The organism is Aeromonas sobria, assembly GCF_050266975.1.
GTDB classification, from domain to species: Bacteria; Pseudomonadota; Gammaproteobacteria; order Enterobacterales; family Aeromonadaceae; genus Aeromonas; species Aeromonas sobria_B.
Window position 1 is genome coordinate 1 of record NZ_JBKISU010000034.1, and the last position, 52,696, is coordinate 52,696.

The following is a 52,696-nucleotide window of genomic DNA, read 5'->3' on the forward strand; positions in this document are numbered from 1 at the left end:
TTGAGGCAGTTGAGGCAGTTGAGGCAGTTGAGGCAGTTGAGGCAGTTGAGGCAGTTGAGGCAGTTGAGGCAGTTGAGGCAGTTGAGGCAGTTGAGGCAGTTGAGGCAGTTGAGGCAGTTGAGGCAGTTGAGGCAGTATCAGGATCCATTAAGAGAAAAGCCGGGACAAGCCCGGCTTTTCTTTATCACTCAGCAGCTGCTTCAGCAGCGGCCGGGCGGTCTACCAGCTCGATGTAAGCCATCGGAGCGTTGTCGCCGGCACGGAAACCGCATTTCAGAATGCGAGTATAACCGCCGGCGCGCTCCAGGTAGCGCGGGCCCAGTTCATTGAACAGCTTAGCCACGATCGCGTTGTCGCGAGTGCGGGCAAATGCCAGACGACGATTAGCAACGCTATCGGTCTTGGCAAGGGTGATCAGCGGTTCAACGACACGACGCAGCTCTTTTGCCTTAGGCAGAGTCGTCTTGATGATCTCATGACGAACCAGGGAGCTGGCCATGTTGCGGAACATAGCCTGACGGTGGCTGCTGTTCCGGTTCAGTTGACGACCACTCAAACGATGGCGCATGACCTTATCCTTCTAACTAAATCTGTGAAACCCGTAATCTGGATTACTCGTCAGCGATGCTGGCGGGCGGCCAGTTCTCAAGGCGCATGCCAAGAGACAGACCACGGGAGGCCAACACGTCCTTGATCTCAGTCAGGGACTTCTTACCGAGGTTGGGAGTCTTAAGCAACTCAACCTCGGTACGCTGTACCAGATCACCAATATAGTGGATAGCTTCTGCCTTCAGACAGTTCGCAGAACGAACTGTCAGCTCCAAATCATCGACAGGACGCAGCAGGATCGGATCGAACTCGGGCTTCTCTTCTTTCTTCTCGGGCACGCTGACATCGCGCAGGTCCACGAAGGCTTCCAGTTGCTCGGCCAGGATAGTGGCGGAACGACGGATGGCTTCTTCAGGATCCAGGGTACCATTGGTCTCCATGTCGATGACCAGCTTGTCCAAGTCGGTGCGCTGTTCCACACGTGCTGCCTCAACATTGTAGGCAATACGAACGATGGGGCTGAACGCAGAGTCCAGCAGCAGGCGACCGATAGGACGCTCTTCATCATCGTTGTGAACACGAGCAGAAGCAGGCACATAACCACGACCGCGCTGAACTTTCAGACGCATGCTGATCTCAGCATTGGCGCCAGTCAGGTGGCAGATTACGTGCTCCGGGTTAACAATCTCGACTTCATCACCGTGAGTGATATCACCTGCGGTAACGGGGCCTGTTCCAGACTTGGTCAGGGACAGAGTTACCTCGTCCTTGCCTTCCAGCTTCACAGCGATACCTTTCAGGTTGAGCAGGATTTCAAGAATGTCTTCCTGTACACCTTCTTTGCTGCTGTACTCGTGCAGTACGCCGTCGATCTCGACTTCAGTGACTGCACAACCGGGCATAGATGACAGCAAAATACGACGCAGGGCATTACCCAGCGTGTGACCAAAACCACGCTCAAGCGGCTCAAGAGTCACTTTTGCGTGAGTCGGGCTAACTTGCTCGATGTCAACTAGCCGCGGCTTAAGAAAATCTGTTACAGAACCCAGCATTGTGTCCTCTCTTTAGAAGCTAGCTTTACTTGGAGTAAAGCTCGACGATCAGCTGTTCGTTAATGTCGGCAGACAGGTCAGAACGCTCCGGCAGGCGCTTGAAGGCACCTTCCATTTTAGCGGCGTCAACCTCTACCCAAGTCGGCTTCTCGCGCTGACCAGCAACTTCCAGGGAAGCTTTGATACGCGCTTGCTTCTTAGCCTTCTCACGAACGCAGATCACGTCCTCAGGGGAAACCTGGAAAGAAGGAATGTTAACAACGCGACCGTTTACCAGGATAGCCTTATGGCTCACCAGCTGGCGAGATTCAGCGCGGGTAGCACCGAAGCCCATGCGATAAACGACGTTATCCAGACGACCTTCCAGCAGCTGCAACAGGTTTTCGCCGGTGTTGCCTTTTTGACGGGCAGCGTCACGGTAGTAGTTGCGGAACTGTTTTTCCAATACGCCGTAGATACGACGAACTTTTTGTTTCTCGCGCAGTTGCACGCCGTAGTCGGACAGACGCGCTTTACGCGCACCGTGTTGACCAGGGGCAGTGTCAATCTTGCACTTGGAATCTATCGCACGAACACCTGACTTCAGGAAGAGGTCGGTGCCCTCACGACGGCTAAGCTTAAGCTTAGGACCGATATATCTTGCCATCTTCTTTCTCCAACAATCCTAGACCAATAAGCTACCAGCGTTACACGCGGCGCTTCTTGGGAGGACGACAACCGTTGTGCGGGATCGGAGTCACATCAGTAATGTTAGTGATGCGGAAACCAGCCGCGTTCAGCGCGCGGATGGAGGACTCACGACCGGGACCCGGACCTTTAACCATGACTTCCAGGTTCTTCACGCCGTATTCTTTGGCGATCTCACCAGCACGCTCAGCAGCTACCTGGGCAGCAAACGGAGTGGACTTACGGGAACCACGGAAACCTGAACCACCGGAGGTAGCCCATGACAGAGCATTGCCCTGACGGTCAGTAATGGTCACGATTGTGTTGTTGAAAGATGCATGAACGTGCGCAATACCGTCGCTCACTTGCTTTTTAACGCGCTTGCGAGCACGAGTCGGAGTTTTAGCCATTTTCTACCTTCCCGTTACTTCTTGATAGCCTTGCGCGGACCCTTACGGGTACGAGCGTTGGTCTTGGTACGTTGACCACGAACAGGCAGGCTACGACGGTGACGCAAACCACGGTAGCAACCCAGATCCATCAAGCGTTTGATGTTCATGGAAATCTGACGACGCAGGTCACCTTCAACGGTGAATTTACCTACTTGTTCACGCAGACTCTCGATCTGAGCTTCGTCCAGGTCTTTAATTTTCACATTCTCAGCGATACCGGCTGCGGCACAGATGGCCTTGGAGCGGGTACGACCGACGCCATAAATCGCAGTCAAAGCAATGACTGCATGCTTATGGTCAGGAATGTTAATGCCAGCGATACGGGCCACTATTCACTCCTACATATAGTAGATTACGACCACCACAAAGCCCGTGAGCGGATACGTGGCGGTCAACCAATACACAACAAAAGTTGGCTGGCTATATTAGCCAGCACAACTATTTGTTGCAAGTACTAACCGTAAAAAATTAGCCTTGGCGCTGTTTATGCTTTGGCTCGCTGCAAATCACCCGCACCACACCGTGACGCTTGATGATTTTGCAGTTACGGCAGATTGCCTTAACGGAAGCACGAACTTTCATTGCTTAACTCCGTAACTACGCCGACCTTTAGCGGCCGTAGCCCTTCAGGTTGGCCTTCCTCAGGACGTCGCCATATTGATGAGACATCATATGGGTTTGTACCTGAGCCATGAAGTCCATGATAACTACCACGATAATCAGCAGCGAGGTGCCACCGAAGTAGAACTGTACGTTCCAGGCAGTCATCAAGAACTGGGGTACCAGACAGATAAAGGTTATATAGAGCGCACCTGCCAATGTCAGGCGAGTCATAACCTTATCGATGTAACGTGCTGTCTGCTCGCCCGGGCGGATCCCCGGGATAAAGGCTCCACTCTTCTTCAAGTTGTCTGCCGTCTCGCGTGGATTGAACACCAGCGCGGTATAGAAGAAGCAGAAGAAGATAATGGCTGCTGCATACAGCATCTCATACAAGGGCTGACCCGGCTGCAGGACCATAGAGACCTGTTGCAGAATGTCGGCTACCTTGCCCTCGCCCTGACCAAACCAAGAGGTAATGGTCCCCGGGAAGAGGATGATGCTGGATGCGAAAATCGCAGGAATCACACCGGCCATATTCACTTTCAATGGCAGGTGTGTGCTTTGCGCGGCGAATACCTGGCGGCCTTGTTGACGCTTGGCATAGTTCACGACGATACGACGCTGACCACGCTCCACGAACACCACAAAGTAAGTCACTGCGAAAACAATCAAGCCCAGCAACAACAACAGCAGGATGTGCAATTCCCCTTGACGTGCCTGTTCGGCCGTAGCACCAATGGCATGAGGCAGCCCAGCAACGATCCCGGTGAAAATAATCAACGAGATGCCGTTACCGATACCACGCTCGGTAATCTGCTCACCCAACCACATCAAAAACATGGTGCCGGTGACCAGACTCACAACCGCCGTGAAATAGAAGCCCAAACCCGGATGAGTCACGAGTCCTTGCATCATGTTCGGCAGACCGGTTGCGATACCAATGGCCTGGAAGGTTCCCAAAATCAATGTACCCCAACGGGTATACTGATTGATCTTGCGACGGCCGGATTCACCTTCTTTCTTGAGTTCAGCAAGAGCGGGATGAACCACGGTCAGTAACTGGATGATGATCGACGCCGAAATGTACGGCATGATCCCCAACGCAAGAATAGAAGCACGCGAGAGTGCACCACCACTGAACATGTTGAACATCTCAATGATGGTGCCCTTCTGTTGCTGGAACAACTCGGCCAGTACGGCGGCGTCAATACCAGGAATAGGCACATAAGAGCCTGCACGGAAAACGATAATCGCCCCGAGAACGAAGAGCAGACGGCTCTTCAGTTCACTCAGACCACCTTGCGCTTTAACATCCAATCCTGGTTTCTTAGCCATTGTACTGATTATTCCTCGATTTTACCGCCAGCGGCCTCGATGGCTGCACGTGCACCTTTGGTGACGGACAGACCACGAACGGTCACAGCACGGTCAATGTTGCCAGACAGAACAACTTTAGCGAACACGATGTTCTTGGTCAGAACGCCGGCTTGCTTCAGAGTGCTCACATCGACCACATCACCTTCTACCAGGGCGATTTCGTTCAGGCGCACTTCGGCAGAAACCAAAGATTTGCGAGAGAAGAAACCGAACTTCGGCAGACGGATTTTCAAAGGCATCTGGCCACCTTCGAAACCGTTGCGGACTTTGCCGCCACCGGAACGAGAGGTTTGACCTTTCACACCACGACCACCAGTCTTGCCCAGACCAGAACCGATACCACGGCCCGGACGGTGCTTAACAGACTTGGAACCAGGGGCCGGAGACAGAGTGTTCAGACGCATGCTTAGCCCTCCACCTTAACCATGTAATAAACCTGGTTGATCATGCCGCGTACGCAGGGAGTATCCTCCAGCTCAACGGTGTGACCAATGCGACGCAGACCCAGACCACGCAGAGTCGCCTTGTGCTTTGGCAGACGGCCGATAGAGCTGCGAGTTTGAGTTACTTTTACAGTGTTAGCCATGTCGCATTACCCCAGAATTTCTTCAACGCGCAGACCACGCTTGGCAGCGATCTGAGCCGGGGATTGACCCTGAACCAGAGCGTCTACAGTTGCGCGAACAACGTTGATCGGGTTAGTGGAACCGTAGGTCTTGGCCAGCACGTTGTGGATACCGGCAACTTCCAGCACGGCACGCATGGCGCCGCCTGCAATGATACCAGTACCTTCAGAGGCCGGCTTCATGAACACGGTGGAACCGGAGTGAACGCCTTGCACCGGGTGGTGCAGGGTGCCGTTGTTCAGTTCGACCTTGTTCAGGTTACGCTTGGCCTGTTCCATCGCTTTTTGAATCGCGGCGGGAACTTCACGGGCCTTACCGTAACCGTAACCTACACGGCCGTTACCATCACCCACCACGGTCAACGCGGTGAAGGACATGATACGACCACCTTTAACAGTTTTCGAAACACGGTTTACTGCAATCAGCTTTTCTTGCAGTTCGCCGGCTTGAGATTCGACTTTAGCCATCTTCGACTCCTAGCTTAGAACTGAAGACCAGCGTCACGAGCAGCGGTAGCCAGAGCGGCGACACGACCGTGATACTTGAAACCGGAACGATCGAAAGATACGTTCTGAATGCCTTTGGCGATAGCACGCTCAGCGATAGCCTTACCGACTGCGGTAGCTGCATCAGCATTACCGGAGTACTTGATTGCTTCACTGATGGCTTTCTCTACTGTGGAAGCAGAGGCCAGAACTTCGGAACCGTTGGCTGCGATTACCTGCGCGTAGATATGACGCGGGGTACGGTGAACAACCAGACGGGTAGCTCCCAGTTCCTGCATCTTCTTCCGAGCACGAGTAGCACGACGGAGACGAGCTGCTTTCTTGTCCATAGTGTTACCTTACTTCTTCTTAGCTTCTTTAGTACGCACTTGCTCGTTGGCATAGCGTACACCCTTGCCCTTGTAGGGCTCCGGAGCGCGGTAAGCACGGATATCGGCGGCGACTTGGCCAACCAGCTGCTTGTCCACACCACGCAGAACGATCTCTGTAGCGGTCGGACATTCAGCGGTCACACCAGCCGGCAGCGCATGCTCAACCGGGTGAGAGAAGCCCAGTGCCAGCGCGACAGCATTGCCCTTGATGGAGGCTTTGTAACCTACACCAACCAGCTGCAGCTTACGCTCAAAGCCTTGGGTAACACCGATTACCATGTTGTTGACCAATGCACGGGCAGTACCGGCCTGAGCGTCGGCACCATTGGAGCCGTCGCGCGGGGCGAACTTCAGTACATTGTCTTCTTTGGTCACTTCTACACCGGCGTGAATAGAACGAACCAGGGAACCTTTACCACCTTTGATGGACAGTTCCTGACCGTTCAGAGTCACCTCTACGCCAGCAGGAATAGTGACGGGTGCCTTAGCAACACGAGACATTTCCTACCTCCTATTAAGCGACGTAGCAGATGATCTCACCGCCCATGCAAGCTTTACGAGCTGCACGGTCAGTCATCACACCTTTAGACGTGGACACGATAGCAACACCGAGACCGCCCATGACTTTCGGCAGATCAGTAGTGCGCTTGTAAATACGCAGGCCGGGACGGCTCACGCGTTGGATCAGTTCTACAACCGGCTTGCCCTGGAAATATTTCAGTTCAATTTCCAGTTCCGGCTTCACATCACCCGCTACGGAGTAGCCAGCGATGTAACCTTCTTCTTTCAGCACGTGGGCGATAGCCACTTTCAGCTTGGAAGAAGGCATGGAAACCGAAACTTTGCTCGCCGCTTGACCGTTACGGATGCGGGTCAGCATATCCGCGATCGGATCTTGCATGCTCATAAGTCTAACTCCCGAGATTCGTTACCAAGAAGCCTTCTTCAGGCCCGGAATTTCGCCCTTCATGGCATGCTCACGCACCTTGATGCGAGACAGGCCAAACTTGCGCAGGAAACCGTGCGGACGACCAGTAATATTGCAACGGTTACGCTGGCGGGACGGACTGGAATCACGGGGCAGCTGTTGCAGTTGCAGGACAGCATCCCAACGCGCTTCTTCAGAAGCGTTCATATCAACGATGATAGCTTTCAGCTCGGTTCGCTTGGTGGCGAACTTGGCTACCAGCTTCGCACGCTTTGCTTCACGTGCTTTCATGGATGTTTTAGCCATAACCCTAACCTTACTTGCGGAATGGGAAGTTAAAGGCAGCCAGCAGAGCACGGCCTTCTTCATCGGTATTCGCGGAAGTGGTGATGGTGATATCCAGACCACGGACGCGATCGACTTTGTCATAGTCGATTTCCGGGAAGATGATTTGCTCACGCACGCCCATGGAGTAGTTACCACGACCGTCGAACGCTTTAGCGTTCAGGCCACGGAAGTCACGGATACGCGGTACGGAGATGCAAATCAGCCGTTCCAGGAACTCCCACATACGCTCGCCACGCAGGGTTACTTTACAACCTATCGGGTAGCCTTCACGAATCTTGAAGCCCGCAACAGATTTGCGAGCTTTGGTGATCAGCGGCTTCTGACCGGAAATGGCAGCCATATCGGCAGCAGCATTTTCCAGCAACTTCTTGTCAGAGATCGCTTCACCAACACCCATGTTCAGGGTGATTTTCTCGATCCGAGGGACTTGCATGATAGTCTTGTAACCGAACTGCTTTGACAGTTCATTTACTACATCGGATTTGTAGTAATCATGCAGTTTCGCCATCGTTAAACTCCAATTACTTCACAAGTTCGCCGGTGGATTTGAAGAAACGAACTTTTTTGCCGTCTTCAATCCGGAAACCAACGCGATCAGCCTTGCCAGTGGCAGAGTTGAACAGCGCTACGTTTGAAACATCGAGGGGGGCTTCTTTGGTGACGATACCGCCAGCCTGACCCAGTGCGGGTACCGGCTTCTGGTGTTTCTTCACCTGGTTGATGCCTTCCACGATTACCTTACCCTTGGCAATCAGAACTTGAGTGACTTTGCCACGCTTGCCCTTGTCTTTGCCGGTAAGAACAATCACTTCGTCTTCGCGACGGATTTTAGCTGCCATCGTTCGACTCCTTACAGTACTTCGGGTGCCAGGGACACAATCTTCATGAACTTCTCATTACGCAGTTCACGGGTCACCGGGCCAAAAATACGAGTACCGATTGGCTGTTGGTTGTTGTTAAGCAACACAGCCGCATTGTTGTCGAAACGGATGACTGAGCCGTCCGGACGACGAACGCCTTTACGGGTGCGTACGACCACCGCGTTATACACATCACCTTTCTTCACTTTACCGCGAGGAATGGCTTCCTTGATGGAAACCTTGATGATGTCGCCGATGCCGGCGTAACGGCGGTGCGAGCCACCCAGAACCTTAATACACATTACACTGCGAGCGCCGGAGTTGTCGGCTACACCCAGCATACTTTGCATCTGGATCATTTTAGTGCTCCGCTTTGTTTACTTCTTATCCCTCTCGGGATCTGGCTGCCTTCAAAAGGCGCGAAACTATAACACAGGAAAATTGGAAAAGGTAGCCTAAAAAACAAACGGCCCCCAAAGGGGGCCGTTTGGGCTATAAAGGACCGATTAGGCCTTTTCCAGGATCCCGACCAGGGTCCAAGACTTGGTCTTGGACAGCGGACGGCACTCGCGGATTTCCACGAGATCGCCAGCTTTACACTCGTTGGTCTCATCGTGTACGTGCAGCTTGGTAGTGCGCTTGATGATCTTACCGTAGATCGGGTGCTTTACCTTGCGCTCGATAGCGACGGTGATGGATTTGTCCATCTTGTCGCTAATGACACGACCTTGCAGAGTACGGATTTTGTCAGTCATTACGCACCTGCCTTCTCAGTCAGTACAGTCTTGATACGTGCGACGTCACGACGCACTTGTTTCAGAGTGTGAGTCTGAGCCAGTTGGCCGGTGGACGCTTGCATGCGCATGTTGAATTGCTCACGCAGCAGACCCAGCAGCTCCTGGTTCAGTTCTTCGACGCTCTTTTGACGCAGATCTTGAGCTTTCATCACATCACCGTCTTGATTACGAAAGTGGTCTGAACGGACAGCTTAGCAGCGGCCAGGGCGAATGCTTCACGGGCCAGAGCCTCGGGAACACCGTCCATCTCGTACAGAACCTTGCCAGGTTGGATCGGGCATACCCAGTATTCGACGTTACCCTTACCTTTACCCATACGAACTTCGAGGGGCTTTTCGGTAATCGGTTTGTCCGGGAACACACGGATCCAGATCTTACCCTGACGCTTAACGTGACGGGTCATGGCACGACGGGCTGCTTCGATTTGACGAGCAGTCAGCTGACCACGGGATGTCGCCTTCAGGCCAAAGGTACCGAAGGATACTTCGTTACCAGAGTTGGCCAGACCGCGGTTACGACCCTTATGGGTCTTGCGGAATTTAGTACGCTTAGGTTGCAACATTTACCGAATCTCCTTACTTAGCAGCGCGGCGCTTGTTGTCACGCTTGGGCTTTGCAGGAGCTTGCTCTTGAGCAGCGGCAGCGTTAACAGCAGCCAGACCGCCCAGAACTTCGCCCTTGAAGATCCAAACTTTGACGCCGATCACACCGTAAGTGGTGTGGGCTTCAGAAGTTGCGTAGTCGATGTCGGCACGCAGGGTGTGCAAAGGCACACGACCTTCACGGTACCATTCGGTACGCGCGATTTCAGCGCCGCCCAGACGACCGGACACTTCCACTTTGATGCCCTTGGCACCCAGGCGCATGGCGTTCTGTACGGCGCGCTTCATGGCACGACGGAACATTACGCGACGTTCCAGCTGGGAAGTGATGCTGTCGGCAACGAGTTTGCCATCCAGCTCCGGCTTGCGGACTTCGGAAATGTTGATCTGAGCAGGCACGCCAGCGATAGTGGCGACAGCTTTGCGCAGTTTCTCAACGTCTTCGCCTTTCTTGCCGATCACGACACCCGGACGAGCAGTGTGAATGGTCACACGGATGCTCTTGGCCGGACGCTCGATGGTGATCTTGGACAAGGAAGCGTTTTTCAGCTCCTTGGTCAGGAACTGGCGTACTTGAAAATCGCTGTACAGGTTGTCAGCGAAGTCTTTGGTGTTCGCGAACCAGGTAGAATTCCAAGGCTTGGTAATACCCAGGCGAATGCCATTAGGATGTACTTTCTGACCCATTGCTTATCTCCCAGCCTTAGCGTCGGATACCACCACAGTGATGTGAGCGGTACGCTTGAGGATACGATCCGCGCGACCTTTGGCGCGAGGACGGATACGCTTCATGGAGGGACCTTCGTCGACCATGATAGTAGCAATACGCAGGGCGTCGATGTCGGCGCCTTCGTTGTGCTCAGCGTTTGCAATGGCAGATTCCAGCACTTTCTTAACCAGAGCAGCAGCCTTTTTCGGGCTGAAGGTCAGGATATTCAGAGCCTTGTCTACGGACAGACCACGTACTTGATCGGCTACCAGACGAGCTTTCTGGGCAGAAGTACGGGCATAACGGTGTTTAGCGATAGCTTCCATCATTTATCCCTTAGCGCTTCTTAGCCTTCTTATCAGCAGCATGGCCGCGATAAGTACGAGTCGGTGCGAATTCACCCAGTTTGTGACCGATCATTTCTTCGGTAACGAAAACCGGAACGTGCTGACGACCATTATGGACAGCGATGGTCAAACCGATCATGTTCGGGATGATCATTGAACGACGGGACCAGGTTTTAACCGGCTTTTTATCCCCGCTTTCCACCGCTTTCTCTACCTTCTTCAGCAAGTGCAGGTCAATAAATGGACCCTTCTTGAGAGAACGTGGCATGGTGATTCCTCTATGTTAACAATTACTTGTTACGACGACGTACGATGTACTTGTCGGTACGCTTGTTCTTACGGGTCTTGAAGCCTTTAGCCTTCTGGCCCCATGGGGACACAGGCTGCATGCCCTTGTTACGACCCTCACCACCACCGTGCGGGTGGTCGACCGGGTTCATCGCCATACCGCGAACGGTCGGACGAATACCACGCCAGCGGTTGGCACCAGCTTTACCCAGTTGACGCAACATGTGCTCGGAGTTACCGACTTCACCGATGGTGGCACGGCACTCGGCCAGAACTTTACGTACTTCGCCGGAACGCAGACGCAGAGTTACATAGTTACCTTCACGAGCCAGGATCTGGATGAAAGTACCAGCGGAACGAGCCAGCTGGGCACCTTTACCAGGTTTCATCTCGACGGCGTGAACGGTAGAACCAACCGGGATGTTGCGCATCGGCAGGGCGTTGCCCACCTTGATGGCAGCATCAGCACCAGAAGCGATAGCATCACCAGCTTTCAGGCCTTTCGGAGCCAGGATGTAACGACGCTCACCGTCTGCATACAGCACCAGGGCGATGTTTGCGGTACGGTTAGGATCGTATTCCAGGCGCTCTACTTTGGCCGGGATACCGTCTTTATCGCGTTTGAAGTCGACGATACGGTAGTGCTGCTTGTGACCACCACCGATGTGACGGGTGGTGATTCGGCCGTTGTTGTTACGACCACCGGACTTGCTTTTGCTGTCCAGCAGAGCGGCGAAGGGCTTGCCCTTGTACAGCTCTTGGTTGACGATCTTGACGACGTGGCGGCGGCCCGGAGAAGTAGGCTTGCACTTAACGATTGCCATTTTTGAGAACTCCTCTTACTCGGCTGCGCCCATGAAGTCGATGTCCTGACCTGCTTTCAGGGTCACATAAGCCTTTTTCCAATCGGAACGACGGCCTACACGCGCACCTGAGCGCTTGGTTTTACCCTTCATGTTCAGGGTACGGACGGTCTCAACTTCGACCTCGAACAGTTTTGCAACTGCAGCTTTGACTTCCGCCTTGGTGGCATCGACAGCAACTTTGAACACGATAGTGTTCTGCTTCTCGGCGACCATGGTGCTCTTTTCAGAGATATGCGGAGCCTTCAGAACTTTCAACAGACGCTCTTCGCGGATCATGCCAGCATCTCCTCGATTTGCTTAACTGCGTCAGCAGTCATCAGAACCTTGTCGAAAGCGATCAGGCTGACCGGGTCGATACCGGCTACGTCACGCACGTCGACCTTGTACAGGTTGCGAGCAGCCAGGAACAGGTTCTCATCGACTTCAGCAGTCACGATCAGAACGTCGTTCAGTTCCATTTCTTTCAGCTTGGCGATCAGTTCTTTGGTCTTCGGCGCTTCGATGCCGAATTTCTCAACAACGATCAGGCGCTCTTGACGTACCAGCTCGGACAGGATGCTACGGATAGCGCCGCGGTACATCTTCTTGTTTACTTTCTGGCTGTGATCTTGCGGCTTAGCAGCAAAAGTCACACCACCTGAACGCCAAATGGGCGAACGGATGGAGCCAGCACGGGCACGACCAGTACCCTTCTGACGCCACGGCTTTTTGCCGCCACCAGACACTTCAGAGCGAGTCAGCTGCGCACGAGTACCCTGACGGGCACCAGCGGCATATGCAACGACGACCTGGTGAACCAGAGCTTCGTTGAATTCGCGCCCGAAGGTAGTCTCGGAAACTTCAAGAGCGCTCTTGGCGTCTTTCATTACCAATTCCATTACTATCTCCTCAGACGTTACGCTTTGACGGCAGGTTTGACGATCACGTTGCCGTTGGTTGCACCCGGTACTGCGCCTTTGATGAGCAGCAGGTTGCGTTCAGCGTCAACACGAACCAGTTCCAGGTTCTGAGTCGTTACACGCTCAGCACCCATGTGACCAGCCATCTTTTTGCCCTTGAATACACGGCCCGGGGTCTGGTTTTGACCGATGGAGCCAGGTACACGGTGGGACAGGGAGTTACCGTGGGTCATATCCTGGGTGCGGAAGTTGTGGCGCTTAACAGTACCAGCAAAACCTTTACCCTTGGATGTGCCGGTAACGTCTACCAGCTTAACGTCAGCGAGAAGATCTACTTTCAGCTCGCTACCAACAGTGAAAGCTTCACCGTTGTTCAGGCGGAATTCCCACAGACCGCGACCGGCTTCAACACCAGCTTTGGCGAAGTGGCCAGCTTCCGGCTTGGTCACACGGCTGGCTTTCTTGGCGCCAGTGGTAACCTGAATAGCGTTGTAGCCGTCGGTTTCTACAGATTTGACCTGAGTTACACGGTTAGCTTCAACTTCGATAACAGTCACCGGGATAGAAACGCCATCTTCAGTAAAGATGCGAGTCATACCCACTTTGCGACCTACAAGACCGATTGTCATTGTTATCAACCTCTTTCCGTAATTAACCCAGGCTGATCTGGACGTCTACACCAGCTGCCAGATCCAGACGCATCAGGGCGTCTACGGTCTTGTCAGTCGGCTCAACGATGTCTACCAGACGCTTGTGAGTGCGGATCTCGTACTGATCACGCGCATCTTTGTTGACGTGCGGGGAGATCAGGACGGTGAAGCGCTCTTTGCGAGTCGGCAGCGGAATAGGACCGCGAACCTGCGCGCCGGTGCGCTTTGCAGTTTCAACGATTTCCGCAGTGGATTGATCGATCAGGCGATGATCAAAAGCCTTCAGGCGGATACGGATTCTTTGGTTCTGCATTGACAGAGCTCCAATAGAGAAAAGAACATAAATCAACACCGCCCAACCAGGACTAATCCTGCCGGAGGTGCGATTTTTCACGTTTCTCCCCATATCGGGGAGACTGTATGGCCGGTCTCTCGCAAGCGAATCGACTCGGCAGCAGACATATCGTCTGGCTTACCTCATGGGTAAGCGGAGGGGATTATACGGATATTTTCAATGGGCGCAAGCCATGAGGCCGGGATAGTGCACATTTTTTATCCTCCGCAGGACTCGGCCCTCCGAGGGGGCGCCACCCCCCGTTGCTCGACGACAGCGCGATGGCAAGGCTGATAGACTGCAACATCCATTTGTTCCCTCAACCGGCCACGCAAGGAGATGCCGCATGGTGAAGAGTCAGCAGAAAGCCTATCAGTACGGCCTGTGCGCCGTTGCACTCTGGTCGACGGTAGCCACTGCCTTCAAGATCTCCCTGCGCTACTTCGAGCCGGTGCAGTTGCTGCTGGTCGCCGCCCTCACCTCGGCCCTGGCCCTCGGCGCTCTGGTGGTCAGGCAGGGCAAGCTGCCACTGCTCGGTCAGTACCTGAAGCAGCGTCCGCTTTATTACCTGGCCCTTGGCGCCCTCAACCCCTTCCTCTATTACCTGCTGCTGTTCAAGGCCTATGACCTGCTGCCGGCGCAGCAGGCGCAGACCCTCAACTACACCTGGGCCATCAGCCTGAGTCTGCTGGCCGTGCCCTTCCTCGGCCAGAAGCTGCGCCGCCGGGACGGGGTGGCCATCCTGCTCGGCTACTTCGGCGCCCTGGTGATCGCCACCAGAGGAGATCTGCTCGCTCTGCAATTTGACAGCCCCCTCGGGGTCGGGCTGGCACTGCTCTCGACGCTGATCTGGGCCGGTTACTGGATCCTCAACACCCGCAATCAGGGGGACCCCGTCGTCAGCCTGCTGCTCGGTTTTCTGCTCAGCCTGCCGCTCATCCTGGTGGCCACCTGGTGGCTGGCCGATTTCCACATGACGGCCTGGCAAGGATGGGCCGGCGCCATCTATGTGGGCCTGTTCGAGATGGGGTTTGGCTTCGTCTTGTGGCTGATGGCCATGCGCAGCGCCACCGATACGGCGCCGCTGAGCAACCTCATCTTCATCTCTCCCTTTGCCTCCCTGATACTGCTCAACCTGCTCATCGGCGAGGAGATCCACCTCGCCACCCCCATAGGCCTGACCCTGATCATCGCGGCCCTGCTGGTGCAACAGCTCAAATATGGCAAGCGCTATCGACGCCAGGCGGCGCCAGAGTCTTGAGGGAAACCGCAGATAGCACGGAGGGAGCCATGGGCTCCCTCCGTGCTATCTGGGTCATTCGCGCACCAAGCTTGCCGGCTCGGTCGCTACGAGGCCAGGCGGTCAGTCGGCCCACTCCAGGGGTTGCTGCCTGGGCAGGCGGATCTCCACCAGCAGGCCACCCCAGTCCGAGACGCCCAGCCTGAGGGTGCCATGGTGCTGGGCCACTATCTTGGCGACGATGGCGAGCCCCAACCCGCTGCCCCCGCCGGTGCGAGCCTGATTGCCCTGAGTGAAGGGCCTGAGCACCCGCTGGTGATCCGCCTCCGGGATCCCCGGGCCATCATCGGCCAGCCGCAACCTGACCCAGTGACCGTCATCCCTCAGCTCGGCTTGCAGCCTGCTGGCACCATAGCGTTTGGCATTGCTGCACAGGTTGTTGAGCACCCGTCGCATGCCCAAGGGGTGACACTCCACCAACACGGCCTCGGTCGGCAGGGCCAGCTCCAGCTCCAGACCCTGCTCCCCTTGCAGCAGCAACACGTCGTGGATCAGCCGGGTCAGATCCGTGGGCAGGGTTTCGACGCTGCCGGCCGGCCTGATGTAGTCGATGAACTGATCGATGATGGCGTTGGTTTCATCTATGTCGGCGTTGATGCTCTCCTTGAGCCCCTCTTCCCGGGACGACATCATCTCGGTGGCCAGCCGAATGCGGGTCAAGGGGGTGCGCAGGTCGTGGGAGACCCCGGCCATCATCAGGTTGCGCTCCTCGATCAGCTCCTTGATGGAACGGGACATGTGGTTGAAGCTGCGGGTCAGGCGCCGCAGCTCCCGGGAGCCCTGCTCGTCCAGGGCATCGGGGAACTGGCCCCGGGCCACGGCGACGGCCCCCGCCTCCAGCTCTTCCAGGGGGCGCATCAGCTGGCGGGCAAAGTACCAGGCGGCAAACAGTATCATGGCCAGCAGCACCGTCAGGTAATAGATGAGCGGCTGGATATCGTCATCGTCGATCTCGGTGAGCGGCACCCGCAGCCAGACATCCCTGGCCTGGGGGGGCTGGACCCAGATGATGTAGTGATCCCGGATCTCCACCCGCACCCTGGCGGGCCCGCCCAGTTCATGGCTGATCCCCTCTTCCAGGAAGGCATAGTGCTTGGCCGCGGCCAATCCGTGCCGCTCGGCCTCGTCCTGGTGATAGATGTCGATGCCGGTCGCCTGATAGACCAGGAGCTGGGCGTCTTCGGGCATGCCCCCCTCGCGCCCCGCCGGGAAGATGAGCTTGACCTGATTGGCCAGCAGATGGCTTATCTGCTTGACCGTCGGCTCCAGCAGATAGTTGTAGAAGGCGAGGTAGGAGACCAGCTGATAGACCACCAGCACGGAGGCCAGGAACCAGAGGGTGCGAGAGAACATGCTGGTCGCACGCCTCATCGGCTGCCCCCGTCCGGCACGAACACATAACCCAGGCCCCACACGGTCTGCAGGTATCTGGGCTGGGCGGGATCCTGCTCCAGCAGGCGGCGCAGGCGCGACACCTGCACGTCTATGCTGCGCTCGGTGGCCGTGTACTCGCGACCACGGGCCAGGTTCATCAGCTTGTCCCGGGAGAGGGGCTCGCGGGGATGGCTGACCAGCACCTTGAGCACGGCGAACTCACCGCTGGTGAGGGGCAGCGGCTCCTGGTCCCGGGTCAGCTCCCGGGTCGCCAGATCGAGGCGATAGGCGCCGAAACTCACCACCTTCTCGGTGGCGGAGGGGGCACCGGGCAGCTCCACCTGATGACGGCGCAGCACGGCGCGGATACGGGCCAGCAGCTCGCGGGGGTTGAACGGCTTGGGCAGATAGTCATCCGCCCCCATCTCGAGGCCGACGATGCGATCCACCTCGTCCCCCTTGGCGGTGAGCATCAGCACCGGGATAGGGTTGCCCGCCTCCCGCAGGCGGCGGCAGATGGAGAGGCCATCCTCCCCCGGCAACATGAGATCGAGCACCATCAGGCTGAAGTTTTCCCGCGCCAGCAGGCGATCGGCCTGCTCGCCATTGGCGACACCGCGCACCCCGAACCCCTGCTCGCTCAGATAGCGCTCCAGCAGGGCCCTCAGCTTGAGGTCATCATCGACCACCAGCACCTTGTATGGCTGACTCATCTTGCCTCTCCTTACCCATGAGGGCTCATCCTAGGTCGTCCCCCGCCCCCGGCCAAGGTGAAAAATGTTACCGGTTATTGCGTGCGGGCCTGACCCGGCGCCTCGAAGGGGCGATAGCGGATCTCGTTGATATACCAGAACTGCAGGCCGGAGGGCGTGTTCACCTCCACCTCGTCGTCCACCTGCTTCTTGAGCAGGGCCCGCGCCAGGGGGGAGTCGATGCTGAGCTTGCCCTCGGCCAGGTTGAACTCGTCCGGCCCCACCAGCCGGTAGCGCACCCGCTGGCCCGCCTCGTCTTCCAGCTCGACCCAGGCCCCGAAGAAGACCCGCCCCTCCTGCTGGGGGCTGGGATCCACTATGGTGAGGGCATCGAGCCGCTTGGTGAGAAAGCGCAAGCGCCTGTCTATCTCCCGCAGCCGCTTCTTGCCGTAGATATACTCGGCATTCTCGGATCGATCGCCGAGGGCCGCCGCCTCCGAGACCGCCTGTGTCACCCTGGGACGCTCCTCCTTCCACAGGTACTTGAGTTCTCGGTCCAGTTCGAGCCACCCTTCACGGGTGATATAATCGCTTTTTTTCATCTTTACATGTCCTTGCCACTTGGGTTCTATTCTAACCCCGCGCGGGGTGGGCTCGCGAGCCGCCAGCCAGTGACCATGAGGATCGAGAGCACAGATGCATACCATAGAAAAACAGATAGCCACCGAGCTGAGTGCCCGCCCCGAGCAGGTGAACGCCGCCATCCGCCTGCTGGACGAAGGGGCCACCGTCCCCTTCATCGCCCGCTATCGCAAGGAGGTGACCCAGGGGCTCGATGATGCCCAACTGCGCACCCTGGAGAGCCGGCTCGGCTATCTGCGCGAGCTGGAAGAGAGACGCAGGACCATACTCGGCTCCATCGAGGAGCAGGGCAAACTCACCCCCGAGCTGGCCCGGGCACTGGCCGAGGCCGACACCAAGACCCGGCTGGAAGATCTCTACCTGCCCTACAAACCCAAGCGCCGCACCAAGGGCCAGATGGCCATCGAGGCCGGCCTCGAGCCCCTGGCCGATCGCCTGTTCGGCGACCCGACCCGGGACCCCGAGCAGGAGGCCGCCGCCTTCCTCAATATCGAGGCGGGCATCGTCGATACCAAGGCGGCTCTGGATGGTGCCCGCTACATCCTGATGGAGCGTTTCGCCGAGCAAGCCCCCCTGCTGGCCCGGCTGCGGGACTACCTGTGGCACAACGCCACCCTGCGCGCCCGCGTGGTGGCGGGCAAGGAGCAGGAAGGCACCAAGTTCAAGGACTACTTCGAGCACGACGAGCCATTGCACAAGGCCCCTTCCCACCGGGTGCTGGCCATGTTGCGCGGCCGCAACGAAGGGGTACTCAATCTGGCCCTGGTCGCCGGTGAGGAGGAGGCCGGCAACCCGTGCGAGGGGATCATCGCCCACCAGCTCGGCATCCAGGCCCGGGGGCGCCCCGCCGACAAGTGGCTGCAGGGGGTGGTGAGCTGGACCTGGAAGATCAAACTCTCGCTGCAGATGGAGACCGAACTCATCGGCCAGATCCGCGAGCGGGCCGAAGAGGAGGCGATCAAGGTGTTCGCCATGAACCTCAAGGATCTGCTGATGGCGGCGCCGGCGGGGATGCGCACCACCATGGGGCTGGATCCCGGCATCCGCACCGGGGTCAAGGTGGCCGTGGTCGACGCCACCGGCAAGCTGGTCGACACCGCCACCATCTATCCGTTCGAACCCAAGAAGCAGGTGGAGCAGAGCCTCAAGACCCTGCGGGATCTGTGCGTGAAGCACAAGGTGGAGCTGGTCAGCATAGGCAACGGCACCGCTTCGCGCGAGACCGACCGCCTGACGGCCGAGCTGTTCAAGCGCTACCCGGAGGCCAGGGCCCAGCAGATCGTGGTGAGCGAGGCGGGCGCCTCCGTCTACTCCGCCTCCGAACTCGCCTCCCTGGAGTTCCCGGGACTCGACGTCTCCCTGCGCGGCGCCGTCTCCATCGCCCGTCGCCTGCAGGATCCCCTGGCCGAGCTGGTCAAGATAGATCCCAAGAGCATAGGCGTCGGCCAGTACCAGCACGACGTCGGCCAGAGCCAGCTCGCCCGCAAGCTCGATGCCGTGGTGGAGGATTGCGTGAACGCGGTCGGGGTGGATGTGAACACCGCCTCGGTGCCGCTGCTGACCCGAGTCTCCGGCCTCTCCCAGACCCTGGCCCAGAACATAGTGGCCTACCGCGACGAGCACGGCGCCTTCCAGAGCCGCCAGCAACTGCTCAAGGTGAGCCGACTCGGCCCCAAGGCGTTCGAACAGTGCGCCGGCTTCCTGCGCATTCGCGGCGGCAGCCACCCGCTGGACGGCTCTGCGGTCCACCCGGAATCCTATCCCGTGGTGGAGCGGATCCTGGCGCGGCTCCAGCAGCAGGTCGAGACCCTGCTCGGCAACAGTAGCCTGCTGCAAAGCCTCAGGCCTGCCGACTATACCGACGAGCGGTTCGGGGTCCCCACCGTCACCGACATCATAGGCGAACTGGACAAGCCGGGCCGGGATCCGCGCCCCGAGTTCAAGACCGCCACCTTCAAGGAAGGGGTGGAGAAGATAAGCGATCTGGTACCCGACATGGTGCTGGAAGGGGTGGTCACCAACGTCACCAACTTCGGCGCCTTCGTCGATGTCGGGGTGCATCAGGATGGCCTGGTCCACATCAGCGCGCTGACCGACCGCTTCATCAAGGATCCCCGCGAGGTGGTCAAGACGGGGGACGTGGTGCGGGTCAAGGTGCTGGAGGTGGATGCCCCGCGCAAACGCATCAGCCTCACCATGCGCCTCGACCAAAAGGCGGGCGAGCCGGGTGAGCGCAAGCCCAGGAGCGAGGCGCCGCGCCGCGCACCGACCCAGGACAAGATGGCCAAACCGGCACGGCCCGCCAGCCAGGGCCAGTCGCCCGCCGAGCATGGCGCCTTCGGCAATGCCTTTGCCGCCGCCTTCGCCAAGGCCAGGAAGTAATTCGCCCCAGATAAGCCGAAAGCCCCGCGAGGGGCTTTCGATTGTTCGGGAGCGTGACGGTCTGGATCAGATCCGCAGATCGAGCCGCTGGGGGGCGGCAGGCAGGCTGGCGCCGCGATAACGCCGGGCGATGGCCTGACTGCGCAGCTCCATGTAGGCATTCAACACGCCCCCCGTGGCCGTCACCGCAGCAGGGGTGCCGGCCGGGCGCAATTGCAATCCGGTCTGGGGCGGCTCGAACGACTGGGTTCTGGCTCCTCCCCCAGACTCCCGAGCCCGCCCCGCCTCGCCCTGCCTCTCCCCCTGCCCCTGCCCCTGCTGACCGTCGCCATGACCCGAGTGTGACTCACGCTCCTCGATCCTGTGCCGGCCAGGCTGCACCCCGAAGGGCTGATCCCCCTCCTTGCCCACCCCTTCCCGTCCCGGCCCCTGGCCGTGAGCCTGTCTCGCCTGATCCTGCTGGCCGGCAGACTTCTGGCTCCCCCCGGCGGCGGCGCCCTCCGGGGGCCGGGGGATCAGCTCGGCGCGGCGATTGTCGCTGCGCGCCGCATCCGTCTGGGGTTGCAGCGTCGTGGGCAGACCGGGGGGAAGGGTGACGTTGAGGCTCATGGGGCGGTTCGCTGACCGGGGAGCCGGGACGCCTAGACCCGGATGTCGATCAGACTGCCGAGCATGTCGCTGGCGGTCTGGATCACCCTGGCCGAGGCACCGGCCTGCAGCTCACCCAGCTTGAGGTTGATGAGCTCATCGGTGATCTCGACCGGGGCGGCTTGCGGCTCGCTCGGGACGAGGGTGGCGCGGGCAATGGCGGTGCCGGCGTCCTCGACCCTCTGCTCGGCGCGCTGATATCCCTGCAGCCCTGTGGTAAAAGCGGAATCAATCTGCATCTGGTGCTCTCCTTGGCGATGGGCTAAGTATCCACCGCCGGGGGCGATTATCAAAGCAATGAGCTCATTTTTCGTCCATCTTGGCAAACCAGTCCATCAAACCGGTTACGAATGTCTCCGGGTGGGAGATGAAGGGCGCATGGGACGCCTTGGCCAGCACCTGATGCTCGCTGCGGGGATAACGCTCGTCGAGCAGGGGGATGCTGGCCCTCGGCACCAGGGAGTCGAGCCGGCCATAGATCCGCAGCCAGGGCGGCGTCAGCTGCGCCAGTTCGTCCCGCAGATCCACCTCGGCCAGCATGGTCAGCCCCGCCGTCAAGGCTGGCAATTGCGGGGCAGGCCGCTCGGCCAGCCACTGTTTGAGCTGACGGATATCATCCCTGGCGTGTTCGCTGCCCATGGCCTGGATGGCGAGGAAGCGCTCCACCGTCTGGCGAAAATCCCCCCCCAGGGCAGCCATGAAGCCATCGAGCACCTTGGGCGCAATGCCGGGCCACTCCTCCCGGGCCAGGAAGCAGGGGGAGCTGGCCACCGTCACCAGAGATGCCACCCGCTCGGGGTGATCCAGGGCGATGCGGCTCGCCACCAGCCCCCCCAGGGACCAGCCAAGCAGGTGGGCCCGCGCCGGCAGCACGGCGGCCACCTCCCGAGCCAGCCAGGGCAGGTCATACTCGACCCCCTCGGCAAGGGGGCTGCCACCAAAGCCCGGCAGATCCACCAGATGCAGCCGGAAATGGGGGCTGAGCAGGGGCACTATCCCATGCCAGACGGCGCCATTCATGCCCCAACCGTGCAACAACACCAGATCCTGCCCCTGACCGAGGCGCTCCACCACTATGCTCATCAGACTCCCTCACTCCAGCCTATTGGGTGTCGCATGTTAAAGCGCCTGCTCGCCAAAGCAAGTCCGATGCTCGGCACCCGCGCCGATTGGCTGGGTCACTGCCTGCTCTGCCGCCAGCCCTGCACGACCGAGCCCCTGCTCTGTCACTGGTGTCGCACCAGCCTCAGGCAATCCACCCATCGCTGCCAGCTCTGCGCCGCGCCCCTCACACAACCCTGGCCGCTCTGCGGTCGCTGCCAGCGCCGGCCGCCCCCCTGGGATCGGTTGCAAGTCATCGGTGACTATCAGGCCCCCTACCCCTGGCTCATCCCTCGCCTGAAATATGGCGGCGACCTCTTGCTGGCTCCCCTGCTCGCCCGGCTGCTGGCCGATCACCTGGTGCTGGACGATCCCCCCGAGGCTATCCTGCCCGTCCCCCTGCACTGGTGGCGTCAATGGCGGCGAGGCTTCAACCAGGCGCAGCAGATCGGCATAGACTTGAGTCGCCTCACCGGCATTCCCCTCGACACCGGGGTGATCCGCCGCATTCGGGCCACGCCGCAACAGACCCGGCTCAGCGCCGGCCAGCGGCGACGCAATCTCAAGGGCGCCTTTGCGCTGGCCCCCCACCCATACCGCCACGTGGCCTTGCTCGATGATGTGGTGACCACGGGGGCCACCGCGGGCCAGCTCAGCCGTCTGCTGCGCCGCAGCGGCATAGAGAGGGTCGAGGTGTGGGCCCTGTGTCGCACCCTGCCCCATCCCAAGGGATGAGTCCGCCGCCGGACCACACCCGCCACCCTCACGGGGCGAACACTTGCTACCCAAGGGCAGGCAACCGCGTTATCATGAATACCCTAGTCGTACACTCAGGTTTATGAGGATAGTGATGATCAGCATTTCCGACACCGCCCAGGCCCACTTCCGCAAGCTGCTGGAAAATCAGCCTGATGGCACCAATATCCGGGTGTTTGTGGTCAATCCGGGAACCCAGAATGCCGAGTGCGGCGTATCCTATTGCCCGCCGGATGCGGTAGACCCGGAAGATCAACACCTGCCCTTCAGCGGCTTCGACTGCCTGGTCGATCCCCTGAGCGCCCCCTTCCTGGTCGATGCCACCATAGATTTCGTCACCGATCAGATGGGCTCCCAGCTCACCCTCAAGGCGCCGAATGCCAAGATGCGCAAGGTGGCCGACGATGCGCCCCTGATCGACCGCATCGAATACGTGCTCACCTCAGAGGTCAACCCCATGCTGGCCGGTCACGGCGGCAAGGTGACCCTGGTCGAGCTGACCGAAGACAAGCTGGCCATCCTGCAGTTTGGCGGCGGTTGCAACGGCTGCTCCATGGTCGATTACACCCTGAAAGAGGGGATCGAGAAGCAGCTGCTTGAGAAGTTCCCAGGCGAGCTCAACGGCGTCAAAGATGCCACCGAGCACCAGCGCGGCGACCACTCCTACTATTGAGTTGTCCCTGGTGGCAAAGACATGCGGCAAAGAAAAGGCCCCGCCAGCTGGCGGGGCCTTTTTCATGCTCGGGCGAATCACTCGTCCTTCTTGTCTCGTGACAGCAGGGCGATGGCCGCCTCTTTCGGGTTCTTGCCCTGATAGAGCACCTGGAAGATCTGCTCGCAGATGGGCATCTCGACGCCGCAACGGGCCGCCAGCAGATGCACCTCCTTGGTGTTGCGATACCCTTCCACCACCTGACCTATCTCGGCCATGGCGGTATCCACATCCTTGCCTGCCCCGAGGGCAAGACCGAAGCGGCGGTTGCGGGACTGGTTGTCGGTGCAGGTCAGTACCAGATCCCCCAGGCCCGCCATCCCCATGAAGGTCTTGGCATCGGCACCCAGCGCCGCACCGAGGCGCTGCATCTCCACCAGCCCCCGGGTGATCAGCGCGGTTCTGGCATTGGCGCCAAAGCCTAGCCCGTCGGAGAGACCGGCACCGATGGCGATGACGTTCTTGACCGCCCCCCCCAGCTGCAGGCCGATGAAATCCGGATTGGTATAGACCCGGAACGAGCGACCGCAGTGGAGCAGATGGGAGAGATCGTCGGCGAAGTCGTCGTGGGTCGAGGCCACCGAGATGGCGGTCGGCAGGCCGGCGGCCAGCTCGCGGGCGAAGGTGGGGCCCGAGATCACCGCCAGCGGGATGGCATCACCCAATGCCTCGCGGGCGACATCCTGCAGCAGGCGGCCGCTGTCGGGCTCCAGGCCCTTGGTGGCCCAGGCGATGCGGGTATCCGGGCGCAGGAAGGGCTTGACCTGGTTCAGCACCTGACCGAACACATGGCTCGGCACCACCAGCAACAGCACGGGGGCCGCCTGCACCGCGGTCTGCAGATCCGCCGTCAATTGCAGATCGGCAGGAAAAGGGACATCGGGCAGAAACGCCTTGTTGCAGCGATCCGCCTCCAACACGGCCACATGGGCCGGATCGTGGCCCCACAGCAGGGTCGGATGGCCGTTGCGGGCCAGAGAAATGGCAAGGGCGGAGCCATAAGACCCCGCCCCCAACACCGAAATCGCGATCGGGTTGGCCATGGATCAGGCTTCCGCTGTCGCCTGCTGAGCCTGCGCCATGTGCTGGGCAAACAGGGCATCGAAGTTGACCGGTGCCAGGTTCAGCTGCGGGAAGGAACCCTTGCTCACCAGGTTGGCCACGGCTTCGCGGGCATAGGGGAACAGGATGTTCGGGCAGAAGGCCGCCAGGCAGTGAGCCAGCTGCGGCTCCGGCAGGTTGCCGATGCTGAAGATGCCGGCCTGCTGCACTTCACACAGGAAGGCGGTCTCGGTTTCCAGCTTGCAGGTGACGGTCAGGGTCAGCACGACCTCGTAGACGCTATCGGCCAGGATGCTGGTCTTGGTATCCATGTCCAGCTTGACGTCCGGTTGCCACTCTTTCTGGAAGATGTGCGGCGTGTTGGGCGCTTCGAAGGAGACATCCTTGGTGTAAACGCGCTGGATGTGGAATTCCGGTTGTACTTCCTGGTTGTTGATTTCGTCAGCCATTCGTTTGATTCCTTTGATAAAAAGATTGGGCGCACGCCCTTAATTCAGCGTTTTTTGGTTACCGGCAGATTATCTGCACGCCACTGGGCCATGCCACCACCGAGTACATATACCTGCTTGAAGCCGGCCTTGCTCAGCTGGCGGGCCGCGCCACCGGCGGTCATCCCCGACTCGCACACCACTATGATGGGGGCATCTTTATGCTTTTCAACCGTGCCCAGGTTATTGCCCTGGATCTGGCTGAGCGGCAGGTGCAGGGCCCCGGCCAGGTGGCCTTTGGCATACTCGTCCTGGCCGCGGGTATCGATGACGATGGCATCTTCACGGTTGATGAGCAGGGTAGCGCCGTGATTATTCACCGTTTTGACCGGCGAGAGAGTGGCGCGCACCGTGGTGTAGACCAGGGTGCCAGCCAGACCCAGCCAGGCTGCCGACAGCAGCGGATTGCGGGTCACAAAATCCAAATACTCTTGCATCTTTTACTATCCGAAGACCGAGACAAGTGGCCGAGTATACATGGGGGCCTGGAGAAGATCAGCCATCTTGGCGGCAAAGCGGGAGCGGGCTCCCATCATGATGGGAGCCCCTGCGCCGTCGCCATCCCGGGCAGGGGGAACCGATCTCTGCGAGGAGCGCCAACCGGCGTTCGCCTCGTCACCGCCCCCCCTGTCGACAAGCTGGCAACATGCACAAAACCGGGTGATAACAGCAGAAAAACTAAGGGGCTTAGGGACTTGGGGATCAGGTGACTATTTCGGCAGATGTAGTAATATTACGCTAGTTTCACTTCCCCCAGTTCATTCCTATCCGAGAGGACATAGTCTTATGTCAACAGCGAAGAAACCCCTGGTTCTGGTCATCATGGACGGTTGGGGCTACAGCACCAAGCAAGAGCACAATGCCGTCGCCGCCGCCAAGACCCCCAACCTGGACCGCCTGGCCCGTGACTACACCAGCACCCTGATCTCCGGCTCCGGCTTGGACGTTGGCCTGCCCGACGGCCAGATGGGCAACTCCGAAGTGGGTCACACCAACATAGGTGCCGGTCGTGTCGTCTATCAGGAGCTGACCCGCATCTCCAAGGATATCGCCGAAGGCACCTTCTTTGACAACGTCGAGCTGGGCAAGGCCGTCGATGGCGCCGTCAGCCAGGGCAAGGCCGTGCACATCATGGGCCTGATGTCCCCGGGTGGCGTGCACAGCCACGAAGAGCACATCATGGGCATGATCGAGATGGCCGCCAAACGTGGCGCCGAGCAGATCTACTTCCACGCCTTCCTGGATGGCCGCGACGTGCCGCCGCGCAGTGCCCAATCCTCCATCGAGCAGTTTGATGCCCTGTTCGCCCGCCTGGGCAAGGGCCGTTTCGCCTCCATGATCGGCCGTTACTACGCCATGGACCGTGACAACCGCTGGGATCGCGTGCAGCAAGCCTATGACCTGATGACCCAGGGCAAGGGCGAGTTCACCACCGACAGCGCCAGCGACGCCCTGGCTGCCGCCTATGCCCGCGACGAGAACGACGAGTTCGTCAAGGCCACCCGCATCGGCGAAGCCGCCCCCATGCAGGATGGCGATGCCCTGATCTTCATGAACTTCCGTGCCGACCGCGCCCGCGAGATCACCCGCGCCTTCGTCGACAGCGACTTCACCGGCTTCGCCCGCGCCGCCACTCCGGCCCTGAACTTCGTGATGCTGACCGAGTACGCGGCCGACATCAAGACCGCCTGCGCCTACCCGCCCACCGCCCTGGTCAACACCCTGGGCGAGTGGCTCGCCAAGCAGGGCAAGACCCAGCTGCGTATCTCCGAGACCGAGAAGTACGCCCACGTCACCTTCTTCTTCAACGGTGGCGAAGAGTCCTGCTTCACCGGCGAAGACCGCGAGATCGTCGCCAGCCCGAAAGTGGCCACCTATGATCTGCAGCCGGAGATGAGCTCGGGCGAGCTGACCGACAAGCTGGTCGGCGCCATCAAGAGCGGCAAGTACGACGTCATCATCTGCAACTACCCGAACGGCGACATGGTCGGCCACACCGGCGTGTTCGATGCGGCCGTCAAGGCCTGTGAAGCCGTCGACCACTGCATCGGTCGCGTCACCGAAGCCCTGGCGGAAGTGGGCGGCGAGTGCCTGATCACCGCCGACCACGGCAACGCCGAGAAGATGCTGGACGAAGAGACGGGCCAGGCCCACACCGCCCACACCAATCTGCCGGTTCCCCTCATCTATTTCGGTCGCAAGGCCGAGGTACTGGAAGGGGGCAAACTGTCCGATCTGGCCCCGACCATGCTGACTCTGATGGGTCTGCCTGTGCCGCCGGAAATGACTGGCAAGCCCCTGATGATTCTGAAATAATCCTGCCCCATGCGGGGATGCGAAGTTATTTCACACCAAATCAGTCGCGTCTGCCTGTTGGCAGGCGCGCTGTTTTTTGCGTTTGTCCCGACCCCGGCGTCGGCGGCCAACGACCTCGGTCAGATGCAATCCCAGATCAAGGCGCAGCAGCAGACCATCAAGCTCAGCAAGAGTGAACTCGCCAAGCTCAACGCCCAGTTGAAGCAGGACGAACAAGCCATTTCCGCCGCCGCCGCCAAGCTCGATGAGACCAAGGGGCGACTGCGACAAAACCAGCTCAAGCTGGTCGAACTGCAACAGGACAAGAGCGAACTGGAGCAGCAGGCCGGGCGCCAGAAGCAACTGCTGGCCAAGCAGGCCGAGAGCGCCTTTCAGGCGGGCAACCACGACTACCTCAAGCTGCTGCTCAACCAGCAGGATCCGGCCAAACTGAGCCGTTCTCTCGATTACTACGACTACCTCAACAAGGCGCGCATCGAGGCCATTGAGACGCTGCGCGCCACCCGCGCCAAGCTGGCGAAAAACCAGATCGCCACCCAAGAGACCGAGCAGCGGCTCCAGACCCTGCTCGGCGAACAGCAGCAACACCACCAGACCCTGCTCGCCAGCCAGCAGAGCCGCGCCAAGGTGCGCAACCAGTTGCAGCAATCGGTGCAGGCCGACGAGCAGAAGCTCGGCAAGCTGGTCAAGGCGGAGCAGGCCCTCAAGGCCAAGCTGGAAGAGCTCAGGCGCAAGCGGGAAGAGCAGGAGCGCCGCGAACGGGCCGAGCGGGAACGGCTCGCCAAGATCAAGGCCGAACAGGAGCGCCAGCGCCGCCTGGAGGCGCAACGCCTGGCCGCCGAACAGAAGCGGATTGCGGAGCAGCAACGGATCGCGGCGCAGCAGCAGAGGGTCGGTGAACAGCAACGGCTCGCCGCCCAGCAGCAGCGCGTCGCCGAGCAACAAAACAGGGTGGCGCAGCAGCAAGCCGCCGCCGACAAGGGTGCCAAGGCAAATGCCGGCGGCTATGGCGGCCTGCGCACCGGCGGCAATCTGCGTTGGCCGGTGCAGGGCCCCATCCTCATCGCCTATGGCTCCCAGCGCACCGCCCAGCTCAAGTGGAAGGGCACCCTGATCGGGGCCAGTGAAGGCACCCAGGTCAAGGCGGTCGCGCCGGGCCAGGTGGTCTATGCGGACTGGCTCGACGGCTTCGGCATGCTGCTGGTGATCGACCACGGCAAGGGCTACATGAGTCTGTACGGTCACAATCAGTCGCTGCTGCGCCAGACCGGACAGAAGGTGGAACAGGGGGAACCCGTGGCCCTGGTCGGAGACAGCGGCGGCCAGGATAGATCCGGCCTCTACTTCGAGATCCGCTACCAAGGCGAGGCCATCAACCCGACCAAGTGGCTGGCACGGCGCTAAGGCCCCACCTCAAGCAACACCACACAAAGAGCCCGCCATCGCGGGCTCTTTGTCGTGCGCCACGAACCGGGTCACAGGGAAATGTGGCAAAGTTATACCGTTTGCGGCGTCACGACCGCCCTCAGGGGAAGATCTGCAGGCCGATTGCCTCCAGCAGAGCCTGCTGCTGGGACTCGCTGATCCGCACCCCGTTCAGGTCGACCCGGCGCAGATCCAGCCCGGGCAGATCGCAGCCCCGCAGATCGCAACCGGTCAAGGTCACCCCCTGCCAGTCGAACTGGCCGAACTCGCCATCCCGCAGGTCCGAGCCCGCCAGGGAGGCGCCCCTCAGGTTCGCGTTCTGCCAGCGATTGCCATGGAGCTCGCAGCGCTCCAGCAGACAGGATGCCAGATTGGCAAAACTGAAGTTGTTGCCGGTCAGATAAGCCTCGCAGAAGTAGCTGCTGGGGGTGATCCGGTTGGCGAAGCTGGCCTGGGACAGGTCGATGCCCATGGCCTGGCAGTCCCGCATCTCCAGCCCCAGACACTCGCTGCGGCTGAGATTGGCCAGGGTCAGATCGCAGCGCAGGAAACTCGCTTCGCGCAGATCGCAGCCCTGCAGCTGGCAGGTCAGCGCCTCCTCCCTGTCGTAGAAGCGGCAGTCGACGAAGCGGCACTCCCGCAGATCCAGCCAGGAGAAGTTGCAGGCGAGGAAGAGACACCGTTCGAACTGCTGCCCCGCCACCTCATCGGCCTCGAACCTGTGCTGGCGGAAGGTCTTGTCTCTCACCATGATTTTCTCCTCTTCATCGGCGCCAAATGCTGACTTTGTTGCGCAAAAACGATAATGTTACGTGTAACATTCTTCAGGATCCCGCCATGAACGACAGCCGCAAACGCCGCCCTACCCTGCAGGACATCGCCGACCTGACCGGTGTCACCAAGATGACGGTGAGCCGCTACCTGCGCGATCCCCAGGCCGTGGCCGAAGGCACCCGGGAGCGGATCGCCGCCGCGGTGGAGCGGCTCGGCTACATCCCCAACCGGGCGCCGGATATCCTCTCCAACGCCACCAGCAAGGCGATCGGCATCCTGATCCCCTCCCTCTCCAATCAGGTGTTCGCCGCCCTGGTGCGCGGCATAGAGTCGGTCACCCGACCCGCCGGCTACCAGACCCTGCTCGCCCACTACGGCTACAGCCCGCAGCGGGAGGAGGAGCAGGTTGCCTCCCTGCTCTCCTATCACGTCGATGGCCTGATCCTCTCCGACAGCCAGCACACGGCCCGTACCCGCAAGATGATCGCCACCGCCGGCATCCCGGTGGTGGAGACCATGGATCTGCCCGAGCAGCCCATCGACATGGTGGTCGGCATGGATCACAGAGCGGCCGCCCGGGCCATGGTAACAGAGATGCTGCGCCGGGGGCGGCGCACCCCCGTCTACCTGGGGGCGCGCCTCGACGTGCGTACCAGGCTGCGGATGGAGGGCTACTACCAGGCGATGGAGCAGGCCGGCCTGGCGGGCCGCCACCTGCTGACCGAGCAATCCTCCAGCTTCACCCTGGGGGGCGAACTGCTGGAGCAGGCCCTGGCCCGCTATCCCGATCTGGACGGCCTCTACTGCACCAACGACGACCTCGCGGTCGGTGCCCTGCTGCGCTGTCAGGCCAGGGGGATCGCCGTGCCCCAGCAGATCGCCATCGCCGGCAGCAACGCCCTCGACATCGGCCGGGCCATGTCGCCCCAGCTGGCGAGCATAGTCACCCCACGCAAGGAGATAGGCTGCGAGGCCGCCACCCTGCTGCTGGCTCGCCTCGGTGGCGCCCCCCTGACCGAGCGGCGCAAGGATCTCGGCTTCTCCCTCTTTGAGGGAGGCAGTCTGGGCTGATCCGCGCCCTGCCCTCCCGGGGATCAGGTTGGCGCCAAGCACCAAGGGGATGGCGGCTGGGCCAGATCCCGCCATCCCCCTCCTGGCTTACACTGGCGGCGCCATTTACCCAGGAGATCATCATGGATTACCCGCAACGACTGCAAGACTGCCTGCACCGCATGATTTGCGATCCCGCCTTCACCCCCGCCGAACTCGACCACTGGTTCACCCCGGATTACCTGCAGCACGTCGACGACAAGGTGCTGGACTACGCCGCCTTTCGCCGGCACATCCTCGCCCTGCGAGAGAGCCTCGCCGAGTGTCAGATCACGTTTCTGGCCCTGATCGCCCAGGGGGAGCGGGTTCACTCCACCCACCTGGTCCGGGCTCGCCGCCGGGATGGGCAGACCCTGGTCTGCAAGGTGAGTGGCCTGTTCACCTTCCGCGCCGGCCGCCTCTGCCACACCGACGAGCTCACCTGCTTGCTGCAGGGCGACGCCCAGGACAGGGACATAGGCTCACGGCGCTGATTCGCCCCGCAGGAAACGGTTGAACGCATGGGAGAAGGCGCTGAGATCCCCGTATCCCAGGATCTCGGCGATCCGGCCATGACTCAGCCCCTGATGCTGCAACTGGCGGGCCCGTCCCATCACCACCTGCTGGCGCCACTGCCGGAAGGTGCAGCCCAGCTGCCGGACAAACAGCCGGTTGAGGGTGCGCTCCGACGCCCCGCAGTCCGCCGCGAGCGCCGCCAGGCCCGGCTGGATGGAGGGGGCCTGGCAGACCTTGTCCAGCACCCGCAACAGCCGGGGATCCAGCGCCGCCGCACACGGCTGCTGCCCGGCCAGGGGCGGCGCTCGCCCGAGCTCGAGCACCCTCAGATAGGGCTCGCCATCGCCTCCTTCTTCCTCCAGCTGGGCCAACCGGGCGAAGAGGCCCGCCACCATGGGGCTCACCTCCAGCCGGCCGAAGGGGGCGCCCCGCTCCCGTTCGCCGTAGATCAGGCTGAGGCGGGAGCGGCGCAGGACGCGAAACTCGTGTTCCTGGCCCTGTGGCAGGAAACAGAGCTGGCCCGCCACCAGCAGACAGCCCTGTTGGCGGCTGCTGATGACGCCACCGCCACCATGCAGGTAGCAGTACTGTGGCCGATCGTGGCCATGGGGCACGGTCAGGTGCCCCTCGGGATAGGATTGATAAAGATGGATCATGGCACTGGCCTCACGGGACTCGCACAGACTCTAAACGCCGAGACGATGGCAGTGCAATCCCGGGAAGCGTCGCCCCAAGCCATCCCATCCGCCGCCACCCGATGCGTGACGAGCGCATCCGTGGAACCCCCAAGAAAAAGAGAGGCCACCCCAGGCTGGCCTCTCTTACGCACGTCGGACCCGCGGCCCTTAGCGCCGGACCAGCTCGACCGCTTCGCGGGAGAGGCGGGTCACCTCTGCCCAGTTGCCCTGCTTGAGGGCGTCGGCGGGCAGCATCCAGGAGCCGCCGACGGTGGCGACGCATTTGAGCGCCAGATAGTCGGCCACGTTGTTCGGGCCTATGCCGCCGGTGGGGCAGACCCGCATCTGGGCGAGGGGCGCCGTGATGGCCGCGAGCGCCTTGGTGCCGCCGTTCGCCTCGGCCGGGAAGAACTTGATATGGTCATAGCCCGCCTCCAGGGCCTGCATCATCTCGGAGGCGGTGGCCACCCCGGGGATCAGGGGCGCCGTGCCCTTGGCGGCATGGGCCAGCAGGGCGGGGGTCATGCCCGGGGAGATGACGAAGCGGGCTCCGGCGGCCACGGCGGCATCGTACTGAGCGCAGTTAAGCACTGTACCCGCTCCCACCATGGCGTCCGGCATCGCCTTGGCGATGAGGGCGATGGCATCGAGGGCCACCGGGGTGCGCAGGGTGATCTCGAACACAGAGATGCCGCCGTCCAGCAGCGCCTTGGCCATGGGCAGGGCCTGTTCCAGGTCGCTGATGACCATCACGGGCACCAGGGGGGAGGCGGCAAACACCTCGGCGGGGGTCACTTTCCAGTTTTGCATGGCTCTTCCTCAGTCAGATTTCAATCGAAGATGGTGGCGCCGCACTCGGCGCTCGATACCGCGCGACGCATCACGCTGAACAGTTCACGGCCCCACCCTTCCTGTTCCAGGGTGAGGTCGATCTCGGCCTGGCGGCGACCGGTCAGATCGGTCAGGCAGTCGAGACGGCCCGTCTCGGCATCCAGGCGCAGCAGATCGCCGTCGGCAAGCAGACCGATGGCGCCGCCGTGCAGCGCCTCCGGCGTGACATGGATGGCGGCCGGGATCTTGCCGGAGGCGCCGGAGAGGCGACCATCGGTGACCAGGGCCACCTTGTGACCCGCCTTCTGCAGGTTGCCGAGCACGGGCATCAGCATGTGCAGCTCCGGCATGCCGTTGGCGGCCGGGCCATTGTGGCGCACCACTATGACGGCATCCTGGTTGAGCTCGCCCGCCTGATAGGCGGCGGCCACCGCATATTGGGAGGAGAAGATGCGGGCCGGCGCCTCCACCACCCGATACTCGGGGGCCACGGCGGAGACCTTGATCACGGCGCGGCCCAGGTTGCCATCCAGCACCTTGGTGCCGCCGCTGGCCTGGAACACCTGACCGCTCGGCGAGAGCACGGCGGGATCCGTGCTCTCGCCCACCGGGCGCCACACCAACTTGCCGTCGACCAGTTCGGGGGCGGTGAGGTGATCCGCCAGGGTGCCGAAGGTGGGGATGGCATCCATGTTGAGCAGGTCCAGCTCCGCCAGCCGGCGCATCAGGCCGGGCACGGCGCCCGCCTGCTGGAAGGCGTTCACGTCGGCCGGGCCGTTCGGGTACATGCGCACCAGCAGCGGCACCACGTCGGAGAGATCGCTCAAGTCGTCCCAGGTCAGCACCAGGCCGGCGGCCCGCGCCAGGGCCACCATGTGGATGCTGTGGTTGGAGCTGCCGCCGGAGGCGAGCAGGGCCACCAGGCCGTTGACCAGGGTGCGGGCATCCAGCACCTGGCTCAGGGGACGATAGGCCGGGGAGCCGGGGATCAGGGCGCTGATGCGACGGGCCGCCTCCTCGGTGAGGGCATGGCGCAGCGCGCTGTGGGGATGGACGAAGGCGGATCCCGGCAGCATCAGGCCCATGGCCTCGAACACCAGCTGGTTGGTGTTGGCGGTGCCATAGAAGGTGCAGGTGCCAGGAGCGTGGTAGGCGCCGCACTCCATCTCCAGCAGGGCCTCACGCCCCACTTCCCCCGCGGCATACTGCTGGCGCACCTTCACCTTGTCATCGTTGCTGATGCCGCTGGCCATGGGGCCGGCGGGCACGAAGGCGGTGGGCAGGTGACCATGGGAGAGGGCCCCCATGATCTGGCCCGGGGCTATCTTGTCGCAGATGCCAAGCAGCAGGGTGGCGTCGAAGGTGTTGTGGGACAGGGACAGGGCGGTGGCCTGGGCGATGAGGTCCCGGGAGAAGAGGGACATGTCCATGCCCGGCTGACCCTGGGTGACGCCGTCACACATGGCGGGCACGCCGCCGGCCACCTGGGCGCTGTGACCGAGCGCCGCCAGGGCGGTCTTGATCCGGTCCGGGTAGTCCTGGTAGGGCTGATGGGCGCTGAGCATGTCGTTGTAAGCGGTGACGATGCCGACGTTGGCCCGGGTCATGTCGAGGATGCGGCCCTTCTCGTCCGTGCTGCAGGCGGCCACGGCATGGGCCAGGTTGCCACAGGCCAGGGCGGCGCGGGTCTTGCCCTGCTCGGCCTGACGGCTGATGCGGGCCAGGTAGGCCGCCCGGCGGCTGGCGCTGCGCGCCGCGATCCGCTCCGTGACCTGGGTGATGATCGGATGAGTCATGCTGTTTCCTCCAAGGCGTGAACGGCGCGTGCGATCACCTGATCCAGGCTGCCGTCGATGTCGATGCGATGGACGCCGGGCTCTGCATCCGGGCGCTCCAGGGTATCGAATTGGCTTTGTAACATGGATTCCCGCATGAAGTGGCCGTGGCGCGCCTTCATCCGGGCCAGGATGAGGTCATATTCCCCGTCGAGGAACAGGAACTGGACCGCCTGGTTGCCTTCGCGGATCTGGTCGCGGTAGCGGCGCCTGAGCGCGGAGCAGACGATGACGCCCACCTCGTTCTTCTGCTCCAGGCTGTAGGCGGCATCGCGGATCCGCTCCAGCCAGGGGGCGCGATCCTCATCGTTGAGGGGGGTGCCGCCGGCCATCTTCTGGATGTTGGCCCTGGGGTGCAGATCATCGCCATCGATGAACTTGGCCCCCAGCGCCTCGGCCACCTGGGCCCCCACGGTAGACTTGCCGCTCCCCGACACACCCATCACGATAATGCTCTTACCCGCCATTGTTTGACCTCTATCTCATTTTTCAAAAAACGTGCTGTCGATGGGTTCTAACCTACCACGTTACCGGTAACATGTTACCGGTAACAGCAAAAATTGTGAAGTCTGCCACAGACGGAACATCGCACACAGTCACCCGGGCTTCCCTTGGCAGCTCAGACCATATATATAAATAAATCAATTACATATGGTCTATCCATGGATCGACAGGGTGTCGACACTGAACTTGGTATAAGGAACGCACAACAATGTCTGACCTCTCCCTGATCATGACAGCCGCAGGCTCCATCCTGCTGCTGCTCTTCCTGGTGATGAAGGCCCGCCTGCACGCGGTGGTCTCGCTGATCCTGGTCTCCATGGTGGCCGGTCTCGCCGCCGGCATGAACCCGGCCGACATCGCCGCCACCATACAGAAAGGCATGGGAGGCACCCTGGGCTTCGTCGCCGTGGTGGTGGCACTCGGCGCCATGTTCGGCAAGGTGATGGAGGTCACCGGCGCCCTGGACCGCATCGCCCACACCCTGCTCAACAAGTTCGGGGTGGAGCGCGCCAACTGGGCCATCGCCCTGACCGGCTTCGTCTGCGCCCTGCCGCTGTTCTTCGACGTGGCCGTGGTGCTGCTGATCGGGGTGGCGTTCGCCATCGTCCGTCGTGGCGGCGGCAGCGTGGTGAAGATAGGCATCGCCCTGCTGGCGGGGATCGCCACCTGCCAGGCCTTCCTCATTCCGGCCCCGGGCCCCATCCTGGTCGCCTCCCAGCTCGGCGCCGACTTCGGCTACATGATACTGTTCGGCCTCATCGCCGCCGTGCCCGCCCTGATCCTGGCCGGCCCCCTGTTCGGCAGCTTCATCAGCAAGCTGGTCGACGTGCCGCTGCCCGCCGATGCCCAGAACAGCATCCACGACCATGGCGACAAGCTGCCCTCCTTCGCCCTGGCCATGGGCCTCATCGGTCTGCCGCTGCTGCTGATCGGCCTCAAGACCATCGTCAGCCGCTTCGTCGAGGCAGGCTCCACCCTGCACGGCTGGCTGGAGTTCATCGGCCACCCCTTCACCGCCATCATGGTCGCCTGCCTGGCCGCCTTCTATCTGCTGGGGGTGCGCCGCGGCATGAGCCGTGACGAGGTGATGGCGGTCTGCTCCAGCGCCATCCAGCCTGCCGGTGTCATCATCCTGGTGACGGGGGCCGGCGGCGTGTTCAAACAGGTGCTGGTGGATTCCGGCGTGGGGGCGGCCCTTGGCAACATGCTGGCCGACTCCGGTCTGCCCATCGTCGCCCTGGCCTTCATCCTGGCCGCCGCGGTGCGGGTCATTCAGGGCTCGGCGACGGTCGCCATGCTGACCGCCTGCGGCCTGGTACTGCCGATGCTGGAACCCCTGGGCCTGAACGGCGCCCAGCTCGCTGCCATCACGGTCGCCATCGGCGGGGGCTCCATCGTGCTCTCCCACGTCAACGACTCCGGCTTCTGGCTGGCGAACCGCTACCTGGGCCTCACCGAGAAGCAGACCCTGCAAACGTGGACCCTGATGGAAACCATCATCGGCACCACGGGTGGCCTGGTCGCCATGCTCATCTTCAGCCTGCTCTGAGGACAAGCCCCCCACGAAAGGCCTCCATCGCGAGGCCTTTTTCACCTTTCCGACGATTGTTGCTTTGGCTGAGGGGGTGAGATTGCTAGAATCGCCTATTCGTCGCCCCGAGTGGAACGCTTAACTCAGTGATATCAGGTTTCTCTATGCATTCATCGGCCCATTATCGACAGTTGTTGGCGCGCCTGCCCCAGATTGCCGTTGCCGCCCAGCAGTTTCAGACGCTCTACAGCGCCCGTGATTTCAAGAGCCGGATCCTCTCGCTCATCCAGCAAGCCACCCAGCGCATCTATCTGGTCGCCCTCTATCTGCAAGATGACGAGGCGGGACGCGAGATCATGGCCGCCCTCCACGCCGCCAAGCAGCGCAACCCGGCGCTGGATATCAAGCTGTTCGTCGATTTCCACCGGGCCCAGCGCGGCCTCATCGGCAAGGGCAAGCAGGGGGGCAACCATCTGATGTATCAGGCGATGGCCGCCCGGCATGAAGACCCCATCGCCGTCTATGGCGTGCCGGTCAAGGGGCGCGAGCTGCTCGGCGTGCTGCACCTCAAGGGCTTCATCTTCGATGACACCCTGCTCTATTCGGGGGCCAGCCTCAACGACATCTACCTGCATCAGCAGGATCGCTACCGCTTCGACCGCTATCACCAGATAGAGAGCGCCGAGCTGTGCCGCGCCATGGTCAACTATGTGGACGATCAGTTCGTCGCCAACCCCGCCGTGCAGCGCCTGGATCAGACGCCTATCCCGACCGCCAAGCAGCTCAAGGGGCCGATCCGCCGCTTCAAGCTGAGCCTGCGCCAGAGCCAGTACCGCTTCAACACCAGCAAGGCGGGCGACACCGAGGTCGCCATCACCCCCCTGGCGGGCCTGGGCAAGCGCAACAACCTGCTCAACCGCACCATCCGCAACCTGGTGCGGACCACGGAGCGGGAGATCTTCATCTGCACCCCCTACTTCAACCCGCCCAAGGAGCTCAGCAAGGACATAGAGTCCCTGCTCAACCGGGGCTGCAAGGTGACCATAGTGGTGGGGGACAAGACCGCCAACGACTTCTTCATCCCCCCCGGCGAGAAGTTCAGCACCATAGGCGGCCTGCCCTATCTGTACGAGACCAACCTGCGCAAGTTTGCCGAGCGCAACCAGCATCACATCGATGCGGGCAGGCTGGACCTCATGCTGTGGCGTCACGAGCGCAACTCCTATCACCTCAAGGGGATCTTCGTCGATGAGGAGTGGGCCCTGCTCACCGGCAACAACCTCAATCCCCGCGCCTGGGCGCTGGATCTGGAGAACGGTCTGCTGATCCGGGACGAGCGAGGACTGCTGGCCGGCCAGTTCGCCGAGGAGAAGGCCAACATACTGGCCAATACCAGCCGTATCGACAGCTTCGGCCAGGTGGAAGAGCCCAAGGACTACCCGGAGCAGGTGCGCAAGCTGCTGGCACGGATCCACAGGGTCAAGGCGCACCTGCTGCTCAAACGCATCATCTGAGCCCTGATCCGCCACCCCTTTTCGCCCCTGCAAAGGCCTGCCGTTTTCGGCAGGCCTTTGTCGTCGAGGCCCTGTCACCCCGTCCGCGCGGCTTGCGTCGCAACCTCAATAGACCCTATCATCTGGACATATTTACAGTGATCGCAGGCATCTGATTGATGAAATTGGATAAAATCCCTCTCGATAGCCTGAAGGGTGTCGGCAGCAAGATGCAGGAGAAGTTCGAGCGGCTCGGGCTCGCCACCGTGCAGGACCTGCTGTTCCACCTGCCCCACCGCTACGAGGATCGCACCCAGGTGTGGCCCATCGGCGACCTGATGCCGGGTCTCCATGGCGCCGTCGAAGGGGAGATCCAGGATACCCAGCTGGTGATGGGCCGCCGCCGCATGCTGGTGTGCCGCATCAGTGACGGCACCGGCAGCCTGACCCTGCGTTTCTTCAATTTCACCGCGGCCCAGAAGAACAGCCTGGCCCAGGGGCGGCTGATCCGCTGCTTCGGCGAGGCCCGCCCCGGCAAATTCGGCCTGGAGATGGCCCACCCCGAGTACAAGCTGCTCGGCGAGGAGCAGGCCGGCCAGACCGAGACGGCCCTCACCCCCGTCTACCCCACCACGGAGGGGCTGCGCCAGCTCACCCTGCGCAACCTCACGGATCAGGCGCTGCTGCTGCTCGACCAGCACGGGGTGGAGGAGCTGCTGCCCGCCGGTCTCTACCCCCAGCAGATCGATCTGGCCGCCGCCCTCAAGCTGCTGCACCGCCCGCCCCCCTCCGTGGCCCTGGATCAGCTCGACCAGGGTCAGCACCCGGCCCAGCGCCGTCTGGTGCTCGAAGAGCTGCTGGCCCACAACCTCTCGGTGCTGAAAGTCCGCGCCCAGGCCCAGACCCAGCATGCCCACGCCCTGGCCCCGGCCCCGACCCTGGTGGCACAGCTGCTGGCCGCCCTGCCCTTCAGCCCCACCGGTGCCCAGCGCCGGGTGGTGGATGAGATAAGCCGGGATCTGCAACTGGGCCATCCCATGATGCGACTGGTGCAGGGGGACGTGGGCTCGGGCAAGACCCTGGTGGCGGCGCTCGCCGCCCTGCAGGCCATCGGCAACGGCTGCCAGGTGGGGCTGATGGCGCCGACCGAACTGCTGGCCGAGCAGCACGCCATCAACTTCGCCAACTGGCTGGCGCCGCTCGGCATCAAGGTCGGCTGGCTGGCGGGCAAGCAGAAGGGCAAGGCGCGGGAGGAGGCGCTCGCCGCGATCAAAGACGGCAGCGTCAAGATGGTGGTGGGCACCCACGCCATCTTCCAGGAGCAGGTGGTGTTCGAGCGACTCGGGCTGGTGATCATCGACGAGCAGCACAGGTTCGGGGTGCACCAGCGCCTCGCCCTGCGGGAAAAAGGGGAGCGGGACGGCGTCCATCCCCATCAGCTGATCATGACCGCCACCCCCATTCCTCGCACCCTGGCGATGACCGCCTACGCCGATCTTGACACCTCCGTCATCGACGAGCTGCCGCCGGGGCGCACCCCCATCACCACGGTCGCCCTGCCGGACAGCCGCCGGGGGGACGTGATCGAGCGGGTCAGGCTCGCCTGCGAGGAGGGCAAGCAGGCCTACTGGGTCTGCACCCTGATCGAGGAGTCCGAAGTGCTCGAATGCCAGGCCGCCGAGGACACCGCCGCCGAGCTGCAGGCCCTGCTGCCCGGCCTGCACATCGGCCTGGTCCACGGCCGGATGCGTCCGATCGAGAAGCAGCGGGTGATGGAGGAGTTCAAGGCGGGCATATTGCAGCTGCTGGTCGCCACCACCGTCATCGAGGTGGGGGTGGACGTGCCCAACGCCAGCCTGATGATCATCGAAAACCCGGAGCGGCTCGGGCTGGCCCAGCTGCACCAGCTGCGGGGCCGGGTCGGCCGGGGGTCGGTGGCCTCCCACTGCGTGCTGCTCTACCACGCCCCCCTCTCCAAGACGGCCCAGAGCCGGCTCGGGGTATTGCGGGAGACCAATGACGGCTTCCTCATCGCCCAGCGCGACCTCGAGCTGCGCGGCCCGGGAGAACTGCTCGGCACCCGCCAGACCGGGCTGGCGGATCTCAAGATCGCCGATCTGGTGCGCGACCAGCCGCTCATCCCCCAGGTGCAGAAGCTGGCTCGTTTCCTGATGGATCAGCATCCGAGTCACGTCGATCCCCTGATCCGCCGCTGGCTGGGACTCCGAGATCACTACTCCAATGCCTGACCCGGAGACATACATGTGCAGAAGATGGTCAGATTGCCTGATGGACCGGCATCCGGGTCACGTCGATCCCCTGATCCGCCGCTGGCTGGGACTGCGAGATCACTATTCCAATGCCTGAGCGGAGAAAACCATCATCATGATACCCAGGCTGCCTGATGGATCCGCACCCAGGCCACGCCATATCGACCCGCGGCTCCGCCGACGTTCGGGGCGGCGGGACCACTATTCCAACGCCTGATCCCCATCCGGCCACAGGAGGAACACACAGATGAATGCCTGGTTACGTGCCCTGCTCTACTTCTTCGCCTTCCTGCTGCTGTTCGTCTGGATGGGGCTCGGCCTGTTCGATGCCCAGCGGGCCAAGGATCCCATCGCCAGCTGGCTCAGTCGCCAGACCGGCGTACCGGTCACCATAGGCCGACTGGTGTTCAACCCGCTGCACCCCTACACCCTGCTGGCGGAGCAGATCAGTTATGGGGATGACGTCAGGGTCGAGAAGCTCTATGTCGAGGTCGACAGCATCGACTGGCTGAGCCGGGACGTGCGCCTCGCCCACCTGGATCTGATCAAGCCCAGCATCCGCTGGCCCCTGCCCAACCAGCTCCCCGCCCTGCCGCTGCGATCCCTCACCATAGGGGACAGCAAGATAGATGGCCTGAACCTGACCAGCGACGACCTCACGCTGCGGGGGGCCAGCGCCACCCTGCGCAACTGGCAGCTGCTCGGCCCGGGCCAGCAGGTGCAAGCCGATCTCTCCCTCACCATCAACCGCCTCGAGAGCCCCACGCTGACCCTGAGCCAGCTGGCCCTCGACGGCACGCTGCAAGGCCAGGTGCTGAGCACGGATCGCCTGGTCACCCGGCTGTTCGATGGGGTGGTGGAGAGCGCCATGGTGCTGGACTGGCCCGCTCGCAGCCTGCGCCTGGGGGATCTCAAGGCCCGGGGGCTGCGCATCGAGCTGGCGGATCTCGGCGATCAGCCCTGGCCCCTGCGCCGGATCAGTCTGGATCGGGGTGACTTCCAGCATGTCAGCCTCAACTCCCTGGAGGGCGAGTTCGCCCTCAACGACTTCAACGGCGAGCTGAACCAGTTCGAGTGGCAGGCGGGGAGCCCCGCCAGCGGCCAGCTGCTCGGCAGCCTGGGGGATGCGGGCCGCGGCCTGTTCCAGCTGGAGGAGATAGAGGGACAGCTGAGCTTCTCCGGCCAGCAGATCGGCGCCGCCCTCAAGGGCAAGGCCTATGACGGCCGCTTCGACACCCTGTTCAGCCTGGATCCCGATCGCCAGCGCCTCACCCTGCGCCAGCTGACCCTGAGCGGCATGGACATCAGCCTGCCCCAGGGGTGGTGGCAGGCCTGGCAGGCCGCCGTCCCCACCCGGCTCGAGATAAGCCAGCTCCATTTCGACAAGCTGAGGGTCCTCTCCTTCGACGACGCCCTGCCCCTCTCCCTGAGCGGCTGGAACCTGGAGCTGGCGCAGCTGGGACTCGAGGGCGGGCAGCCCCTGGCCCTGAGCGAGCAGGGCGCCATCCAGAGCGACTGGATAGAGCTGGTGTGGGACGGCCTCTCGGCCCGCAATGGCCAGCTGGTAGTCACTGCCACGCCGCAGCAGTGGCTGCTGGAGCGCCTCGCCAGCCAGCTGGCCGACGGCGGCAGCCTGAGCGCCAGCGGCCTGTGGAGTCGCCAGCCCCGGCAAGCCTCCCGTCTGCGACTCAAGGGGGAGCAGCTGGATCTGGATCTCTGGGGGGAGCTGCTGCACAGCCCCCTCTCCTTCGCCGGCAAGGCCGATCTGGATCTGGCGCTGCAGGCCGATCTCGCCGACTGGCGCCACAGCCTGAGCGGCAGCCTGAGCCTGGATGCCAAGGACCCCTTCTGGGATGGGGTCAAGCTGGATCCTCTGCTCGATGCCTGGTTCAAGGCGCCACAGCCCCCGACCCTGAGCCCACAGGCGCTCTGGCAGGCGATGCAGGAGGGCGACACCCCCTTCTATCGAGTCAGGCTCGAGGCCAGGGCGGATCAGGGGAAGATCGCCATCGAGCAGGGCGGGGCCTCCACCATCACCCACCTGCTGGCCCTGGGCGGCGGGCTGGATCTGGGGGCGGACAGCTGGCAGCTCGATGTCGGCGCCCTCAACCGCGAGGGGTGCGCCGAGCTGGTCGGCCAGTGGCGCGACCGGCTCGAGGCCCCCACCCTCGGCTGGCAACTGCTGGGCGAGAAGGCCAGCTGCGACTGGCAGCCCGGAGTCAGCTATCCCGCCCAGGGGCGCAACAGCCCCCTCCATCGCCCCGGCTCACCTCAGGGCGGCTAGGGCGCCCATCAGCAGCAAGGCCTCCCGCGGGAGGCCTTGTCGATCACAGAGGGCAAACCCCGCCCTAGCCGCGCCGCACCGGCTGCACCACATAATGGCCGAGGAACTCGGCGGCGAGCCGGCAGCCGCTGAACAGCTGGATCTTGAGGCTGAACTTGGCGGACTGGCCCGCCTTGAGCGGCGCCAGCACGGCGGGCATCCCCTCCCGGGCGACCCGCGCCTCCGGCTCCTCGGTGACGGGACGGTAGTATTTGATCTCCCCCTGGGCCAGCACAGTGTCCCCCACCAGCCCCTCCTCCTTGAGCTGCAGCCAGATGAGGCCCCAGCCCGCCAGCACGCACTGGCTGTAGATGCTGCCGGCGAACATGGTGTCATGGACGTTGAGGTTGGCGGCCAGGTTGGCCTTGAGATGGAAGGTCTGGCCGTCATAGTGGGTGATGTGCACCCCCATCTTCTCGCTGATGGGGATCCCCCTGGACCAGCGGGTGGTCAGATCCTGACACCACTGGGGGCGATACTGTATGGTCTGCAGGGGGCTGAGGGACTTGATCATCTGCCGATGGGGGATACGGCCAAAGGAGACCGGCCCCTCGCCCACCTCGAGGAAGCCGCACTTGCGATAAAACTCCACCGCCTCCTGGCGGGCGTTCATGACCAGGCGCTTGACCTTCTCCTGGCAGGCGAGCTGCTCCAGATCCGCCACCATGCGCGCCCCCAGCCCCTGGCCGCGATAGTCGGGCAGCATGGCCATGAAGCGGATCTGGGCCTCGTCTCCCCCGACGAACAGCCGCCCCACGGCGATGGGAGTTCCATCGGGGGCCAGCATCATCCGATGAATGGCAACAGAATCGTATTCGTCCCGCTCCGAGCCCAGGGGGAAGTTGAATGGCTTGCGCAGCAGTTCCCAGCGCAATTGATAATACGCCTCCAGCTCCGACTCCGTTTGAGGGGTTACCACCCGGTACATAGCGACATCCTTGAGTTACACTGGTCGAAAGCCATCTTGCCGTGCAATTTCATGGACTTCAATCTACAGACGTATCGCGCCGAACAGTTATTGCACCTGGGAGTCAGTCCGGCTCGCCGCATCTACGTACAGCAGAACGAGCGGCATCGCTGGCTGGAGATCGACGGCGTGGTGCAGTCCGCCATGGTACTCAGCGCCCCCCACCAGCTCTGCCTGCCCCATCAGAAGACCATAGCCGCCCTGCTGCCGGCGCGAGCCAGCCGCGTGCTCGAGCTGGGCCTGGGAGGCGGGGACATGGGCCGCCACCTGCAGGCCCGCTGGCCCGAGGCCGAGTTTGACGGCGTGGATCTCGATGCCGAGGTGATCAGCCTCTATCGCGACTTCTTCATGACAGACGAGGCCCTCGGCCGCCAGCGGCTCCATCGGGCCGATGCCCTCTCTTTCCTGATGGAGGCGCCGGGATGCCATGACCTGATCCTGGTCGACCTCTTCAGCCAGGATGGCAACCCCCCGCTCCTGTTCTCCCCCCACTTCTACCAGGCCCTGGCCGCCCGGCTGGAGGGCGAGCTCATCATGAACCTGCTGCCGAGGACGGGCCGCGAGCTGGATCGGGTGCTGACCCTGGTCGAGCGCTGGATTGGCCCGGCCCAGCTGAGGGGGGTGCCCGGCTGCATCAACCAGATAGTCCACGCCAGGCAGGGCTGAGCCGGGCTACACCTGCAACCAGAAGGTCGTCGGCCCCTCGTTGAGCAGGGCCACCTTCATGTCGGCGGCGAACCGACCGGTTTGGGTCGGCACATCGCCGGCCCGGGCCCGGGCCACGAAATAGTCGTAGAGCCGCTCCGCCTCCTCGGGGCGGGCGCCGCCGGAGAAGCTGGGCCTCATCCCCCGACCCGTATCCGCCGCCAGGGTGAACTGGGAGACCACCAGCAAGCTGCCTCCCACCTGGCCCACATTGAGGTTCATCTTGCCCTCGGCATCGGGGAAGATGCGATAGCCGCTCACCCTGTGCAGCAACTTGTCGGCCTTGGCCTCGTCATCCCCCTGCTCCACCCCGAGCAGCACCAGCAGCCCCTGACCGATGGCGCCGATGACTTCCCCCTCGACGGTGACGCTGGCCTCGCTGACCCGCTGAATCAATGCAATCACTCGCTGCTCCTCTGACTGACAACCCTGGAAATGAAACGACCGCCTCAGGGGCGGTCGTCGATGCTACCAATAAAACGGGGGGCAAGGCGATGGTTCAGATGACTCAGGCCAGCTCCTCATGCCCCGGCTTCTCGTACTCCCCGAGGCAGGCGGTGGTCTCGGCGCCGAGCAAGACCACCAGCCAGCTGAGATAGACCCAGACGAACAGGATGGGAGGACGATGCAAACGCCAGGGCCTCAGGCCAGCTCCTCATGCCCCGGTTTCTCGTACTCCCCCAGGCAGGCGGTGGTCTCGGCCCCCAGCAAGACCACCAGCCAGCTGAGATAGACCCAGACGAACAGGATGGGAATGGTCGCCAGGGCGCCATAGATGGCCTGATAGGAGGGGAAGTTGGTGATGTAGAGCGCGAAGCCACGCTTGGCCAGCTCAAACAGCACCGCCGCCACCAGGGCCCCGATCAGCGCATGCACCAGCCGCACCTTGCAGTTGGGCACCACGGTATAGATCAGCAGGAAGCCGAACACGGAGAACAGGAACGGCAGGCTGCGCAGCAGCAGGTAACCGACGCCGAACAGGCTGTCCGCAGCAAACAGCTTCAGGGACAGTATGTAGGAGGAGATGGCGATGCTGGCCCCGATCAGCACCGGCCCCAGGGTCAGTATCATCCAGTACATGGCAAAGGCCTGACCCAGGGGGCGGCTCTGGGTGGAGCGCCAGATGTAGTTGAGGTTCTTGTCGATGGCCGAGATCAGCATCAGGGCCACCACCACCAGGGCGCCGATGCCCACCGCCGTGGTGTTGGTGGCGTTGGCCACGAAGCCGTCTATGTACTCCTTGAGCATCTCACCGGCGGTGGGTACGAAGTTGTGGTAGACGAACTGCTCCATCGCCTGTTTCAGGCTCTGAAACACCGGAAAGGCGGACATCATGCCGAATACCACGGCGATCATGGGCACCAGGGAGAGCAGGGTGACATAGGCCAGGTAGCCGGCGGTGACGGTCAGCCTGTCCTGCTGAAAACGGCCCCAGACGAACTGGGCGAAGTGGCGGCCATCATGGCGCAAGAAGGAGGAGGCATGCGCCAGCTGGCGACGAAGGTGATGCTGCATATTGGCTTCCTAACGAACAAATCATGACGCTATTGTGCCAGCTTAGCCCCCGGATTGCCCGATACCGGACGAAATGAGTCCCGAGACGGCCCGAGCTGGCCTGTGACAACCCTCGGCATCCAGGCCGTGAAGCGCCGCGCCCTTCCCAGGCTTCGCCCATAAAAAAAGTCCGAACGCCTGGGGCGTTCGGACTCTGATTGCCGTCATTCGGGCCGGTTCAGCGGCCCGATGAGGGAGGGATCAGGCGCGGCCGGCGCGCTTGCGATCCATCTCGGTCAGCAGCTTTTTACGGATGCGGATGGCCTTGGGCGTGATCTCTACCAGTTCATCGTTGTCGATGAACTCCAGAGCCTGCTCCAGGGTCATGCGGATCGGCGGAGTCAGCACCTGGGCTTCGTCGGTACCGGAGGCACGCATGTTGGTCAGCTGCTTGCCTTTCAGGCAGTTGACGGTCAGGTCGTTGGAGCGGGAGTGGATCCCGATCACCTGGCCTTCGTACACCTCGGTCGCGTGACCGATGAACAGACGACCGCGATCCTGCAGACCGAACAGGGCGAAGGTCAGGGCCTTGCCGGTGGCGTTGGAGATGAGCACGCCGTTCTGACGCTCGCCGATGCTGCCACCCTTGTGCGGACCGTAATGGTCGAAGGTGTGGTACAGCAGACCGGTACCCGAGGTCATGGTCAGGAACTCGGTCTGGAAGCCGATCAGGCCACGGCTCGGGATCATGAAGTCCAGACGGACACGGCCCTTGCCATCCGGGGTCATGTTGGTCATCTCGCCTTTACGCAGGCCGAGTTGCTCCATGACGGAACCCTGGTGGGCTTCTTCCACGTCGACAGTGACGGTTTCGAACGGTTCTTGCAGAACGCCATCCACGGTGCGCAGGATAACTTCCGGACGGGATACCGCCAGCTCGTAGCCTTCGCGACGCATGTTTTCGATCAGGATGGACAGGTGCAGTTCACCACGGCCGGAGACGCGGAACTTGTCCGGATCTTCGGTCTCTTCCACGCGCAGGGCCACGTTGTGGACCAGTTCCTGGTTCAGACGCTCCAGGATGTTGCGGGAGGTGACGAACTTGCCTTCTTTACCGGCGAACGGCGAGGTGTTGACCTGGAAGGTCATGTTCACGGTCGGCTCGTCGACGGAGAGGGGCGGCAGCGCTTCAACGGCGTTGTTGTCACAGATGGTGTCGGAGATCTTCAGCTCGCCCAGACCGGTGATGGCGATGATGTCGCCCGCTTGCGCGTCGGTCACTTCGGTACGGGACAGACCCAGGTAGCCCAGGACCTGACCGACCTTGCCGGTACGGCTCTTGCCGTTGGCACCGACGATGGTGACCTGCTGGTTGGTCTTGACGCGGCCGCGGGTGATGCGACCGATGCCGATGACGCCCACATAGGAGTTGTAGTCCAGCTGGGAGATCTGCATCTGGAAACCACCGTCGGCATCGGCCGCAGGCGCTTCCACGTTGTCGACGATGGCCTGGAACAGGGGTTCCATGTTCTCGGACGGTACGTCTTGATCCAGGGTGGCCCAACCGTTCAGTGCAGAGGCGTAAACAACCTTGAAGTCCAGTTGCTCATCGGTGGCACCCAGGTTGTCGAACAGATCGAAGACCTGATCCATTACCCAGTCAGGACGCGCGCCCGGACGGTCGATCTTGTTGATGACCACGATGGGTTTCAGACCCTGGGCGAACGCCTTCTGGGTCACGAAACGGGTTTGCGGCATGGGGCCGTCAACGGCGTCGACCAGCAGCAGCACGGAGTCAACCATGGAGAGCACGCGCTCAACCTCACCGCCGAAGTCGGCGTGACCCGGGGTATCCACGATGTTGATGCGGTAGTCGTTCCAGCGGATGGCAGTGTTCTTGGCGAGAATGGTGATGCCACGTTCCCGTTCCAGATCATTGGAGTCCATGATCCGTTCCTGACCTTCGCTGGTGCGGTCCAGAGTACCGGACTGCTGCAGCAGCTTATCCACCAGGGTCGTCTTGCCGTGGTCAACGTGCGCAATAATCGCAATATTGCGTAAATTCTCTAACATTCTCGCCTCAATCACCGGGTAAAATTGGGCGCTAATTGTACTCTCGCCTTTGTGATCTGCCTAGCAGAATCGCAGTAGATTCACGCACGAGAGTGGATCTGGATCATGGACCCGGGGCAACAAGCCTGTTTAGATGGGACTTAGTCGCCGTCGCACTGGTTTGGTGCACCAAAAAGATCCCTGAATGCACCAACATGATGCACGACGGCACGAAAGCAGCTGGTTTTGGGACGCCAAGATGCGGCAACTGCCCTGAAATCAAGCTGTCACAAACTTGGCACGATACTCGCTTATGTGAATCTGATGACGCATTCACCCAAAGAGTTTTAACACCGGAGGTTACTTAGCATGTCAGCTCAGAACGTAATGGCCTTGATCCAGGAACATGAAGTCAAGTTTGTCGACCTGCGCTTTACCGACACCAAGGGTAAAGAGCAGCACGTTTCCATTCCCTCCCACCAGATCGACGAAGACTTCTTCGAAGACGGCAAGATGTTCGATGGCTCCTCCATCGGCGGCTGGAAGGGCATCAACGAGTCTGACATGGTGCTGATGCCGGATCCGGCCTCCGCCAAGCTGGATCCGTTCACCGAAGAGACCACCCTGAACATCGTCTGTGACATCCTGGAACCAGCCACCATGCAGGGCTACGACCGCGATCCGCGCTCCATCGCCAAGCGTGCCGAAGACTTCCTGAAGTCCAGCGGCATCGCCGATACCGTGCTGTTCGGACCGGAACCCGAGTTCTTCATGTTCGACAACATCACCTTCTCGAACACCATGGGTCACAGCTTCGTCAAGATCGAATCCGAAGAAGCGGCCTGGAACTCCGGCACCGCCTACGAGCACGGCAACAAGGGTCACCGTCCCTTCGTCAAGGGTGGCTACTTCCCGGTTGCACCGGTCGACTCCTCCCAGGACATCCGCGCCGCCATGTGCCTGGTGCTGGAAGAGATGGGCCAGGTCGTCGAGGCTCACCACCACGAGGTGGCCACCGCCGGTCAGAACGAGATCGCCACCCGCTTCAACACTCTTACGCTGAAGGCTGACGAAGTGCAGGTCCTGAAGTACGTGATCCACAACGTGGCCCACGCCTACAACAAGACTGTCACCTTCATGCCCAAACCCATGTTCGGTGACAACGGCTCCGGCATGCACTGCCACCAGTCCCTGGCCAAAGATGGCGTCAACCTGTTCGCGGGTGACCTGTACGGCGGTCTGTCCGAGATGGCGCTGCACTACATCGGCGGCATCATCAAGCACGCCAAGGCCATCAACGCCTTCGCCAACCCGACTACCAACTCCTACAAGCGTCTGGTGCCGGGCTACGAAGCGCCGGTCATGCTGGCCTACTCCGCCCGCAACCGCTCTGCCTCCATCCGTATCCCTGTGGTGCCGAGCCCGAAAGCTCGCCGCATCGAAGTGCGCTTCCCGGACCCGGCGGCCAACCCCTACCTGGCCTTCGCCGCCCAGCTGATGGCCGGCCTGGACGGCATCATCAACAAGATCCATCCGGGCGATGCCATGGACAAGAACCTGTATGATCTGCCGCCGGAAGAAGCCGCCGAAGTGCCGACCGTTGCCGGTTCCCTGGACGAGGCCCTGTCTGCACTGGACAGCGATCGCGAGTTCCTGACCCGTGGTGGCGTGTTCAGCGACGACTTCATCAACTCCTACCTGGAGCTGAAGCAGCAGGACGTGGACCGCGTGCGCATGACCCCGCACCCGCTGGAGTTCGAACTCTACTACTCCGTCTAATCGGCGCAGTCAGTACCAAATGGATAATAAAACCCGCCTCATGGCGGGTTTTTTCTCTGTTAGGCTTTAAGCGGGATCCCATCGAGGAGAGAGGCATGAACCTCAGCCACCTGGCCGGATTATTGTTGCTGACAAGCCTGGGCGTCCATGGCGCCAAGATCTACTCCTGGGTGGATAGCCGGGGCATCACCCACTACACCAATGCCCCCCCCGCGGGCCAGCAGAGCCAGGAGATCGACCTGCGGGTGGCCCCCCTGGTCGGCACGGTTCCCCAGTCGGTACAGGTCGCCAATTACCACCACCTGACCGGCACCGATCTCGAGCAGGCCGAACTGGCCATTACCCTGATCTCTCCCGAAGCAGAGAGCACGCTGCGCGACAACACGGGCAACATCGTCTTCGAGGCGCGCGTCACCCCCACCCCTCCCCCCCAATTCGATCTGCGCCTGCTGCTCGACGGCAAGGAACGTGCCCGGGTCAGCAATACCCTGATGCTCCGCCTGGAGAACCTGGATCGGGGCACCCATAAGGTGCAACTCGAGCTGCTGGCAAAAGACGGTACGATCCTTGCTAAATCAGAGGTAGTGACTTTCTACCTGCACAGGACCAGAGTCAATCAGGCCGCTGCCGCCAGCGCCACGCCTCGTAAGGGGTGATCCTCTGCACCGATGCAGGTAGACTGAATGCACTATATTGGTGCATTGCCGGTGTGTAGCACCGTTTTAGGGAGAAACCTGTGCCAGTCCGCTCGGATCAAGCCAAGACATTACTCGACAACCTGCTGACCGCCGTCATCCTGATGGATGAGCGCCTCTGCATCCAGTTCGTCAACCCGGCGGCAGAACAGCTGCTCTCCCTCAGTCAACGCCGGCTGATCGGGCTGGAACTGCCCCATCTGCTGGAGCACATCTCCCTCGATCTCAACCGCTTTCGTCAGTGTCTGGCATCGGGTCAGGGCTTCACCGACAGCGAGGTCACCCTGGTGGTGGAAGGGGAGCCGCGCCTGGTCGAGCTCAGTGCCAGCCCGCTGGCCGACCATGAACAAAGGTTGATCGTGGTGGAGCTGCGCAAGATAGACCAGCAGAAGAAGATCAGTCAGGAGCTGCAGCAACATGCCCAGCAACAGGCGGCCAGAGAGCTGGTGCGCGGCCTGGCCCACGAGATCAAGAATCCCCTCGGCGGCCTGCGTGGCGCCGCCCAGCTGCTACAAAAGGAGCTGCCCAACCCGGCGCTGCGCGAATACACCGGCATCATCATAGAGCAGGCCGACAGGCTGCGGCTGCTGGTCGACCGGCTGCTCGGCCCCCAGCGCCCCGGCCGCCATCAGGTGCACAATGTCCATTCGGTGCTGGAGCAGGTGCGCCGCCTGGTGGAGCTGGAGCTGCCCGGCGGGATCCGCATCGAGCGGGATTACGACCCCAGCATCCCCGAGTTCGAGATGGAGCCGGATCAGCTGCAACAGGCGTTTCTCAACATGGTGCGCAATGCCGCCGAGGCCCTGGGCAACCAGACCGGCCTCATCAGCATTCGCACCCGCACCGTGTTCCAGATCACCATCCACGGCAAGCGCTACCGCCTGGCGGCCGAGATCAAGATCATCGACAACGGCCCCGGCATCCCGGATGCCATCCGCGACACCCTCTTCTACCCCATGATCACCGGCAAGGAGGGGGGCACGGGTCTGGGTCTTTCCATCGCCCAGAATCTGATCGATCAGCACAAGGGCCGCATCGACTGCATCAGCTGGCCGGGCCACACCGAGTTCACCGTTTATCTACCGCTTCGCAAATAAGGGATCTTCATGACCGCAAAAGTATGGATCGTCGATGACGACAGCTCGATCCGCTGGGTGCTGGAGCGCACCCTCGGCAGCGAAGGGTTCGAGTGCGAGAGCTTCGCCGATGGCGAGGCCCTGCTGCACTCCCTGGAAGCACGCACCCCGGATGTGATCCTGTCCGATATCCGCATGCCCGGCATAGACGGCCTCAGCCTGCTGGAGCAGATCCACCGTCGTCAGGCGGACCTGCCCATCATCATCATGACCGCCCATTCCGACCTCGACGCCGCCGTCAACGCCTACCAGCGCGGCGCCTTCGAATACCTGCCCAAGCCCTTCGACATAGAGGAAGCGGTCACCCTGGTGTGCCGGGCCGAGAATCACCTCAAGGAGCAGCGCACCAAGCGCAAGGCCCGTCAGCAGGAGGCCGGCAGCAGCCCGGAGATCATCGGCGAGGCTCCCGCCATGCAGGAGGTGTTTCGCGCCATCGGCCGGCTGTCGCGCTCCAGCATCTCGGTGCTCATCAACGGCCAGAGCGGTACCGGCAAGGAGCTGGTTGCCCACGCCCTGCACCGCCACAGCCCGCGGGCCCACAAGAACTTCATCGCCCTCAACATGGCGGCCATCCCGAAAGATCTCATCGAATCCGAACTGTTCGGCCATGAGAAGGGTGCCTTCACCGGTGCCAACAACATACGCCACGGCCGCTTCGAACAGGCCGATGGCGGCACCCTGTTTCTCGACGAGATAGGCGACATGCCGCTGGACGTGCAGACCCGGCTGCTGCGGGTGCTGGCGGACGGCCAGTTCTACCGGGTCGGCGGCCATCAGCCGGTGCAGGTGGACGTGCGCATCATCGCCGCCACCCACCAGAATCTGGAGAAGCGGGTCGCCGACGGCGAGTTTCGGGAAGATCTGTTTCACCGCCTCAACGTCATCCGCATCCACATTCCGGCCCTCAGGGAGCGGCGGGAAGATATCCCCCAGCTCGCCCACCACTTCCTGCTGCGGGCCGCCAAGGAGCTCAACGTCGAGGCCAAGAGCCTGCACCCGGATACCCAGGCCTTCATCAGCCGGCTGCCCTGGCCGGGCAATGTGCGCCAACTGGAGAACGTCTGCCGCTGGCTCACCGTCATGGCCTCTGGCCAGGAGGTGCTGGTCGCCGATCTGCCCACCGAGCTGCTGACCCCCATCGCCACCGTCGCCGAGCCGGGTCAGCCCGCCCTCGCCGGCGGCTGGCAACAGCAGCTGCGCGACTGGGTTGCCAGCAAGCTGGCCCTAGGGGAGATAGACATACTGGCCGACGCCATGCCCCAGTTCGAACGGATCATGCTGGAGACGGCGCTGGAGC

General features: G+C 61.9%; 65 protein-coding genes (1 of these 65 cut by a window edge). 18 read left to right on the top strand and 47 right to left on the bottom strand.

Annotation, left to right across the window (positions count from 1 at the left end; genetic code table 11):
* A partial coding sequence (locus tag ACLHZ1_RS17060; RefSeq protein ID WP_427263049.1) for a hypothetical protein occupies positions 1 to 236 on the top strand: 236 nt, incomplete at its 5' end.
* Here the strand turns inward: ACLHZ1_RS17060 and rplQ are convergent.
* The 28 genes from rplQ to rpsJ all read right to left on the bottom strand — a co-directional run bounded on the left by rplQ (position 185) and on the right by rpsJ (position 13,809).
* Positions 185 to 568 (bottom strand): 50S ribosomal protein L17, encoded by a 384-nt coding sequence (rplQ, locus tag ACLHZ1_RS17065; RefSeq protein WP_005307999.1) that lies wholly within the window; start codon positions 566 to 568, stop codon positions 185 to 187. The two genes, ACLHZ1_RS17060 and rplQ, sit on opposite strands and share 52 nt — an antisense overlap.
* A 43-nt stretch (positions 569 to 611) precedes the next feature.
* Complete coding sequence (locus ACLHZ1_RS17070) at positions 612 to 1,601, bottom strand: DNA-directed RNA polymerase subunit alpha (protein ID WP_005307997.1); 990 nt, start codon at positions 1,599 to 1,601, stop codon at positions 612 to 614.
* Positions 1,602 to 1,626: 25 nt separating this feature from the next.
* Positions 1,627 to 2,247, bottom strand: coding sequence for a 30S ribosomal protein S4 (rpsD, locus tag ACLHZ1_RS17075; RefSeq protein WP_041999264.1), 621 nt, complete (start codon positions 2,245 to 2,247; stop codon positions 1,627 to 1,629).
* A 40-nt stretch (positions 2,248 to 2,287) separates the two neighbouring features.
* Positions 2,288 to 2,677: a 30S ribosomal protein S11 gene (gene rpsK / locus ACLHZ1_RS17080; protein WP_005319702.1), complete on the bottom strand. Its 390-nt coding sequence runs from the start codon at positions 2,675 to 2,677 to the stop codon at positions 2,288 to 2,290.
* 14 nt (positions 2,678 to 2,691) lie between these two features.
* Positions 2,692 to 3,048, bottom strand: a complete 357-nt coding sequence (gene rpsM / locus ACLHZ1_RS17085; RefSeq protein ID WP_005307991.1) for a 30S ribosomal protein S13 — start codon at positions 3,046 to 3,048, stop codon at positions 2,692 to 2,694.
* A 139-nt stretch (positions 3,049 to 3,187) separates the two neighbouring features.
* A complete protein-coding gene (gene rpmJ / locus ACLHZ1_RS17090; protein ID WP_005319705.1) occupies positions 3,188 to 3,301 on the bottom strand; it encodes a 50S ribosomal protein L36 in 114 nt (37 codons plus the stop codon).
* Between the two features lie 27 nt (positions 3,302 to 3,328).
* Positions 3,329 to 4,657 (bottom strand): preprotein translocase subunit SecY, encoded by a 1,329-nt coding sequence (gene secY / locus ACLHZ1_RS17095; RefSeq protein WP_041999261.1) that lies wholly within the window; start codon positions 4,655 to 4,657, stop codon positions 3,329 to 3,331.
* 8 nt (positions 4,658 to 4,665) lie between these two features.
* Positions 4,666 to 5,103, bottom strand: coding sequence for a 50S ribosomal protein L15 (gene rplO, locus ACLHZ1_RS17100; RefSeq protein WP_041999258.1), 438 nt, complete (start codon positions 5,101 to 5,103; stop codon positions 4,666 to 4,668).
* A gap of 2 nt (positions 5,104 to 5,105) precedes the next feature.
* A complete protein-coding gene (rpmD, locus tag ACLHZ1_RS17105) occupies positions 5,106 to 5,285 on the bottom strand; it encodes a 50S ribosomal protein L30 (protein ID WP_005307985.1) in 180 nt (59 codons plus the stop codon).
* A 6-nt stretch (positions 5,286 to 5,291) separates the two neighbouring features.
* Positions 5,292 to 5,792, bottom strand: a complete 501-nt coding sequence (gene rpsE, locus ACLHZ1_RS17110; RefSeq protein ID WP_041999255.1) for a 30S ribosomal protein S5 — start codon at positions 5,790 to 5,792, stop codon at positions 5,292 to 5,294.
* 14 nt (positions 5,793 to 5,806) lie between these two features.
* The gene (gene rplR, locus ACLHZ1_RS17115) at positions 5,807 to 6,160 is read right to left on the bottom strand and encodes a 50S ribosomal protein L18 (protein WP_005890919.1); all 354 of its coding nucleotides are present in this window, start codon (positions 6,158 to 6,160) and stop codon (positions 5,807 to 5,809) included.
* Between the two features lie 9 nt (positions 6,161 to 6,169).
* The gene (gene rplF / locus ACLHZ1_RS17120) at positions 6,170 to 6,703 is read right to left on the bottom strand and encodes a 50S ribosomal protein L6 (RefSeq protein ID WP_041999251.1); all 534 of its coding nucleotides are present in this window, start codon (positions 6,701 to 6,703) and stop codon (positions 6,170 to 6,172) included.
* Between the two features lie 13 nt (positions 6,704 to 6,716).
* Positions 6,717 to 7,109, bottom strand: coding sequence for a 30S ribosomal protein S8 (gene rpsH, locus ACLHZ1_RS17125; RefSeq protein ID WP_041999248.1), 393 nt, complete (start codon positions 7,107 to 7,109; stop codon positions 6,717 to 6,719).
* Positions 7,110 to 7,130: 21 nt separating this feature from the next.
* The gene (gene rpsN, locus ACLHZ1_RS17130) at positions 7,131 to 7,436 is read right to left on the bottom strand and encodes a 30S ribosomal protein S14 (protein ID WP_005319722.1); all 306 of its coding nucleotides are present in this window, start codon (positions 7,434 to 7,436) and stop codon (positions 7,131 to 7,133) included.
* Positions 7,437 to 7,446: 10 nt separating this feature from the next.
* Positions 7,447 to 7,986 carry a 50S ribosomal protein L5 gene (gene rplE, locus ACLHZ1_RS17135; RefSeq protein WP_005331162.1) on the bottom strand — a complete coding sequence of 180 codons (540 nt, stop codon included), beginning with the start codon at positions 7,984 to 7,986 and terminating at the stop codon, positions 7,447 to 7,449.
* A 13-nt stretch (positions 7,987 to 7,999) separates the two neighbouring features.
* A complete protein-coding gene (gene rplX / locus ACLHZ1_RS17140; RefSeq protein WP_041999241.1) occupies positions 8,000 to 8,317 on the bottom strand; it encodes a 50S ribosomal protein L24 in 318 nt (105 codons plus the stop codon).
* Positions 8,318 to 8,328: 11 nt separating this feature from the next.
* Positions 8,329 to 8,697: a 50S ribosomal protein L14 gene (rplN, locus tag ACLHZ1_RS17145; protein WP_005307975.1), complete on the bottom strand. Its 369-nt coding sequence runs from the start codon at positions 8,695 to 8,697 to the stop codon at positions 8,329 to 8,331.
* A gap of 147 nt (positions 8,698 to 8,844) precedes the next feature.
* Positions 8,845 to 9,093, bottom strand: coding sequence for a 30S ribosomal protein S17 (gene rpsQ, locus ACLHZ1_RS17150; RefSeq protein WP_005890905.1), 249 nt, complete (start codon positions 9,091 to 9,093; stop codon positions 8,845 to 8,847).
* A complete protein-coding gene (gene rpmC, locus ACLHZ1_RS17155) occupies positions 9,093 to 9,284 on the bottom strand; it encodes a 50S ribosomal protein L29 (RefSeq protein ID WP_005307965.1) in 192 nt (63 codons plus the stop codon). The genes rpsQ and rpmC overlap by 1 nt, the downstream gene beginning before the upstream one ends.
* Complete coding sequence (gene rplP, locus ACLHZ1_RS17160) at positions 9,284 to 9,697, bottom strand: 50S ribosomal protein L16 (protein ID WP_005307963.1); 414 nt, start codon at positions 9,695 to 9,697, stop codon at positions 9,284 to 9,286. The genes rpmC and rplP overlap by 1 nt, the downstream gene beginning before the upstream one ends.
* A 13-nt stretch (positions 9,698 to 9,710) precedes the next feature.
* Positions 9,711 to 10,424: a 30S ribosomal protein S3 gene (gene rpsC / locus ACLHZ1_RS17165; protein WP_005307962.1), complete on the bottom strand. Its 714-nt coding sequence runs from the start codon at positions 10,422 to 10,424 to the stop codon at positions 9,711 to 9,713.
* Between the two features lie 3 nt (positions 10,425 to 10,427).
* On the bottom strand, positions 10,428 to 10,772 hold the full coding sequence (gene rplV / locus ACLHZ1_RS17170; protein ID WP_041999233.1) for a 50S ribosomal protein L22: 345 nt from the start codon (positions 10,770 to 10,772) through the stop codon (positions 10,428 to 10,430).
* 10 nt (positions 10,773 to 10,782) lie between these two features.
* Positions 10,783 to 11,061, bottom strand: a complete 279-nt coding sequence (gene rpsS, locus ACLHZ1_RS17175; protein ID WP_005307960.1) for a 30S ribosomal protein S19 — start codon at positions 11,059 to 11,061, stop codon at positions 10,783 to 10,785.
* Positions 11,062 to 11,083: 22 nt separating this feature from the next.
* Complete coding sequence (rplB, locus tag ACLHZ1_RS17180) at positions 11,084 to 11,905, bottom strand: 50S ribosomal protein L2 (protein WP_005340614.1); 822 nt, start codon at positions 11,903 to 11,905, stop codon at positions 11,084 to 11,086.
* 15 nt (positions 11,906 to 11,920) lie between these two features.
* Positions 11,921 to 12,223, bottom strand: coding sequence for a 50S ribosomal protein L23 (gene rplW, locus ACLHZ1_RS17185; protein ID WP_005331199.1), 303 nt, complete (start codon positions 12,221 to 12,223; stop codon positions 11,921 to 11,923).
* Positions 12,220 to 12,825 (bottom strand): 50S ribosomal protein L4, encoded by a 606-nt coding sequence (gene rplD / locus ACLHZ1_RS17190; protein ID WP_041999227.1) that lies wholly within the window; start codon positions 12,823 to 12,825, stop codon positions 12,220 to 12,222. The genes rplW and rplD overlap by 4 nt, the downstream gene beginning before the upstream one ends.
* Positions 12,826 to 12,842: 17 nt before the next feature.
* The gene (rplC, locus tag ACLHZ1_RS17195; RefSeq protein WP_041999225.1) at positions 12,843 to 13,475 is read right to left on the bottom strand and encodes a 50S ribosomal protein L3; all 633 of its coding nucleotides are present in this window, start codon (positions 13,473 to 13,475) and stop codon (positions 12,843 to 12,845) included.
* Between the two features lie 22 nt (positions 13,476 to 13,497).
* A complete protein-coding gene (rpsJ, locus tag ACLHZ1_RS17200; protein WP_005307944.1) occupies positions 13,498 to 13,809 on the bottom strand; it encodes a 30S ribosomal protein S10 in 312 nt (103 codons plus the stop codon).
* A 367-nt stretch (positions 13,810 to 14,176) separates the two neighbouring features.
* Between rpsJ and ACLHZ1_RS17205 the strand changes: the two genes are divergently transcribed.
* On the top strand, positions 14,177 to 15,091 hold the full coding sequence (locus ACLHZ1_RS17205; protein ID WP_427263050.1) for a DMT family transporter: 915 nt from the start codon (positions 14,177 to 14,179) through the stop codon (positions 15,089 to 15,091).
* Positions 15,092 to 15,193: 102 nt separating this feature from the next.
* On the opposite strand, the gene envZ is transcribed toward ACLHZ1_RS17205, so the two are convergent.
* The 3 genes from envZ to greB form a co-directional block, all read right to left on the bottom strand.
* A complete protein-coding gene (gene envZ, locus ACLHZ1_RS17210) occupies positions 15,194 to 16,501 on the bottom strand; it encodes a two-component system sensor histidine kinase EnvZ (protein WP_427263051.1) in 1,308 nt (435 codons plus the stop codon).
* Positions 16,498 to 17,217 carry a two-component system response regulator OmpR gene (ompR, locus tag ACLHZ1_RS17215; RefSeq protein WP_408796811.1) on the bottom strand — a complete coding sequence of 240 codons (720 nt, stop codon included), beginning with the start codon at positions 17,215 to 17,217 and terminating at the stop codon, positions 16,498 to 16,500. Before ompR ends, envZ begins: the two co-directional genes overlap by 4 nt.
* A 74-nt stretch (positions 17,218 to 17,291) precedes the next feature.
* Entirely contained in the window at positions 17,292 to 17,798 is a 507-nt protein-coding gene (greB, locus tag ACLHZ1_RS17220) for a transcription elongation factor GreB (RefSeq protein WP_427263052.1), read from the bottom strand.
* A gap of 94 nt (positions 17,799 to 17,892) precedes the next feature.
* Between greB and ACLHZ1_RS17225 the strand changes: the two genes are divergently transcribed.
* Positions 17,893 to 20,220, top strand: a complete 2,328-nt coding sequence (locus tag ACLHZ1_RS17225; protein ID WP_427263053.1) for a Tex family protein — start codon at positions 17,893 to 17,895, stop codon at positions 20,218 to 20,220.
* 66 nt (positions 20,221 to 20,286) lie between these two features.
* Here the strand turns inward: ACLHZ1_RS17225 and ACLHZ1_RS17230 are convergent, their stop codons facing one another.
* From ACLHZ1_RS17230 to bioH, 3 genes are all read right to left on the bottom strand, one after another.
* Entirely contained in the window at positions 20,287 to 20,829 is a 543-nt protein-coding gene (locus ACLHZ1_RS17230) for a hypothetical protein (protein WP_427263054.1), read from the bottom strand.
* A 32-nt stretch (positions 20,830 to 20,861) separates the two neighbouring features.
* A complete protein-coding gene (locus tag ACLHZ1_RS17235) occupies positions 20,862 to 21,107 on the bottom strand; it encodes a flagellar biosynthesis protein FlgE (protein WP_427263055.1) in 246 nt (81 codons plus the stop codon).
* 64 nt (positions 21,108 to 21,171) lie between these two features.
* The gene (gene bioH, locus ACLHZ1_RS17240) at positions 21,172 to 21,951 is read right to left on the bottom strand and encodes a pimeloyl-ACP methyl ester esterase BioH (protein WP_427263056.1); all 780 of its coding nucleotides are present in this window, start codon (positions 21,949 to 21,951) and stop codon (positions 21,172 to 21,174) included.
* 33 nt (positions 21,952 to 21,984) lie between these two features.
* On the opposite strand from bioH, the gene ACLHZ1_RS17245 reads away from it, so the two are divergent.
* Together ACLHZ1_RS17245 and nfuA are read left to right on the top strand one after the other, a co-directional pair.
* On the top strand, positions 21,985 to 22,704 hold the full coding sequence (locus ACLHZ1_RS17245) for a ComF family protein (protein ID WP_427263057.1): 720 nt from the start codon (positions 21,985 to 21,987) through the stop codon (positions 22,702 to 22,704).
* Between the two features lie 115 nt (positions 22,705 to 22,819).
* A complete protein-coding gene (nfuA, locus tag ACLHZ1_RS17250) occupies positions 22,820 to 23,398 on the top strand; it encodes a Fe-S biogenesis protein NfuA (RefSeq protein ID WP_041999196.1) in 579 nt (192 codons plus the stop codon).
* A 77-nt stretch (positions 23,399 to 23,475) separates the two neighbouring features.
* Here the strand turns inward: nfuA and gpsA are convergent, their stop codons facing one another.
* The 3 genes from gpsA to ACLHZ1_RS17265 are packed head-to-tail and all read right to left on the bottom strand — an operon-like array spanning position 23,476 to position 25,424.
* Positions 23,476 to 24,480: an NAD(P)H-dependent glycerol-3-phosphate dehydrogenase gene (gene gpsA / locus ACLHZ1_RS17255; RefSeq protein WP_427263058.1), complete on the bottom strand. Its 1,005-nt coding sequence runs from the start codon at positions 24,478 to 24,480 to the stop codon at positions 23,476 to 23,478.
* Between the two features lie 3 nt (positions 24,481 to 24,483).
* Positions 24,484 to 24,948: a protein-export chaperone SecB gene (secB, locus tag ACLHZ1_RS17260; protein WP_041999191.1), complete on the bottom strand. Its 465-nt coding sequence runs from the start codon at positions 24,946 to 24,948 to the stop codon at positions 24,484 to 24,486.
* Positions 24,949 to 24,992: 44 nt separating this feature from the next.
* Complete coding sequence (locus tag ACLHZ1_RS17265) at positions 24,993 to 25,424, bottom strand: rhodanese-like domain-containing protein (protein ID WP_041999190.1); 432 nt, start codon at positions 25,422 to 25,424, stop codon at positions 24,993 to 24,995.
* 349 nt (positions 25,425 to 25,773) lie between these two features.
* Here ACLHZ1_RS17265 and gpmM point away from each other — a divergent pair, with 349 nt between their 5' ends.
* Positions 25,774 to 27,303, top strand: coding sequence for a 2,3-bisphosphoglycerate-independent phosphoglycerate mutase (gene gpmM / locus ACLHZ1_RS17270; RefSeq protein WP_427263059.1), 1,530 nt, complete (start codon positions 25,774 to 25,776; stop codon positions 27,301 to 27,303).
* Between the two features lie 9 nt (positions 27,304 to 27,312).
* A complete protein-coding gene (locus ACLHZ1_RS17275) occupies positions 27,313 to 28,707 on the top strand; it encodes a peptidoglycan DD-metalloendopeptidase family protein (protein WP_427263060.1) in 1,395 nt (464 codons plus the stop codon).
* A 121-nt stretch (positions 28,708 to 28,828) separates the two neighbouring features.
* On the opposite strand, the gene ACLHZ1_RS17280 is transcribed toward ACLHZ1_RS17275, so the two are convergent.
* Positions 28,829 to 29,479, bottom strand: a complete 651-nt coding sequence (locus ACLHZ1_RS17280) for a Qnr family pentapeptide repeat protein (protein ID WP_427263061.1) — start codon at positions 29,477 to 29,479, stop codon at positions 28,829 to 28,831.
* Positions 29,480 to 29,565: 86 nt separating this feature from the next.
* Here ACLHZ1_RS17280 and ACLHZ1_RS17285 point away from each other — a divergent pair, with 86 nt between their 5' ends.
* Both ACLHZ1_RS17285 and ACLHZ1_RS17290 read left to right on the top strand, forming a co-directional pair.
* Entirely contained in the window at positions 29,566 to 30,573 is a 1,008-nt protein-coding gene (locus ACLHZ1_RS17285; protein ID WP_427263062.1) for a substrate-binding domain-containing protein, read from the top strand.
* A gap of 122 nt (positions 30,574 to 30,695) precedes the next feature.
* On the top strand, positions 30,696 to 31,085 hold the full coding sequence (locus ACLHZ1_RS17290) for a nuclear transport factor 2 family protein (RefSeq protein WP_427263063.1): 390 nt from the start codon (positions 30,696 to 30,698) through the stop codon (positions 31,083 to 31,085).
* Here the strand turns inward: ACLHZ1_RS17290 and ACLHZ1_RS17295 are convergent.
* The 4 genes from ACLHZ1_RS17295 to ACLHZ1_RS17310 all read right to left on the bottom strand — a co-directional run bounded on the left by ACLHZ1_RS17295 (position 31,074) and on the right by ACLHZ1_RS17310 (position 34,917).
* Entirely contained in the window at positions 31,074 to 31,763 is a 690-nt protein-coding gene (locus tag ACLHZ1_RS17295) for a helix-turn-helix domain-containing protein (protein ID WP_427263064.1), read from the bottom strand. The two genes, ACLHZ1_RS17290 and ACLHZ1_RS17295, sit on opposite strands and share 12 nt — an antisense overlap.
* Positions 31,764 to 31,952: 189 nt before the next feature.
* Positions 31,953 to 32,594, bottom strand: a complete 642-nt coding sequence (locus ACLHZ1_RS17300; RefSeq protein ID WP_427263065.1) for a bifunctional 4-hydroxy-2-oxoglutarate aldolase/2-dehydro-3-deoxy-phosphogluconate aldolase — start codon at positions 32,592 to 32,594, stop codon at positions 31,953 to 31,955.
* Between the two features lie 20 nt (positions 32,595 to 32,614).
* Complete coding sequence (edd, locus tag ACLHZ1_RS17305) at positions 32,615 to 34,411, bottom strand: phosphogluconate dehydratase (RefSeq protein WP_427263066.1); 1,797 nt, start codon at positions 34,409 to 34,411, stop codon at positions 32,615 to 32,617.
* Entirely contained in the window at positions 34,408 to 34,917 is a 510-nt protein-coding gene (locus ACLHZ1_RS17310) for a gluconokinase (RefSeq protein WP_427263067.1), read from the bottom strand. Before ACLHZ1_RS17310 ends, edd begins: the two co-directional genes overlap by 4 nt.
* A 245-nt stretch (positions 34,918 to 35,162) precedes the next feature.
* On the opposite strand from ACLHZ1_RS17310, the gene gntU reads away from it, so the two are divergent.
* From gntU to ACLHZ1_RS17330, 4 genes are all read left to right on the top strand, one after another.
* Positions 35,163 to 36,503, top strand: a complete 1,341-nt coding sequence (gene gntU, locus ACLHZ1_RS17315; RefSeq protein ID WP_111874180.1) for a gluconate transporter — start codon at positions 35,163 to 35,165, stop codon at positions 36,501 to 36,503.
* Positions 36,504 to 36,649: 146 nt separating this feature from the next.
* Positions 36,650 to 37,999 (top strand): CDP-diacylglycerol--serine O-phosphatidyltransferase, encoded by a 1,350-nt coding sequence (gene pssA, locus ACLHZ1_RS17320; RefSeq protein WP_427263068.1) that lies wholly within the window; start codon positions 36,650 to 36,652, stop codon positions 37,997 to 37,999.
* Positions 38,000 to 38,157: 158 nt separating this feature from the next.
* A complete protein-coding gene (gene recG, locus ACLHZ1_RS17325) occupies positions 38,158 to 40,227 on the top strand; it encodes an ATP-dependent DNA helicase RecG (RefSeq protein WP_427263069.1) in 2,070 nt (689 codons plus the stop codon).
* 268 nt (positions 40,228 to 40,495) lie between these two features.
* On the top strand, positions 40,496 to 42,532 hold the full coding sequence (locus ACLHZ1_RS17330) for an AsmA-like C-terminal region-containing protein (RefSeq protein ID WP_427263070.1): 2,037 nt from the start codon (positions 40,496 to 40,498) through the stop codon (positions 42,530 to 42,532).
* 64 nt (positions 42,533 to 42,596) lie between these two features.
* Here the strand turns inward: ACLHZ1_RS17330 and ACLHZ1_RS17335 are convergent, their stop codons facing one another.
* Positions 42,597 to 43,499: a YiiD C-terminal domain-containing protein gene (locus tag ACLHZ1_RS17335; protein ID WP_408796823.1), complete on the bottom strand. Its 903-nt coding sequence runs from the start codon at positions 43,497 to 43,499 to the stop codon at positions 42,597 to 42,599.
* A gap of 51 nt (positions 43,500 to 43,550) precedes the next feature.
* Between ACLHZ1_RS17335 and ACLHZ1_RS17340 the strand changes: the two genes are divergently transcribed.
* A complete protein-coding gene (locus ACLHZ1_RS17340; protein WP_427263071.1) occupies positions 43,551 to 44,204 on the top strand; it encodes a spermidine synthase in 654 nt (217 codons plus the stop codon).
* Between the two features lie 6 nt (positions 44,205 to 44,210).
* Here ACLHZ1_RS17340 and dtd read toward each other — a convergent pair whose 3' ends face one another.
* From dtd to typA, 4 genes are all read right to left on the bottom strand, one after another.
* Positions 44,211 to 44,648: a D-aminoacyl-tRNA deacylase gene (gene dtd, locus ACLHZ1_RS17345; protein ID WP_427263072.1), complete on the bottom strand. Its 438-nt coding sequence runs from the start codon at positions 44,646 to 44,648 to the stop codon at positions 44,211 to 44,213.
* Between the two features lie 103 nt (positions 44,649 to 44,751).
* On the bottom strand, positions 44,752 to 44,874 hold the full coding sequence (locus tag ACLHZ1_RS17350) for a ribonuclease BN (RefSeq protein WP_427263073.1): 123 nt from the start codon (positions 44,872 to 44,874) through the stop codon (positions 44,752 to 44,754).
* An 11-nt stretch (positions 44,875 to 44,885) separates the two neighbouring features.
* On the bottom strand, positions 44,886 to 45,758 hold the full coding sequence (locus ACLHZ1_RS17355; protein ID WP_427263074.1) for a virulence factor BrkB family protein: 873 nt from the start codon (positions 45,756 to 45,758) through the stop codon (positions 44,886 to 44,888).
* 240 nt (positions 45,759 to 45,998) lie between these two features.
* Complete coding sequence (gene typA, locus ACLHZ1_RS17360; protein WP_408796827.1) at positions 45,999 to 47,810, bottom strand: translational GTPase TypA; 1,812 nt, start codon at positions 47,808 to 47,810, stop codon at positions 45,999 to 46,001.
* Positions 47,811 to 48,158: 348 nt separating this feature from the next.
* On the opposite strand from typA, the gene glnA reads away from it, so the two are divergent.
* The 4 genes from glnA to glnG all read left to right on the top strand — a co-directional run.
* Entirely contained in the window at positions 48,159 to 49,568 is a 1,410-nt protein-coding gene (gene glnA, locus ACLHZ1_RS17365; protein ID WP_408796828.1) for a glutamate--ammonia ligase, read from the top strand.
* Between the two features lie 95 nt (positions 49,569 to 49,663).
* On the top strand, positions 49,664 to 50,224 hold the full coding sequence (locus ACLHZ1_RS17370) for a DUF4124 domain-containing protein (RefSeq protein ID WP_427263075.1): 561 nt from the start codon (positions 49,664 to 49,666) through the stop codon (positions 50,222 to 50,224).
* Positions 50,225 to 50,304: 80 nt separating this feature from the next.
* A complete protein-coding gene (glnL, locus tag ACLHZ1_RS17375; RefSeq protein WP_408796830.1) occupies positions 50,305 to 51,360 on the top strand; it encodes a nitrogen regulation protein NR(II) in 1,056 nt (351 codons plus the stop codon).
* Between the two features lie 9 nt (positions 51,361 to 51,369).
* Positions 51,370 to 52,696, top strand: partial view of a nitrogen regulation protein NR(I) gene (glnG, locus tag ACLHZ1_RS17380; RefSeq protein ID WP_427263076.1) — the 5' portion only. 92 nt of this gene lie beyond the right edge of the window; the window shows 1,327 of its 1,419 coding nt (coding positions 1-1,327); its start codon is at positions 51,370 to 51,372; its stop codon lies off the right edge, out of view.

Excerpts from the sequence above, each read along its gene's own strand:
- rplQ (WP_005307999.1), bottom strand. The coding sequence starts at position 568 with ATGCGCCATCGTTTGAGTGGTCGTCAACTGAACCGGAACAGCAGCCAC.
- ACLHZ1_RS17070 (WP_005307997.1), bottom strand. The coding sequence starts at position 1,601 with ATGCTGGGTTCTGTAACAGATTTTCTTAAGCCGCGGCTAGTTGACATC.
- rpsD (WP_041999264.1), bottom strand. The coding sequence starts at position 2,247 with ATGGCAAGATATATCGGTCCTAAGCTTAAGCTTAGCCGTCGTGAGGGC.
- rpsK (WP_005319702.1), bottom strand. The coding sequence starts at position 2,677 with ATGGCTAAAACTCCGACTCGTGCTCGCAAGCGCGTTAAAAAGCAAGTG.
- rpmJ (WP_005319705.1), bottom strand. The coding sequence starts at position 3,301 with ATGAAAGTTCGTGCTTCCGTTAAGGCAATCTGCCGTAACTGCAAAATC.
- secY (WP_041999261.1), bottom strand. The coding sequence starts at position 4,657 with ATGGCTAAGAAACCAGGATTGGATGTTAAAGCGCAAGGTGGTCTGAGT.
- rplO (WP_041999258.1), bottom strand. The coding sequence starts at position 5,103 with ATGCGTCTGAACACTCTGTCTCCGGCCCCTGGTTCCAAGTCTGTTAAG.
- rpmD (WP_005307985.1), bottom strand. The coding sequence starts at position 5,285 with ATGGCTAACACTGTAAAAGTAACTCAAACTCGCAGCTCTATCGGCCGT.
- rpsE (WP_041999255.1), bottom strand. The coding sequence starts at position 5,792 with ATGGCTAAAGTCGAATCTCAAGCCGGCGAACTGCAAGAAAAGCTGATT.
- rplR (WP_005890919.1), bottom strand. The coding sequence starts at position 6,160 with ATGGACAAGAAAGCAGCTCGTCTCCGTCGTGCTACTCGTGCTCGGAAG.
- rplF (WP_041999251.1), bottom strand. The coding sequence starts at position 6,703 with ATGTCTCGTGTTGCTAAGGCACCCGTCACTATTCCTGCTGGCGTAGAG.
- rpsH (WP_041999248.1), bottom strand. The coding sequence starts at position 7,109 with ATGAGCATGCAAGATCCGATCGCGGATATGCTGACCCGCATCCGTAAC.
- rpsN (WP_005319722.1), bottom strand. The coding sequence starts at position 7,436 with ATGGCTAAAACATCCATGAAAGCACGTGAAGCAAAGCGTGCGAAGCTG.
- rplE (WP_005331162.1), bottom strand. The coding sequence starts at position 7,986 with ATGGCGAAACTGCATGATTACTACAAATCCGATGTAGTAAATGAACTG.
- rplX (WP_041999241.1), bottom strand. The coding sequence starts at position 8,317 with ATGGCAGCTAAAATCCGTCGCGAAGACGAAGTGATTGTTCTTACCGGC.
- rplN (WP_005307975.1), bottom strand. The coding sequence starts at position 8,697 with ATGATCCAGATGCAAAGTATGCTGGGTGTAGCCGACAACTCCGGCGCT.
- rpsQ (WP_005890905.1), bottom strand. The coding sequence starts at position 9,093 with ATGACTGACAAAATCCGTACTCTGCAAGGTCGTGTCATTAGCGACAAG.
- rpmC (WP_005307965.1), bottom strand. The coding sequence starts at position 9,284 with ATGAAAGCTCAAGATCTGCGTCAAAAGAGCGTCGAAGAACTGAACCAG.
- rplP (WP_005307963.1), bottom strand. The coding sequence starts at position 9,697 with ATGTTGCAACCTAAGCGTACTAAATTCCGCAAGACCCATAAGGGTCGT.
- rpsC (WP_005307962.1), bottom strand. The coding sequence starts at position 10,424 with ATGGGTCAGAAAGTACATCCTAATGGCATTCGCCTGGGTATTACCAAG.
- rplV (WP_041999233.1), bottom strand. The coding sequence starts at position 10,772 with ATGGAAGCTATCGCTAAACACCGTTATGCCCGTACTTCTGCCCAGAAA.
- rpsS (WP_005307960.1), bottom strand. The coding sequence starts at position 11,061 with ATGCCACGTTCTCTCAAGAAGGGTCCATTTATTGACCTGCACTTGCTG.
- rplB (WP_005340614.1), bottom strand. The coding sequence starts at position 11,905 with ATGGCAATCGTTAAGTGCAAGCCTACTTCTCCGGGCCGCCGCCACGTC.
- rplW (WP_005331199.1), bottom strand. The coding sequence starts at position 12,223 with ATGATCCGCGAAGAGCGTCTGTTGAAAGTTCTGAAGGCTCCGCATATC.
- rplD (WP_041999227.1), bottom strand. The coding sequence starts at position 12,825 with ATGGAATTGGTAATGAAAGACGCCAAGAGCGCTCTTGAAGTTTCCGAG.
- rplC (WP_041999225.1), bottom strand. The coding sequence starts at position 13,475 with ATGACAATCGGTCTTGTAGGTCGCAAAGTGGGTATGACTCGCATCTTT.
- rpsJ (WP_005307944.1), bottom strand. The coding sequence starts at position 13,809 with ATGCAGAACCAAAGAATCCGTATCCGCCTGAAGGCTTTTGATCATCGC.
- ACLHZ1_RS17205 (WP_427263050.1), top strand. The coding sequence starts at position 14,177 with ATGGTGAAGAGTCAGCAGAAAGCCTATCAGTACGGCCTGTGCGCCGTT.
- envZ (WP_427263051.1), bottom strand. The coding sequence starts at position 16,501 with ATGAGGCGTGCGACCAGCATGTTCTCTCGCACCCTCTGGTTCCTGGCC.
- ompR (WP_408796811.1), bottom strand. The coding sequence starts at position 17,217 with ATGAGTCAGCCATACAAGGTGCTGGTGGTCGATGATGACCTCAAGCTG.
- greB (WP_427263052.1), bottom strand. The coding sequence starts at position 17,798 with ATGAAAAAAAGCGATTATATCACCCGTGAAGGGTGGCTCGAACTGGAC.
- ACLHZ1_RS17225 (WP_427263053.1), top strand. The coding sequence starts at position 17,893 with ATGCATACCATAGAAAAACAGATAGCCACCGAGCTGAGTGCCCGCCCC.
- ACLHZ1_RS17230 (WP_427263054.1), bottom strand. The coding sequence starts at position 20,829 with ATGAGCCTCAACGTCACCCTTCCCCCCGGTCTGCCCACGACGCTGCAA.
- ACLHZ1_RS17235 (WP_427263055.1), bottom strand. The coding sequence starts at position 21,107 with ATGCAGATTGATTCCGCTTTTACCACAGGGCTGCAGGGATATCAGCGC.
- bioH (WP_427263056.1), bottom strand. The coding sequence starts at position 21,951 with ATGAGCATAGTGGTGGAGCGCCTCGGTCAGGGGCAGGATCTGGTGTTG.
- ACLHZ1_RS17245 (WP_427263057.1), top strand. The coding sequence starts at position 21,985 with ATGTTAAAGCGCCTGCTCGCCAAAGCAAGTCCGATGCTCGGCACCCGC.
- nfuA (WP_041999196.1), top strand. The coding sequence starts at position 22,820 with ATGATCAGCATTTCCGACACCGCCCAGGCCCACTTCCGCAAGCTGCTG.
- gpsA (WP_427263058.1), bottom strand. The coding sequence starts at position 24,480 with ATGGCCAACCCGATCGCGATTTCGGTGTTGGGGGCGGGGTCTTATGGC.
- secB (WP_041999191.1), bottom strand. The coding sequence starts at position 24,948 with ATGGCTGACGAAATCAACAACCAGGAAGTACAACCGGAATTCCACATC.
- ACLHZ1_RS17265 (WP_041999190.1), bottom strand. The coding sequence starts at position 25,424 with ATGCAAGAGTATTTGGATTTTGTGACCCGCAATCCGCTGCTGTCGGCA.
- gpmM (WP_427263059.1), top strand. The coding sequence starts at position 25,774 with ATGTCAACAGCGAAGAAACCCCTGGTTCTGGTCATCATGGACGGTTGG.
- ACLHZ1_RS17275 (WP_427263060.1), top strand. The coding sequence starts at position 27,313 with ATGCGGGGATGCGAAGTTATTTCACACCAAATCAGTCGCGTCTGCCTG.
- ACLHZ1_RS17280 (WP_427263061.1), bottom strand. The coding sequence starts at position 29,479 with ATGGTGAGAGACAAGACCTTCCGCCAGCACAGGTTCGAGGCCGATGAG.
- ACLHZ1_RS17285 (WP_427263062.1), top strand. The coding sequence starts at position 29,566 with ATGAACGACAGCCGCAAACGCCGCCCTACCCTGCAGGACATCGCCGAC.
- ACLHZ1_RS17290 (WP_427263063.1), top strand. The coding sequence starts at position 30,696 with ATGGATTACCCGCAACGACTGCAAGACTGCCTGCACCGCATGATTTGC.
- ACLHZ1_RS17295 (WP_427263064.1), bottom strand. The coding sequence starts at position 31,763 with ATGATCCATCTTTATCAATCCTATCCCGAGGGGCACCTGACCGTGCCC.
- ACLHZ1_RS17300 (WP_427263065.1), bottom strand. The coding sequence starts at position 32,594 with ATGCAAAACTGGAAAGTGACCCCCGCCGAGGTGTTTGCCGCCTCCCCC.
- edd (WP_427263066.1), bottom strand. The coding sequence starts at position 34,411 with ATGACTCATCCGATCATCACCCAGGTCACGGAGCGGATCGCGGCGCGC.
- ACLHZ1_RS17310 (WP_427263067.1), bottom strand. The coding sequence starts at position 34,917 with ATGGCGGGTAAGAGCATTATCGTGATGGGTGTGTCGGGGAGCGGCAAG.
- gntU (WP_111874180.1), top strand. The coding sequence starts at position 35,163 with ATGTCTGACCTCTCCCTGATCATGACAGCCGCAGGCTCCATCCTGCTG.
- pssA (WP_427263068.1), top strand. The coding sequence starts at position 36,650 with ATGCATTCATCGGCCCATTATCGACAGTTGTTGGCGCGCCTGCCCCAG.
- recG (WP_427263069.1), top strand. The coding sequence starts at position 38,158 with ATGAAATTGGATAAAATCCCTCTCGATAGCCTGAAGGGTGTCGGCAGC.
- ACLHZ1_RS17330 (WP_427263070.1), top strand. The coding sequence starts at position 40,496 with ATGAATGCCTGGTTACGTGCCCTGCTCTACTTCTTCGCCTTCCTGCTG.
- ACLHZ1_RS17335 (WP_408796823.1), bottom strand. The coding sequence starts at position 43,499 with ATGTACCGGGTGGTAACCCCTCAAACGGAGTCGGAGCTGGAGGCGTAT.
- ACLHZ1_RS17340 (WP_427263071.1), top strand. The coding sequence starts at position 43,551 with ATGGACTTCAATCTACAGACGTATCGCGCCGAACAGTTATTGCACCTG.
- ACLHZ1_RS17355 (WP_427263074.1), bottom strand. The coding sequence starts at position 45,758 with ATGCAGCATCACCTTCGTCGCCAGCTGGCGCATGCCTCCTCCTTCTTG.
- typA (WP_408796827.1), bottom strand. The coding sequence starts at position 47,810 with ATGTTAGAGAATTTACGCAATATTGCGATTATTGCGCACGTTGACCAC.
- glnA (WP_408796828.1), top strand. The coding sequence starts at position 48,159 with ATGTCAGCTCAGAACGTAATGGCCTTGATCCAGGAACATGAAGTCAAG.
- ACLHZ1_RS17370 (WP_427263075.1), top strand. The coding sequence starts at position 49,664 with ATGAACCTCAGCCACCTGGCCGGATTATTGTTGCTGACAAGCCTGGGC.